Genomic DNA, 52182 nt, shown 5'->3' on the forward strand with positions numbered 1-52182 from the left:
CGCGGCCCGGCGCGGCGCGGCGCGGCCCGGCGCGGCGTGGCCCGGCGCGGCCGGTGGGCATGATCGACTCGGGGTTCTGAAAGTCGGGGCATCCAGGGCCTCGGGACCCCGCGACTTTCAGGAACGCGAGTCGATCATGGCTGGCGACCGGCCACCAGGATGGTCCGGGTGGTTCAGGAGGTGGGGAGGTGACGCAGGCTGCGGACCTTCCGCCACAGGTCGGCGTCGCAGCGGCCGGCGTGGTCGGCGAAGGCGGCCGAGCTGAGTCGGATCGGCTCGGTGAGGCTGAGGTAGCTGTCGTGCTCCGCGCCCGGGTCCCAGTCCCGGGTGGGAATCCGCACGTGGTCGTCCCGGTCGCTCTTGTCCTGGCTGGTGATCTTCAGGACGTCGGCGCCCCGGGAGTCGGCGCGCAGCACCAGACACGGGCGCACCTTCGACCCGCTGCCGTCGGCGTACGGCACGTCGGCCCACCAGATCTCACCGGGCGCCGGAGTGCCGCCGTGCCGGTCGGTGTCACGCGGGCGGGGCTTGGTGGACGGCCGCTCGGCGCCACGGGGTCGTGGCGGGGTGGAACGACGGCCACCGGTGCCGCCCCGACCCGGCCGGGTGCCCGCACGCCGGTTGGCCACCCGGTGCCGCCAACTGTTCCACGCCCAGCCGGCGGCCACCGCCAGCAGGATCGCCACCGCCCAGAGCAGTGCCTCGGGCATCCGTACCTCCGTACCTCCGCGTCCCGGCGACCGCCGGTCGCGCCGTCCGGCGATCCTTGCACGCCGCCGCCCGTGCCGCCCGCCAACCACACCGCCGTCTCCCCACCCGCGCCGATCTTGCACGTTCGGTCGCCGAGATGCGCGGAACGCCCCCTATGCCGCGACAGCAAATGCAAGATCGCGGGGAGGGTGGCAGGGGAGGCGGCGCGGGCGGGCGGGCGGGCGGCGGATTGTCCCACCGGCCCGATACGGTGCCGGAGTAGCGTGATCAGGGAGGTCGCAGGCGTGTCCGAAGGTGGCGGTGTGTCCGAGGAGCAGATCGGTCAGCAGGTCAGCCCGGCGCAGGAGGCGGCGGCCGGGGCTGAGCCGACGCCGCAGGCCCGGGAGCGGCATGCCGCGCTCAGTCAGGAGTTGACCGAGCACCAGTACCGCTACTACGTCCTGGACGCGCCGACCATCCCCGACGCCGATTTCGACAGGCAGTTGCGCGAGTTGGAGGCACTGGAGGCGGAGTTTCCGGCGCTACGGACGCCGGATTCGCCTACCCAGCGGGTGGGCGGCACGTTCTCCACCGACTTCACAGCGGTCACCCATGCCGAACGGATGCTCTCGCTCGACAACGCCTTCGCCGACGAGGAGTTGGCGGCCTGGGCCGAGCGGGTCGAGCGGGACGCGGGCGGACCGGTGCCCTACCTGTGCGAGCTGAAGGTCGACGGGCTGGCGATCAACCTGACCTACGAGAACGGCCGGCTGGTCCGGGCCGCGACCCGGGGCGACGGGCGCACCGGTGAGGACGTCACGGCAAACGTGCGCAGCATTCGGGACGTGCCCAGTCAGCTCGTCCCGTCCGCCGAATTCCCGGACATTCCCGAGCTGGTGGAGGTCCGGGGCGAGATCTACTTCCCGATCGCCGCGTTCGCCGATCTCAACGCGGGTCTGGTGGAGCAGGGCAAGGCGCCCTTCGCCAACCCCCGCAACGCCGCCGCCGGCAGCCTGCGACAGAAGGATCCACGGGTCACCGCCACCCGGCCGCTGCGCCTGGTCGTGCACGGCATCGGCGCCCGCCGGGGGTTCCAGCCCACGGCACAGTCCGAGTCGTACGCGGCACTCAAGTCGTGGGGTTTGCCGACCAGCGACCGGTGGCGGGTCGTCCCGGACCTGGCCGGCGTCGCGGAGTTCATCGCCTACTACGCCGAGCACCGGCACGACGTCGAGCACGAGATCGACGGCGTGGTGGTCAAGGTCGACCCGGTCTCCATCCAGGGCCGGCTCGGGTCGACCAGTCGTGCCCCCCGCTGGGCGATCGCCTTCAAGTACCCGCCGGAGGAGGTCACCACCAAGCTGCTCGACATCGACGTCAACGTGGGGCGCACCGGCCGGGTCACCCCGTTCGCCGTGCTCGAGCCGGTGCGCGTGGCCGGCTCCACAGTCGCGCTCGCGACCCTGCACAACGCCCGCGAGGTGGAGCGCAAGGGGGTGCTGATCGGCGACACGGTGGTGCTGCGCAAGGCCGGCGACGTGATCCCCGAGGTGCTCGGCCCGGTGGTCGATCTGCGGCCCGCCGATGCCCGGCCGTTCGTCATGCCGACCAGTTGCCCGGCCTGCGGCACCCCGCTCGCGCCGTCGAAGGAGGGCGACGTGGACATCCGTTGCCCCAACACCCGCAGCTGCCCGGCGCAGTTGCGGGAGCGGGTGTTCCACCTCGCCGGCCGGGGTGGGTTCGACATCGAGGTGCTCGGCTACAAGGGCGCGGCCGCCCTGCTCGACGCGGAGATCATCAGCGATGAGGGCGACCTCTTCCACCTCGACGCCGAGCAGTTGTCCCAGTCGCCGTTCTTCGTCAACAAGGACGGCAGCCTGGGCAGCAATGCCACCAAGTTGCTGGACAATCTCGCGGTCGCCCGGGAACGGGACCTGTGGCGGGTGCTGGTGGCGCTCTCCATCCGGCACGTCGGCCCGACCGCGGCCCAGGCGCTCGCTCGGCACTTCCGGTCGATGGACGCCATCGACGCGGCCACCGAGGAGGAGCTGTCCTCCGTCGATGGCGTCGGGCCGACCATCGCGGCCAGCATCCGGGAGTGGTTCGCTGTGGACTGGCACCGCGAGGTGGTCCGCAAGTGGGCCGAGGCCGGTGTACGGATGGCCGAGGAGGCGGTCGACGAGGGGCCGCGCCCGCTGGAGGGGATGACAGTGGTGGTCACCGGCACACTCGCCGGCTATTCGCGTGACCAGGCGGCCGAGGCCGTGCAGAGCCGGGGCGGCAAGGTCAGCGGGTCGGTCTCCAAGAAGACGAGCTTCGTCGTCGTGGGCGACAACCCCGGGTCGAAGGCCGACAAGGCCGCCAGTCTCAAGGTGCCGGTGCTCGACGAGGACGGGTTCCGGCTCCTGCTGGACGCGGGCCCGGACGCCGCCCGGGACGTCGCTCAGCTGGGCGGCTGACCCCGCCGACGGCTGGCCGGGGCGACTGGCCGCGTATACCAACTTAATTACGACTACGACCGATTCGTGACTGTCATACCGGGAAACTGGGGGCCGAGGGCGTTTCATTGGGTCACGGCGTGCGCACCGGCACGCCGATGGTCGGTCGGGAGGTGTGGTGGAGGTCGCCGACCCACGCAACTCGCTTCCTGCGGGACGGGTCGCACCGTTCGCCGCCTTCGTCGCCGGCATCCTGGCGGTGGCCGCGCTGACCGCCGCCGTTCCACTCGCGACGCTCCCCGGTGAGCTGTCCCAGCTGCCGGTGGCGTTCTGGACGATGGCCGCGCTCGCCGTGGTCTGCGACGCGCGCCCGTTCGTGCCACCGGGGCGCCGGCAGACGTCGGCGGTGTTCCCGTCCACCTGCTTCACCTTCGCGATACTGCTCGGCTGGGGTCTCGGCCCGGCGGTGGTGGTGCAGGCGGTGGGCGTCGTCGTCTCGGGTTGGCGGATGCGGCACGCCGCGTGGCGCACGGCGTTCAACGTCGGCCAGTACGCGTGCGCCCTTGCCGCCGCGTACGGGGTGATCCAGCTCGGCTCGGGCACCATCTTCTCCGGTGGGCGGCTGCACTGGACCGACGTGGCCGCCGTCGGCGGTGCCGCGCTGGCCTGGTTCGTCGTCAACTACGGGTTGGTCAGCTGGGCGGTGCGGCTGCGGTTCGGGGACCGCTGGTGGCCCACCGTCCGCCAGGGGCTCGGCTTCGAGTTGCTCTCCACCGGCTCACTACTGCTGCTCGCCCCGGTGCTGGTAGCGGCGGCGCGGGTCAGCGCCGCGCTGATCCCGCTGGTGCTGGTGCCACTCTTCGCCGTCTACCGGATGGCGCGGTTGACGAACGAACAGCAGCACCTCGCCGCCGCCGACCCGCTGACCGGGCTGCCCAACCGCAAGGCCCTGCTGGCCGAGGTGGCGGAGCAGGTGCACCTGCACGCCGAGCGGACCGCCCGTGGTGAAGCCGACGGGCAGCTCGCGCTGCTGCTGATCGACCTGGACCGCTTCAAGAACGTCAACGACGCCCTCGGGCACGCCGTGGGCGACCGGCTCCTGGTCGAGGTCAGCGCCCGGCTCACCGACATGCAGCCCCGACCACAGATGATCGCCCGGCTCGGCGGCGACGAGTTCGCCATCGTGATGACCGGGCTCACCGACGTCGGTCAGGCGCGGGAGTTGGCCGACCGGGTGGTCGAGGCGCTGGCCGAACCGGTGCCGCTCGACGGGCTGCCGCTGGACGTGGGCGGGTCGATCGGGATCGCCCTCTTCCCGGAGCACGGCGAGGACTTCGCCACCCTGATGCGCCACGCCGACGTCGCGATGTACGACGCCAAGCACCGCAACGACACGGTGGCCGTGTACGCCCCGGAGTCCGACCACAACTCGGCCGAGCGACTCGGCCTCCTCGCCGACCTGCGTCGCGTACTGGAGGCCAGCCCCTCGACCGAGGCGCCGTTCGACGCCGACGCCGAGCCGGCAGGTCAGGGCCAGGGCGAGGATGCGCAGCCGGACGGGACCGGCCGGCACGGTGTGCCGGGCGACCCCGAGCGGACTGCCGACGTACCCCTCGTCGCGTCGGCGGAGGTGCGCGGCGGTGACGGGGCGGCACTGCCCACCGGCGCCCCGGCCGAGGGCGTGCTGCCCACCGCGGCGCCGGGCCGGTCCGTGCCGGCGGCGGACCCGGCGCCGACGCTCGCCCCGGCGCCACCGGGAGCTGGCCGGTGGTGGGCGCGCCGTCGGCGCACCGACGCCGAGCTGGCGCACTCCGATGAGCTGATCAACCGGATCGCCACCGGAGCCGACCCGATCCGGGGTCGCAACGCCCGTGCCACTGTCGGCGGCACCCGTTCCGGTCCGGCCCGGGAGCGGCGCGTCGGCGGCGGGATCGGTCGGCGGTCCCCGAACGGGAGCGCGGTGGGCAAGGGTCGCACCGGGGGGCGGCGGGACGTCGGCCCGGGTGCGCCCGGGCAGCCACTCGAACCGACCGGGTGGGCGCACGCGGACGAGCCGGCCGACGACGCCGGGGAAATCACCATGTACTACCAGCCGCAGATCGCCATCGCGACCGGCGAGGTGGTCGGCGTCGAGGCCCTGCTGCGGTGGCGACACCCCCGGCGGGGCATGGTCGACCCCGAGGAACTGATCCGGGTCGCCGAGCAGAGCGCCGTGATGCGACTGCTCACCCGTCGTGTCGTCGACGACGTGGTGGAGCAGCTCGCCAAGTGGTCGGCGGCCGGCATCAGCCTGCGCGCCGCCCTGAACGTGAGCGTGCGCGACCTGCACACCGGCGAGATCGCCGACCAGATCGCCGACCGGCTGGCCCGCTACGGGGTGCCGGCCGAGCGGCTCCAGGTCGAGATCACCGAGGGGGCGTTGATGGCCGACCCGCGTCGGGTGCTGGCCACCATCTCCCGGCTGCACCGGATCGGCGTGGCCATCGCGCTGGACGACTTCGGCACCGGCTACTCCTCGCTCCAGCACCTGCGGCGGTTGCCGCTGTCCGAGGTGAAGGTGGACCGGTCGTTCGTCCTCGGCATGGCCGACGACGCCGACGACGCGGCGATCGTCCGGTCGATGATCGAGCTGGCCGGCGCGCTGGGGCTGCGGGTGGTCGCCGAGGGTGTCGAGGACGAGCGGACCTGGCGGATGCTGCACGCCGCCGGCTGCGATGCCGCTCAGGGCTGGTTCTACGCCCGGCCGATGCCGGCCGAGGAGTTGGTCACCTGGCTGGCCCGGTACCGGCCGGTGCGCCCGACCGGCGGGCACCCGCAGCCGGATGTCGCCCGCCGCCCCACCCGCTGACCCGGCACGAGGGTCGCTGGAGGGGGAGTCGGGGACGCGGCACCGGAGCGGAACAATAGACTCGCTCCGGTCACCGCGTGTCACGCTCCACCTGTCGCGCGGCCGGCACACCGCCCGACCAGCAGGAATTCAGAAGGGGGCACGGATGGCCGCCATCTCCCGCGAGGAGGTCGCGCACCTGGCGCGCCTGTCGCGGCTCGCCGTCACCGAGGAGGAGCTGGACACGTTCGCCGGCCAGCTCGACGTGATCCTCCAAGCGGTCGCCCAGGTCGGCGAGGTCGCCGCCGCGGACATCCCGCCGACCTCGCACTCGGTGCCGTTGACCAACATCTTCCGCGAGGACGTCGTCACGCCGTGCCTGACCCCGGAGGAAGCGCTGTCGGGCGCGCCCGACGCCGAGGACCAGCGGTTCCGCGTACCGCGGATCCTGACCGAGGATGTGGCCTCATGAGCGATCTGATCAGCATGACCGCGACGGAGATCGCAGCCCTGGTCGCGGGGGGCGAGACCTCCGCCGTCGAGGTGACCCAGGCGCACCTGGACCGGATCGCCGCTGTCGACGACCGGGTGCACGCCTTCCTGCACGTCGACACCGACGGCGCGCTCGCCGCGGCCCGTGCGGTGGACGAGCGCCGGGCCGCCGGCGAGGAACTGGGCCCGCTCGCGGGTGTGCCGGTCGCTGTCAAGGACGTGCTCGCCACCCGGGGCGTGCCGACCACAGTGGGGTCGAAGATCCTGGAGGGCTGGCGCCCGCCGTACGACGCGACGATCGTGCAGCGGCTGCGGGAGGCCGGCACGGTGATGCTCGGCAAGACCAACATGGACGAGTTCGCGATGGGCTCCTCCACCGAATACTCGGCGTACGGCCCGACGCACAACCCGTGGGACCTGAGCCGGATCCCGGGTGGCTCGGGTGGTGGCAGCGCCGCCGCGCTGGCCGCGTACGAGGCGCCGCTGGCGATCGGCTCGGACACCGGCGGCTCGATCCGCCAGCCCGGCGCGGTCACCGGCACCGTCGGCGCCAAGCCCACCTACGGCGGCACCTCCCGTTACGGGCTGGTGGCCTTCTCCTCGTCGCTCGACACCCCCGGCCCGTGTGCCCGTACGGTGCTCGACGCGGCCCTGCTGCACCAGGTGATCGGTGGGCACGACCCGCGCGACTCCACCTCGATCCCGCAGCCGGTGCCGGACGTGGTGGCGGCGGCGAAGCTCGGCGCTACCGGTGACCTGACCGGTGTGCGGCTCGGCATCGTGAGCGAGTTCGTCGGCGAGGGCGCCGAGCCGGGCGTGATGGCCGCGTTCCGTGAGTCGGTCGACGCGCTGACCAAGATGGGCGCCGAGGTCGTCGAGGTGTCCTGCCCGACGTTCGCGTACGCCCTGCCGGCGTACTACCTGATCGCCCCGAGCGAGTGCTCCTCCAACCTGGCCCGGTTCGACGGTGTCCGGTTCGGCCTGCGGGTCGGCGACGACGGCAACCGGTCGCTGGAGGAGGTCATGTCGCTGACCCGGGAGGCCGGCTTCGGCCCGGAGGTCAAGCGCCGCATCATGATCGGCACGTACGCGCTGTCGTCGGGTTACTACGACGCGTACTACGGGCAGGCGCAGAAGGTCCGGACGCTCATCACCCGGGACTTCACCGCCGCGTTCGAGCGGGTCGACGCGCTGATCTCGCCGACCACCCCGTCGGTGGCGTTCCCGATGGGCGCGCGGACCGCCGACCCGTACCAGATGTACCTGGCCGACCTGTACACGATTCCGACCAACCTGTACGGCGGGCCGGGCATCTCGGTGCCCTGTGGGCTCTCCGAGGGGCTGCCGGTCGGTCTCCAGGTGATGGCCCCGACGATGGCCGACGACCGGATGTACCGGGTCGCCGCCGCGTTGGAGTCCGCAGTCGGCACGTTCACCCCGCCGGCGCTCTAGACCGGGTGTCACAGTATCGGCGCCGAGGGACCTGTCCCTCGGCGCCGATCGTGTGTCTGGACGGGTTGGGCGTCGATCAGGGCTGGTTCGGCGGCCCGGCGAGGTAGCGGCGGGCCTCCCGCAGACCACGCCAGCGGTACCAGGCGGCACCTCCCCAGAGCAGGAGCAGCAGTACGGCCAGCACGCGGCCGAACGGGCGGACCGGGTCCACCAGGGGCGGCAGTTGACTGAGGAAGCCCACCGTGAACAGCACCAGCAGCCAGCGTTGACCAACGCGGGACCGAGCCTCCTTGCGAGCCAGCGCGTCCAGACGAGGGTCGCCGGTGGACCCGTCGCGCAACGCCTGCCCGATCCGCCGCCTGGTTGCCGGATCGGCACCGGCCGTCCGGGGTATCCGCCTGATCAGCCGACGGCCGAAGACGAGGGCCACGACCGCGCCGACCAGCGACGGGATCAGAATCATCGCGAACGCCGCGAGGAGGTCAGACCCACCGGTGTCACCGTCGACCATCGCAGCGGTGCCCATAACGGCCGCGCCGACCACGACGGCCGCGGCGACGACGTACGTGCTGCGGCGGTGCCGCCCCTGCGGCACCTGCTCCTCGGAGGCGACACGTTCTCCGCTCGTCATTGTCGTTCCGTACCCCGCTGTTGGTAACGCCACGCACGCCGGACGAAACCCGGCCGAGGATTGATCGGGCAACCCCATTAGGCTGGACAGGTTCTGTCCCGGATCGCGCCTGGAGCGTCTCATGACCACGACACTGCCCGCGTACGACGAGGTCGTTGCGCGCTTCGAACCGGTGATCGGCCTGGAGACCCACGTCGAGCTGGGCACGAACACCAAGATGTTCTGTGGTTGCCCGACCGACTTCGGCGGCGAGCCGAACACCCGGGTCTGCCCGGTGTGCCTGGGCCTGCCCGGTTCGCTGCCGGTGGCCAACAAGGCGGCCATCGAGGCGATCATCCGGATCGGCCTGGCGTTGAACTGCTCGATCGCCGAGTGGTGCCGGTTCGCCCGGAAGAACTACTTCTACCCGGACATGCCGAAGAACTTCCAGATCAGCCAGTACGACGAGCCGATCTGCGTCGACGGTTACCTGGACGTCGAGGTGGGCGGCGAGACGGTCCGGATCGAGATCGAGCGGGTGCACCTCGAGGAGGACACCGGCAAGTCGCTGCACGTCGGCGGCGCCACCGGCCGCATCCAGGGCGCGACGGAGTCGCTGGTCGACTACAACCGGGCCGGCATCCCGCTGGTCGAGATCGTCACCAAGCCGATCACGGGCACCGGCGCGCTCGCCCCCGACGTGGCCAAGGCGTACGTCGCCGAGCTGCGCGACGTGATCCGCACCCTCGGCGTGTCCGACGTGCGGATGGAGGAGGGTTCGCTGCGCTGCGACGTGAACACCTCGCTCAACCTGCCGGGCGCGGAGTGGGGCACCCGTACCGAGACCAAGAACGTCAACTCGCTGCGGTCGGTGGAGCGGGCGGTCCGTTCGGAGATGCTGCGGCAGGCGTCGGTGCTGGACGCGGGCGGCCGGATCACCCAGGAGACGCGCCACTTCCACGAGGACACCGGTGACACCACCCCGGGTCGCTCGAAGGAGACCGCCACCGACTACCGGTACTTCCCGGAGCCGGATCTGGTGCCGATCGCCCCGGACCCGGCCTGGGTCGCCGAGCTGAAGGCCGCCCTGCCGGAGCTGCCCCGGGTGCACCGGCGTCGGCTCCAGGAGCAGTGGGGCCTGTCCGACCTTGACATGCAGTCGGTGCTGAACGCCGGAGCGGTCGAGCTGATCGAGGCGACCGTGGCCGCCGGCACCACCCCGGCGGCGGCCCGCAAGTGGTGGCTGGGTGAGCTGTCCCGCCGGGCCAACGAGAGCGGTGTGGAGCTGGCCGAGATCGGTGCCACCCCCGCCCAGGTCGCAGAGCTTCAGGGGCTTGTCGACGCCGGCAAGCTCAACGACAAGATGGCCCGCACGGTGCTGGAGGGCGTGGTCGACGGCGAGGGCTCGCCCACCGAGATCATGACCAGTCGGGGCCTGGAGGTCGTGTCGGACACCGGCGCGCTGACCGCCGCCGTGGACGAGGCGATCGCCGCGAACCCCGGCATTGCCGACAAGATCCGCAGTGGCAAGGTCGCGGCGGTCGGTGCGCTGGTCGGCGCGGTCATGAAGACCACCCGGGGTCAGGCCGACGCGAAGACCCTGCGTGAGCTGATCCTGGAGCGCCTCGGCGTCCAGGGCTGACACCCACCCGGAGCACGCCGCCGCCGTGACCCGGCGGCGGCCTGCTGCCACCCCCTGTCGACTACGCGGCCACCCCGCACCCCTCGCGAGGGCGTCAACGGCGACGCCTGGATGGAGCCACCGTGACCCAGCACGACCTCGATGTCCTCGACGAGATCCAGCGGCGGGTGCTCTGGCTCGCCACCCGGATCGTGGACGCCGCCAACCATGACCGGGCCACCGGCGACGGTGTGAAGGTCGGCGGCCACCAGGCGTCCAGCGCCTCTCTGGTCACGGCGATGACAGCGCTCTGGTTCGCGCACCTGGACGCCGAGGACCGGGTCGCGGTGAAGCCGCACGCGTCCCCGGTGTTCCACGCCATCCAGTACCTGCTCGGTAACCTGGACCGCTCCTACCTGCCCCGGCTGCGGGCCCGTGGCGGCCTCCAGTCGTACCCGTCGCGCACCAAGGACCCCGACGCTGTGGACTTCTCCACCGGTTCGGTCGGCCTGGGCGCGGCGGCGCCGCTCTTCGCCGCCGCCACCCGGCGGTACGTCGACGCGCACTTCGGGGCCCGCCCGCATTCCCGGTTCGTGGCGCTGATCGGCGACGCCGAGCTGGACGAGGGCAACATCTGGGAGGCGGTGGCCGACCCGGCGACCACCGGGCTGGGCAACGTCATGTGGCTCGTCGACTTCAACCGCCAGTCGCTGGACCGGGTGGTTCCCGGCATCCGGATCAACCAGTGGCGGGGCCAGTTCGAGGCGGCCGGCTGGCACGTCGTGGAGGTCAAGTACGGCCGCCGGCTCGCCGAGGCGTACGCCCGGCCGGGCGGCGAGGCGCTGCGCGACTGGATCGACGCGATGCCCAACGAGCAGTACCAGTCGCTGTTCGGGTTGGTCGGGCCGGCGCTGCGCAAGCAGTTCCTGGACGGCGCTCCGGCCGGCATCGCCGAGCTGATCGCCGACGTCTCCGACGAGGAGCTCGGCCCGCTCGTCACCGACCTGGGCGGGCACGACCTTCAGGCGATGCTGGACGCGTACGCCCAGTGCGACGCGGTCACCGACCGGCCCAGTGTCGTCTTCGCGTACACGGTGAAGGGTTGGGGTCTGCCCATCGCCGGCAATCCGCGCAACCATTCCGCGCTGCTCAGCTCGGAGCAGGTCGACACGCTGCGCGCCGCGCAGGGGTTGACCGCCGAGACCGAGTGGGACCGGCTCGACCCGGCGTCACCCGCCGGGATCCAGGCCGGCGCCCGCCGGGAGGCGCTGTCCCGCGCGCCGCGCGAGCGTGCGCTGGGCGTCACCGTCCCGGAAAGCACTGGAGTACGCGCCAACAAGCCGATCTCCACCCAGGAGGCATTCGGTCGGGTGCTGGTGGACCTGGCGCGGGACCGAGAGGTGGGCCGCTACCTGGTCACCACCGCCCCGGACGTGGCCACCTCCACCAACCTCGCCGGGTTCATCAACAAGACCGGGGTGTTCGCCCCCACCGAGCAGCGTTCCTGGACCGAGGACCGGATGCTGCGCTGGACGGAGAGCCCCGCTGGGCAGCACATCGAGCTGGGCATCTCGGAGATGAACCTGTTCCTGCTGCTCGGCCAGCTCGGGCTGTCCTGGGACCTGTCCGGGCAGCCGCTGCTGCCGGTGGGCACTGTCTACGACCCGTTCGTGCTGCGCGGCCTCGACGCCTTCCTGTACGGCACGTACTCCGGCTCCCGGTTCGTGGTGGCTGGCACCCCGTCCGGCATCACCCTCGCCCCGGAGGGCGGCGCCCACCAGTCCACGATCACCGCGTCGGTCGGCCTGGAGCTGCCCGGGGTGACATTCATCGAGCCGGCGTACGCGGCCACCCTCGACTGGCTGCTCTGCGACGCGATCGGTCAGATCGCCGGTGGGTCGGCCCCGGCCGCGACCGCCGCACCCGCCGAGGACGGCGCGTACTACTTCCGGTTGAGCACCCGACCGTTGGACCAGGCGCCGTTCGAGGCGGCCCGGGCCCGGCTCGGCGACGCGGTGCTGCGCCGGCAGGTCGTCGCCGGGGCGTACCGGCTGATCGACGCGCACCAGGCGTACCCGCACCTGGTCGACGCCCCGGTGGTGCAGTTGGCCGCCTCCGGCGCGGTCCTGCCCGAGGTGCTGGCCGCCGCCGCGGAACTAGCCGACGAGGGCATCGCCGCCCACGTGGTGGACGTGACCTCGCTGGACCGGCTCTACCGGGCCTGGCAGCGCACCCTGCGCCAGGGCGTACGGACGGCCACTGTGCCCAGCGTGCCGGGTGCGCTGCGGTCAGCGTTCGCCGATCGGGTGCCGGTGGTGACAGTGCACGACGCCGCGTCGCACGCGATGGCCTGGCTCGGTTCGGCGGTCGGCGCACCGGCGGTGCCGCTCGGGGTGGACGAGTTCGGCCAGTCCGGCAGCGTCGCCGAACTGTACGAACTGCACGACCTGCTGCCCGGCAGCATCGTCAACGCCGCTCTGGCCGCCATCGCCCTGCGCTGACCCGTCGGCGCCCGCCGGTCCGCTGGCGGGCGTCGACGTCGGCTCAGCCGGTCGGCGTGGGCGTCGGTGTGGCGGGGACACCGCCGCTCGGCGTGGGTGTGGGCGTGGCCGGGACACCGGCGGTCGGGTTCTCCACCAGGCGCCGTTCCAGGTTGACCTGGGCCTGCCCGGTGCCGCCGACGGTGATGGTGTCGTACGCCTGGAGCAGCTTCTGCTGGTCGAAGTAGAGCACGCTCATCGACAGCGGGGTGGGCTTCTCGCCCTCCAGGCCGCGCAGCCCGGCGCCGCCGGTGGAGCCCTCCACCATCAGCGCGGTGGGCTGTTGCCCGGGTGCCTGCGGCAGCTTGGTTACCTGCCGGGCGTGGGTGTGCCCGGCCAGCACCAGCGGGCAGGTGCCGGCGAGCGGTCCGGCCGACGCCGGGTCGTGCACGAGCGCGATGTTGACCGGTCGCGGTGAGCTGCGGACCGTCGCGGCGAGCTGGTTGCCGGCCCCGATCACCTGGTCGGCCACCTGCTGGGTCAATCCGCTGCCGGCCGGGGACGTGTTCTTGTCCGGGGTGAAGCGCGGGTCGCCGATGCCGGCGATGGTCAGCCCGGCGACAGTCGTGGTCGTGTTGTTCAACACGATGGCGTTCGGCTGGCGGGCCACGGCGGCGGCGGTCTTGCCGGAGTCGTGGTTGCCCCGGATGAAGACGTACGGCTTCTTCAGAAGGCCGATCGAGGCGACGAAGGAGGCTTCCGGTTCGCTGCCCCAGTCGGTGATGTCCCCGGTGTCGATCACCACGTCGATGCCGAACTGCTCCACCACCGTCCGGATCAGCTGCCAGCCGGTCGGGTTGAGGTGCATGTCGGAGACGTGCAGCACCCGGGTGGTGCCCGGGGTCGGTTCCAACAGCGGTAGCGCCGAAACTGTGGTGTAGAGCTGGCTGACGTTGCCGACGAGGCGCTGCAACTGCTCCGCGTACTTGGTGTAGTCGTTGGCGATCCGGCGGGCGTCACCGACGATGGCCGGGGCGTTGACCAGCAGCCCCTCGTAGCGTGGTTCCTCGATGGCCTGCGGACGCACTGTCGCCGCCGCCGTGCCGAGGCTGCTGGCGGTGACCAGCAGCGCCAGCCCACCCGCCCAGGCGGTGCGTCGGGCGTCGCGGAAGATCAGCCCGGCCAGGATCAACGTGACAAGCACCGACGCGCCGAGGGTACGCAGGCCGAGGCGCATCACACCGGAGCGGACGTCCTCCACGGCGCTCTGGCTGGCCCGGCTGATGCTGGCCGGGTCGTCGATCAGTGCCTCGGTGCGCCCCTGGTCGAGGGCGCCCAGCCGAACGGTGAGATGGGTCGGCCCGTCGTGGCTGTCGAGCAGCAGCGCGCCGAGCGGCGGGATGTCGACGGTGGTGCCGCCGTCGCGGGCGGGGGAGATGCTGAGGTTGGCCCGGAACGGGCCGATGTCGGTGCTCACCTGGCCACCGGCCAGCACCCCGAGCACCGCCCCGGCCAGGGCCACGGCGAGGACGGCGACGATCAACCCGAGGCGGCGCAGTGGGCCGGCGGCCCCGACCCACCAACCCGTCGGGCGCGGCTGATCGTCGCCGGTCACCGGGTCGTCCCGGTCATCGGCGTCGTCGTGCCGCTCGTCGCGTTGCCCGTCCATGCTGAAAGTCTGACCTGCCCGTCGGAAGATCTTGGCAAACCTGAACGGTTGGTGACGCAATCAGCTGCGTCCGCCGTCACCACCCGCGAAGACCACCCGCAGGAGTCGGTCGTCGTCGCCCGCCGGGTCGCCCCGGCCGTCGTGGTTGGAGGTGCTCACCCAGAGCGACCCGTCCGGTGCCGCGGCCACCGCACGCAGCCGACCGTAGCGGTTGGTGAGCAGCTCACTGGGCTGACCGAGCAGGGTGCCGGTGTCGGTCAGCTCCATCACCCAGAGGCGCTTGCCGCGCAGACAACCGGTGGCCAGCAGCCGGTCCGTGGCGGCCAGACCGGAGCAGGACGCGTCCGACGTCGCCCACTGTGCGATCGGGTCGGTGAACCGCTTGTCGCCGGCCTGGCCCTCGACCTCCGGCCAGCCGTAGTTGCCGCCCTTGGTGATCTGGTTGATCTCGTCCCAGGTGTTCTGGCCGAACTCGACGGCGTACATCCGCTTCGCGGCGTCCCAGGCGAAGCCCTGGACGTTGCGGTGGCCCAGGGACCAGACCGGGGAGTTGGGGTACGGGTTGCCGGCGGCGGGTTTGCCGTCCGGGGTGACCCGGAGGATCTTGCCGCCGAGGCTCTTCACGTCCTGGGAGAGGGGGCGCTGACCGGCGTCGCCAGTGCTGACGTAGAGCTGCTTGTCCGGGCCGAAGCCCAGCCCACCGCCGTTGTGCACGTTGGCCTTGGGGATGCCGGTGAGGATCGGGGTGGGCTGCCCGCCGAGTCGCAGCCGGGCGACCCGGTTGTCCCGCTCGGTGGTGTAGTAGACGAACACCGTCTGGTCCCGGGCGTAGTCGGGGGAGACGGCGATGCCGAGCAGGCCACCCTCGCCCGCCGCCGCCACGTCGGGGATGGTCTGGAGCGGGCGGACGGTCAGCCCGTCCGGCCCGGACTCGGGGCCGACCTGGAGGATCCGGCCGTTGTCCCGTTCGGTGACAAGCGCGCCGCCGTCCGGCAGGAAGGCGATCGCCCACGGCACCCGCAGGCCCTTGGCGAGCACTGTCGCCACCGCCTGCTGGCCGGCGCCGCCAGGGCTCGCCGACGCGGACGGGGTCGGCAGGTTGGGCGGCTCGCCGGCCGGGTCGGGCTCCGGCTCGCCGAAGCTGCAACCGGCGGTGAGGAGCAGCGCCGCGCAGGACGCCGCGAGGGCCACCCGGAGGCGGTGGATGCGAGGGTACGGGGGACGGGCGCTCACCCGGCCCAGGGTAGCCCGCCGCGCGGCCCGGCCGGGCCCGTCGAGTGGCAACGGGTGCCGAAGGACCCGCCCGATTGTCCCCGGTGGACCGCTCACCGAGCCCGGACGGCCAGCAGCGCGGTGTCGTCCTCACGGTGCCGGATCGAGGCGAGCAGCAGGTCGCACAGGTCGTCGAGGGGCAGCGTGTCGGTGCCGGTCAGCCGGCCCACCAGCTCGGCCAACCCCTCGTCGATCGAGCGGTCCCGCCGCTCGATCAGCCCGTCGGTGTAGAGCAGCAGTGTGTCGCCGGTGGCCAGGATTGTCGACCGACTGCTCCGGGGCGACGGGCGGGCCAGGCCGAGCAGCGGCTCCGGCGTCGCCTCCAGGGTCTCGACCGCCCCGCCGACGCGGACCACCAGGGTCGGTGGGTGCCCGGCGTTGGACCAGGTCACCTCGTGCACACCGGCGCGCTGCGGACAGATCCGCACCAGCGTCGCGGTGGCGGCGATCGGCAGTCGCAGGCCACGGATGGCGCCGTCCAGGTTGCTCATCAGTGACCCGACCGCGTCCGGCCGGCCGAAGGCGTTGCCCCGCACCAGGTTGCGCAGCTGGCCCATGGTCGCCGCCGCCTCGATGTCGTGCCCGGCCACGTCCCCGATCGCCGCGATCACGTCGCCGTCGGGCTGCACGAAGGCGTCGTACCAGTCGCCGCCCACCTCGACCCGGTCGGCCGCCGGCTGGTAGCGGGCCGCCAGCTCCAGCTCCGCCACCACCGGCAGTCGGGGCAGCATGCTGTGTTGCAGCACCTCGGCGACGTGCCGCTGCTCGCCGTACATCGAGCTGTTGCCGACGGCCTGGCCGGCCCGACGGCCGATGTCGACGGCGGTGAGCAGGTCCCGGTCGTCGAACTGCTGACGTTGGCCGCCGTTGACGAGGGTGATCGCCCCCAGCACCGTGCCGCCGACGCCCCGCACCGGCACGCTCAGGTAGGAGGCGATGCCCAGCCGACTGGCGATGGAGGCCATCTCCGGGTGGGTGGTGCCCCTCGTCACGTCGGCCAGGGACGCCACGCTGCCGAGCCGGGGCTGGCCGGTCCGGAGCACCGTCCGGATGATCGACTCGGGGCTCAGCCCGGTGCGCAGCAGATCGCCGAAGCGGTCGACGTCCGCCGCGCGGGCCGGGTCGCGGTGCACCGAGACCACCTCGCGGGGCAGGCCGGTCGGCCCGATCAGGGTGAGCAGGCACCAGTCGGCGAGCAGCGGCACCATTGTGGCGGCGAGCCGGCGCAGCGCGGTGCCCACGTCCAGGGTGCCAGCGAGGGTCTCACTCACCCCGGCCAGCAGCTCCAGCCGCTCGTGCGCCTGCACGACCCGCCGTCGGGCCTCCTGCGCGCCGTCGAGCGCGATCCGCAGCCGCAGCTCCGATGAGCAGGCGGCGGCCAGGTCGCCCAGCGTCCGCAGCTGCGCGGCCGTCCAGGCGCGGGGCTTGCTGTCGATGGCGCAGAGCGAGCCGAGCACCCGGCCGGAGAGGTCGGTCAGCGGCATCCCGGCGTACGCGACCACGCCGAGGTCGTCGATGGCCAGGTTGTCCCGGACGCGGGGGTAGAGCCGGGCGTCCGGCAGCACCATCGGCGCCTCGATGTCCACGACATGCTGACAGAACGAGTGGCTCAGCGGGGTCTGCCGGCGCTCCGACCAGGGCTCCGGCAAGCCGACCGCGCCCGGGAAGAACTGCCGGTCGGCGGAGACCAGGGAGACCAGCGCGACCGGCACGTCCAGCAGGTCACTGACCAGCCGCGCGAACCTGTCGAACGCCTCGTCCGGGACGGCGTCGAGCCCGGTGTCGGCGAGCGCGCGCAGCCGCTCCGGGTCGCCGAGCACCGAAGGTGGCGCGATCGAACGCCGGGTGGGGCCGGGGGAGCCGTCGGTCATCGAGCACCTGTCTGCCGGGGCGGAGGCCGACCGGCCCTCCGACCCTTCGTTATACCTCGTCCGGGTCGGAGTCGAACATCGGTGTGCTGAGTCTCGCCCGCCCCGGCCCGACGCGCCATCCCCCGGGACGCCGCTTCGCCGCCGTGCCTGCACCGGCCGCTGCGTCGGGGACTATCGTCGGCGGACGTGAAGGTATGGATTCCGCACCAGGCCGGCCTGAACCTCCTGGGTGAGCTGCCCTCGGACGTGACGGTGGAGGTCTTCGAGCAGACCGACCGGATGCCGTCCGAGGCGGCCGACGTCCGCTTCTGGGTGCCGCCGTTCCTGGGTGGCTCGGACGCGACGGCGGTGCTGCGGGAGCTGCCCGACCTGGCGGTGGTGCAGTTGCTCTCCGCCGGAGCGGACGCCTGGGCGGGCCGGACACCGCCGGCTGTCACCCTGTGCGATGCCCGCGGCGTGCACGACCCCTCCACCGCCGAGTGGGTCGTCACGGCGATCCTCACGCAGCTGCGGGCGTTCCCGGCGTTCGTCCGCGCGCAGGCCGAGCGGCGCTGGACGTACGCGGAGAACACCCCGACCGACGAGCTGACCGGTAAGCGGGTGCTCATCATCGGCTCCGGCTCGATCGGCGCCGCGGTGCGCGACCGGCTCGCACCCTTCGACGTGAGCTTCACACTGGTCGCCAGGACGGCCCGCCCGGAGCAGGGGGTGCACGCCGTCGAGGAGCTGCCCCGGCTGCTACCCGACGCGGACGTGGTGGTGGTGCTGGTGCCGCTCACCGACCAGACCCGTGGCCTGATCGACAAGGCGTTCCTGGCCGCGATGCCGGACGGGGCGCTGCTGGTGAACGCCGCCCGGGGTCCGGTGGCGCACACCGACGCGCTGGTCGCCGAGCTGGGCACCGGTCGGATCTCGGCGGCGTTGGACGTCACCGACCCGGAGCCGCTGCCCGCCGACTCTCCGCTCTGGGTCATGCCGAACGTGCTGCTCACCCCGCACGTAGGCGGGTCGGTGCGCGGGTTGTTGCCACGGGCCTACCGACTGGTGGGCGATCAGGTCCGCCGGTTCGCCGCCGGGCAACCGCTGATCAACACGGTGGTCGACGGCTACTGACCGGGAGTCTCCGCCGCAGCGTCCGGCAGCGGCTGGCCGGTCGCCGCGACCAGTCGGGGCAGATCCGTCCCACGGACGGCCGGCAGGGTGACCTGGCGGCCGTCGTCGAGCCGGGCCACAGCGCGCCCGCGCTGGTCGCTGGTCAGCTCGAGGACCTGGTCCCAGTCGATCCGACGCTGCCCGACCAGCGCCCGGATGCGCAGCTCCCGCGCGTCGGCGTCGGTGCCGGCCCGCCAGGCCCACACCGCGACGGCGAGCGGGACGAGCAGCACCGGCAGCAGGTAGTCCCGGGCGTTGGCCAGCGGCAGGGCGCCGACGAAGGCGATGATCGCGGCCACCAGGATGGCTTGGTTGTACCGGAAGCGGACAGTGTCGGGCTTACTCACCCTCCGATGATCCCACTCGGGGTTGTTTCGGCTCGCGGCGGGCGGTGCCGGCAGCGTGCGGTACGCCGTACAGTGACACAGGTCGTTGTCTTCCCTGAGTGACCGGCAAGTAACCAATTCGGCCGTCCATCGTTGCCAATCGTGGGTAGCGGACTCGCAACGTCCGATCTCCCGCACCGCCGCACCGCCCCCGTGCCCCCTCACGAAGGCGACCGCCGTGCTCCTCGCGTACCCGTTCCGCGTCCTCGTCCCCCGCCGTGCGGCACCGGAGGCCGCCACGTCCGTGGCGGTGGCGCTGCTCCTCCTCGCCGCCGCCGTCGACCTGGTCCCGCCCTCGGTGGTGATCGCGCTGGCCGCCGGTGCCGGCGCCACGCTCGCCGGGCTGCGACTCTCCCGGCTGGCCTCCCGGCGCGGCAACGCCGACCCGACACCGCGCTCGGCGGGCGTCCTGCTCGACGCGGCGGTGGTGGCGGCGGGTCTCACCGCCGTCGTGCTGCCCCTGGTCGGCATCGGGCACACCCTCGCCGTGCTGATCGGGTCGCTGGTCGTGGCGGCCCTCTCGACGGCCGGTCTGTACCGGCTTCCCGGCCGATCGCGCCCGCCGGCCCCGGTGCGACTGCGGAGGTTGGTCGAGTCGACCAGCCCCGCCGTCGGTCTGGCTCTCGCCGGCTGGTTGCTGCTGCCCCGGGCCGGCCTGCCGGTCCCGGTCGGGCTGGTCGCCGCGTTGACGCTCGGCGGCTTGGGCATGGCCGCGCTGAACGCGTTCGCGGGGCCAAGGCGACGCTCCGGTGCGGCGGTCTGCCGGGGCGGCGTCCTGCTCACAGTGGGCGGGCTGGTGCTGCTGGCCACGTTGCCGTCCGCGCCGGCCGGCCGGGTGGCCCTGCTGGCCGTACCCCCGCTGGTGTTCGGGATGTTGCTCGTCGCTGTCGGCGCGGCGGACGCGGCGGACGAGGCGGAGCCGGTGGAGCCGGTCGCCGCGGCCTGGCCCCGGGCGGTGCTCCCCGCGGCGGTGCTGCTGCTGGCGGCGGGTCTGCACCTGGGCGCCGGCCGCGCACCGGACCAGACGAGTGTGCTGTTGGCCCTGGCGGCGGTGCCGCCCCTGGTGCTGCGCGAGCTGCTGCGCGCCGGTGACGCGTCCACGTCCGTTCGGCGGGCCGCTCATCGACGGCCTGCCGGCCGGTCTCTGCGGCACCGCCGTGCGGCCCCGGCGCGCTGGCCGGGCACACCGGTGCCGCCGCCCGAGCGAGGCCCCGGCGTCCCGGAGGGCACGGCCACCGCGTCGGGGCCCGGCTCGACCTGGTCGCCTGACCACAGGTCCGCCTGGTCGGGGCTCGACCGGCGACCCGCGACGGCGAGCGGCGCCCCCGGCGACCGGGCTGCCCTGCTGGACGCCCTGGCCGCGATCGGCGACGTTCCGGCGCCGGCCGGCGCGCTGCTGCTGGTGGACCTGCACGGCACCGAGGGTTTCGGCCCGACGGCCCGGGAGGACGTGCTGGCCGAGGCGGTGCACCGGGCCCGCGCGGTCATCGCCCCCGACGATCTGGTCACCGGGTGCACGGGGATGGGCTTCGCGGTGGTCACCGCCGCCGGCCCGGTGCTGGCGTACGCGCTGGGCACCCGACTGTTGAGCGCGCTCAGCCCGCCCTACCGGTTGGCCGGCGCGATGCTGCGGGTGCAGACGAGCGTCGGGTTGGCCGAGGTGAGCGGCGCCGGGCCGGCGGACGTGCTCCGGCAGGCCGAGCTGGCCCGGCGCCGGGCCGTTCAGCTGGGCCGGGACCGGGTGGAGTGGTACGACGCGTTCCTGGAGGAACAGCTGGTGCGCCGGCTCGACCTGGAGCGCGAGCTGCCCGGTGCGGTGGCGCGCGGCGAACTCGACCTCGTCTACCAGCCGGTGGTCGACCTGGCCGACGGCCAGCCGGTGGGCGCGGAGGCGCTGCTGCGGTGGCGCAGCCCGGTGCTCGGCACTGTGCTCCCGGCCGAGTTGCTGCCGGTCGCCGAGGACCTGGACCTGGTCGGCGAGTTGGAGTGGTGGGTGCTGGATCGGGCCTGCCGGCAGTTGTCCAACTGGTCGGTGGGTGTCCGGGAGCTGTGGATGGCGGTCAACGTCACGACCCGGGAGCTGACCACGCCCGACTTCGTTCAGCGGCTCGCTGCCGTGCTGGCCGCGTACGGGGTGCCGCCGGAGCGACTGGTGGTGGAGGTGAGTGAGCCGAGGGTCGCCGGTGACCTGCCGACAGTGGTGGCTCGACTGGCCGGGCTGCGGTCGCTGGGCGTACGCACCGCGTTGGACGACTTCCGGGCCGAGCACGCCTCGCTGGCCCAGCTTCGCCGCCTGCCGATCGACCTGCTCAAGGTGGGTCCGGAGTTGGTGGGCGCACGGCCGGACGGGCAACCACCGCTGATCGACGTGGTGGTCAACGTGGGCGAGCGGCTGGGCGTCGAGATCGTCGCCGAGGAGTTGGAGTCGTCGACCCAGGTCGAAGGGGCGCGCCGGGGTGGCTGCCGGTACGGGCAGGGGTTCGCGCTGGCCCGGCCGGCGACGGCCGAGCGGGTCGAGGCGTACTTCGAGGAGTTCCCCTCAGCGTCTCGCTGAACCGGTTCACCTGCCTCGGGGCGGTGCGGTGCTGCCGCGCGGCGTCAGGTGGGCTGTCTCGTCCTGCACCCGCCCGGCCGGCTGCCCGGCGACGACGGCGAGCAGTTGCCGGGCGGCGTGCGCACCGTACGCCGGGATGTCCCGGCCCAGCGCGGTCAGCGGCGGGTGCACCAGCCGGCACAGCGGCGAGTCGTCCCAGGCCACGATGGACAGGTCGCCGGGCACTGTCAGGCCCATCTCCTGGGCGACGGAGAGCCCGGCGATGGCCATCACGTCGTTGTCGTAGATGACAGCAGTGGGCCGGTCGGCCGAGCTGAGCAACCGGCGGGTGGCCCGGCCGCCCTCCTCGCCGGTGTAGTCCGACCAGACGGTGACGGCGTCGACCAGGCCGAGCCGTTGGCAGACCGCCGCGAAGGCGTCGGTGCGGATCTCGGTGTGCCGCAGGTCGGGCAGGCCGGCGACCCGGGCGATCCGCCGATGCCCGAGCGCGACCAGGTACTCCACCGTCTCGGTCAGCGCGGCGGCGTCGTCGGACCAGAGACTCGCCAGCTCACCGGTGCCGCCGGGGCCGCCGATCACCACCGCCGGCAGTTGCAGTTGTTCGAGTGCGGGGATGCGACGGTCGTCGGTGCGCAGGTCGCAGACGAGCACCCCGTCCACCCGCCGTTCGCCCCACCAGCGCCGGTAGACAGCGATCTCGGCGTCCGGGTCGGCCACCACCTGGAGGGTCAGCGCGTACGAGCGGGCGGAGAGTTCGGCCTCGACACCACTGATCAGCGCCATGAAGAACGGCTCGACGCCGAGCGTCCGCGCCGGTCGGCACAGGGCCAGGCCGATCGCCCCGGCGGTGGCGGCCGACAGGGCGCGGGCAGCGCTGCTGCGGCTGAAACCGATCTCCGTGGCGATGGCCAGGATGCGCTGCCGGGTGGCCTCGGAGACGCCGGGCTGCCCGTTCAGCGCGTACGACACGGCGCCCTTGGACACTCCGGCGCGTTGGGCGACGTCGGCGATGGTCGGCCGCTTCACCGGCGTGCTCCTTCGCTCTCGGGCCGTTGACAGCCCGGATTCCGAACCGTACCGTGGCTCAGCTTATCCGGTTCAGTCGGCGTCGTTCGATGCGGGAAGGTGCTGTGACATCGTGAGCCGACAGGCACTCTACGACGGTTGGACAATGCGAGCGGCCCCCCGAGCGCAGGTGCCCGAGGAGATCGCCGGCCGGTCCGTGCCGGCAACCGTGCCGGGCTGCGTACACACCGATCTGCTCGACGCTGGGCTGATCCCCGATCCGTACCTCGACGACAACGAGCTGGCGCTGGCCTGGATCGGGCGCACCGACTGGGTCTACCAGACCACGTTCGTCCACCGGGCGGGCGACGACGAGCGCGTCGACCTGGTCTGCGCCGGCCTGGACACCGTCGCCACGCTCACACTCAACGGCGTCGAGGTCGGCCGCACCGCGAACATGCACCGCGGCTACCGGTTCGACGTCCGACAACTGCTGCGCGACGGGAACAACGACCTGGTCGTCACGTTCGACTCCGCGTACCGCTACGCCGAGGCGCAGCAGGAGCGGCTCGGCGACCGGCCGAACGCCTACCCGGAGCCGTTCCACTTCATCCGCAAGATGGCCTGCAACTTCGGCTGGGACTGGGGGCCGACAGTGGTCACCGCCGGCATCTGGCAGGAGATCGGTCTGCACGCCTGGTCGACCGCCCGGCTCGCCACCGTCCGTCCACTGGCCACCCTGGACGGTCGAGACGGCCGGGTCGAGGTGCACGTCGAGGTCGAGCGGGTAGCGGACGTCCCGCTGACAGTCCGCGCCGCCGTGGCCGGCGCCCGCGCCGAGGTGGTCGTCCCGGCCGGGCAACGCACGGCCGTGCTGACCCTCACCGTCCGCGAGCCCGCCCTGTGGTGGCCCCGGGGGTACGGCGAGCAGGCACGCCACCCGATCGAGGTGACAGTGCACGCACCGGACGGCGACACAGTGGACAGCTGGTCGCACCGGATCGGCTTCCGCTCGGTACGGCTGGACACCACGCCCGACGAGCACGGCACCCCGTTCGCGTTGTCGGTAAACGACGTCCCGGTCTTCGTCCGCGGGGTCAACTGGATCCCGGACGACGCGTTCCCCACCCGGATCACCCGGGCCCGGCTGGCCGAGCGCTTCGACCAGGCGGTCGCCGCCAACGTCAACCTGCTGCGGGTCTGGGGTGGTGGCCGGTACGAGTCGGCGGACTTCTACGACCTCGCCGACGAGCGCGGTCTCCTCGTCCAGCAGGACTTCCTCTTCGCCTGCGCCGCGTACCCAGAGGAGGAGCCGTTCGGCACCGAGGTGGCCGCCGAGGCCGCCGAGCAGGTGACCCGGCTCGCGCCGTACCCGTCGCTGGTGCTCTGGACCGGCAACAACGAGAACATCTGGGGCTGGCACGACTGGGACTGGCAGCCGGCCCTCGCCGGACGCACCTGGGGGCGCGGCTACTACCTCGACGTGCTGCCCCGGATCGTCGGCGAGCTGGACCCGACCCGCCCGTACTGGCCGGGCAGCCCCTGGTCGGGCACCGAGGCGATCCACCCCGACGACCCGGCGCACGGCACCACCCACATCTGGGACGTGTGGAACACCGACGACTACACCAGGTACCGGGAGTACGTCCCGCGCTTCGTGGCCGAGTTCGGCTACCAGGCCCCACCGGCGTACGCCACGCTGCGCCGGGCGTTGAGCGACGAACCCCTGGCGCACGACTCACCGGGTATGGCACACCACCAGAAGGCGGCCGGCGGTGACGGCAAGCTCCAGCGGGGCCTCGACGCGCACCTGCCCGCCCCGGCGGACTTCGACGACTGGCACTACCTGACGCAGCTCAACCAGGCCCGGGCGATCCAGCTCGGGGTGGAGCACTTCCGCTCCCACCGGGACGTCTGCGCGGGCACCATCGTCTGGCAGCTCAACGACTGCTGGCCGGTGACCTCCTGGTCGGCCGTCGACGGCGACGGCCGCCGCAAACCCCTGTGGTACGCGCTGCGCCACGCCTACGCCGACCGGCTGCTCACCGTGCAGCCCCGCGACGGCGGCCTGGCCCTGGTGGCGGTCAACGAGACCGCCGAGGCGTGGACCGCGACGGCCGCTGTCACCCGGTTCACGCTCACCGGGGAGCCGAGGGCGAAGACCTCGGTCGACCTCGACGTCCCGGCGTACTCCTCGGTGGTGCTGGCGCTGCCGGCGGACCTGGCGCGGCCGGAGGATGCCCGGCGCGAGGTGCTGGTCGCGGAGGCCGGTGGCACCGCGGAGCGCGCCCTGTGGTTCTTCGCCGAGGACCGGGAGGTGGACTGGCCGGCGGCGGCCTGGGACGCGACGGTCGAGCCCGTCGACGGTGGGCAGCGGGTCCGGGTCACGGCCCGCACGGTGCTGCGCGACCTGACGCTCTTCGCCGACCGATTGGACCCCGCGGCCACAGTGGACCGGGCCCTGGTCACCCTGCTGCCGGGCGAGTCGACGACGTTCACGGTGCGGCCTTCTGGTCCGCTGGACACCGCTGCGCTGACCGCTCGGCCGGTGCTGCGCTGCGTCAACGACATTCGGCGGAGCTAGGCCGCTACCGGCCACCGCGTCCGACCGCTGACGCGGTCGAGAGCGTGATGCCCCACAGTCATCAAGATGACTATGGGGCATCACCCTCAACGCACCGAGCGCGAGGGATCAGGCGCGGGCGGCGGCGAGCACCTGGCCGACCAGCGCGCCCGAGGTGCCCGAGCGCTCGTACTCGGGCCGGTTCAGGCTGCCACCCATCAGCGGTGCCGGGTTACGGTGCACGGCCGGGCTGTCCGAGCTGACCAGGGCCGCGAAGTGGTACTCGTCGGCGCCGGTCGCCTCGACGATCCGGGCGATGTTGCGCGGGGTGATGCCACCGCCCGGCATGATGACGATCCGGCCGGCGGCCCGGCGCACCAGCTCGGCGATGAGCGGAGCGCCCTCCAGCACGCTGACCTCCTGACCCGAGGTGAGCACCCGCTGCACGCCCAGGTCGATCAGCTGCTCCAGCGCCGCGTACGGGTCGCGGGTCATGTCGAACGCCCGGTGGAAGGTGATGCTGGCGTCGCCCGCGGCGGCGATCAGCCGGCGGGTGGTCGGCACGTCGACGTCACCCTCGGCGGTCAACGCGCCGATCACGATGCCGTGCGCGCCGGCCGCCACCGCGGCCCGAACGTCGCGCTCCATCGCCTCGATCTCGAACGGTGAGTAGATGAAGTCGCCGGCCCGGGGGCGGACGATCACGTGTACCCGGATCCGGTTGACCGCGTGCACTGTCGTCTCGATGGTGCCCAGGCTGGGGGTCAGCCCGCCGTCGAAGAGCGCGGAGCACAACTCCACCCGGTCGGCGCCGGCCTCCTCGGCGGCGACCGCTCCCTCGACGCTGTCGATGCAGATCTCGAATGTGTTCATGATTCTTCCTTTTCCGTGCGAGGCGATGCCGCTTCGGTCCGAGACGATGCTGTGGTCCAGTCGATGACGGCCGTGACGGCACCAACGGGTACGCCGCCGCCGAGCACCGGCACCTGGCGCAGCGCGTCGGCCTCACCCACCGGTACGCCCACGGCGTCGAGGGCGGCGAGGGCGATGACGGTGGTGGCCCGGGGCGAACCGTCGATCGCCTTCACCGCCACCGCGTGACCATCCGGTGCGGCCACCGCGAGCACGCCTTCGGCCCCGCCCTTGGCCAGGACGCCGGGCAGCGCCCGCATCAGGTCGGTGTTCGGGTGCCCGTTCCAACCCCCGACGTACTCCGGGTGTTCGCGCATGGCCTGCGCGACCAGCGCCTCGTCGCTTCCGGCAGGCGCGGTGACCAACGCCTGGAAGGTGCGGGCCAGGCCGGTCAACGACAGGCCGAACAGCGGTGCACCGCAACCGTCGACAGCGTGGTGCGCGATCGGCGTGCCGGCCAGCCGGGCGACGGCGGCGGCGGTTTCCCGCTGGAGCGGGTGGTCGGGGTCGAGGTAGTCGTGGGTGCTCCAGGACCGGGCGACGCAGGCGACGAGCATCGCGGCGTGCTTGCCGGAGCAGTTCATCCGGATCCGGTCGCGCTGTCCGTCGGCGCGGATCAGCCGGTCCCGGGTCGGTTCATCCTCCGGCCAGTCCTCCGGGCAGCCGAGCGCATTCTCGGTCAGGCCGGCCGCGGCCAGCATCGCCCGAACCACCTCGACGTGCCGGTCGTCGCCGGTGTGGCTGCCGGCGGCGAGGGCCAGCGCCGGGCCGGTCAGCTCGTCGCCCGCAGCGATCCGGCAGGCCAGTGCCTGCACCGGCTTGAGGGTGGAGCGAGGCAGCACCGGCTCGTCGGGTACGCCGGCGGACAGTGCGACAGTCCCGTCCGGGGCGAGCACCACGACGCTGCCGTAGTGCCGGCTCTCGACGAAGCCGTTGCGCACGACCCGGGCCAGTTCGGCGTAACGGAAGATGGTCACCGCGGGGTGTTCCCTTCGAGAAGCGGCGGGGGCAGCTCAGCGGTCCGCCGTCCGCGCCGGCCGCCGAAGCGGCCGTTGCGGGCCTGGAGTACGCGGGCGAACTTTGACAGCGAGGCGTTGACCACCAGGTAGATCAGCGCCACCACCAGGAACGTCTGGATCAGCAGGTGGGTGTACGAGGAGAGCACCTGCCCGCTGTAGAGCAGCTCGGTGTAGCTGACCACGAAGCCGAGCGAGGTGTCCTTGAGCAGCCCGACCAGCTGGCTGACCAGGGACGGGGCGAGTTGGAGCAGCGCCTGCGGCAGGACCACCAGCGCCATCACCTGCCCGCGGCGCAGCCCGACCGCGAGGCCGGCCTCGGTCTGCCCACGGTCCAGCGCCAGGATGCCGGACCGGAAGATCTCCGCGAACGCCGCCGAGTTGGAGACCACCAGCGGCACCACGAGCTTCCAGAACAGCGGGAAGTTCATGCCGTACTGCGGCAGGGCGAACAGCGTCACGTAGATCAGCAGCAGGGTGGGGACGGTCCGGAAGATCTCCACGTACGCGCCGGCCAGCCAGCGCAGCGGTCGATGCGTCGACAGCCGGCCGAGCGCCAGCAGCAGCCCGAGCGCGGCGCTGAGCACGGCGGTCGCGGCGGCGGCGCGCAGCGTGGCCCAGAGGCCGTTGAGCAGGTACCGCCAGATGGGCCAGGTGGTGAACGGCTCCCATCGCGCTGCGGCCAACTCGCCGTGGCTGGCGAACTGGTAGACGGCCGCGACCAGTGCGCCGGCCAGGAGGACGGCGCCCAGCACTGTGGCGATCCGGATCCGCCGTTGGGCGCGCGGGCCGGGTTCGTCGAAGAGGATCTGTTGCGTCTTGTTCATCGGACGATCGCCAGCCTTCGTTCGAGCAGGCCGGTGACCTGACCGATGATCAGCGCCAGCAGCATGTAGGCGAGGCCGGCGCCGGTGAAGACAGCGATCGGTTGAGCCTCGACCAGGTTCACCGTGTTGGCCGCCTGGGTCAGCTCGACCACGCCGACGGCGGCGGCCAGCGAGGTGTTCATCAGCAGCGCGATGCAGATGTTGCCGATCGGCTGGATCACCGCCCGCAGTCCCTGCGGCAGGATCACGTGCCGCAGGGACTGGCCGAAGGTGAGCCCGATGGCACGGGCTGCCTCAGCCTGGCCCACACCGACAGTGTTGATCCCGGCGCGGATCGCCTCGGCCAGGTACGCCCCCTCGTACACAGCGATGACGATCGCGGCGGAGGTGAACAGCGGGAACGTGATGCCGATGGTCGGCAGCGCGAACACGAAGAGCACCAGCAGCGCCAGCAGCGGCAGGTTCTGGAACACCTCGACGTACGCGGTGCCGATGGCGCGCAGCAGCGGGACGGGGGCGATGCGCAGGGTGGCCACGACGATGCCCAGCAGCATCGCGCCGACGGTGGTCACGACGGTCAGTTCGACCGTCGTGACCAGGCCGTGGCCAAGCTCGCTCAGGTGGGCGGTGAGGGCTTCCATCGGTACGAGAGACTGCTCAGGAGCCGTCGGCGGAACCGAGGGCGGGCGGGGTGGGCGCCCCACCCTCCACCACCGAGCCGAGGGTGCCTTCCCAGACCTTCGCCCACGTGCCGTCGGCCTGGATCTTCTTCAGCCAGTTGTTGACGAACTCCTTGAACTGCGCGTCCTCCTTGTTGAGGCCGATGCCGTACGCCTCGGTGGTGAACGGCTCGCCGACCACCTTCATCCCCGGGTTCGCCTTGGCGCCCGAGGCGAGCAGCGTGAAGTCCTGCACGTACGCGTCGCCGCGCTTCTGGAGCAGCGCCTGCAACGCCTGCGGGTCGGTGCCGAAGGCGATCTGCTTCGAGCCGGGCGCGGCGGAGGGCAGCGCGGTGACGGCGGGGGTGTTCGCCCCGACGATCACGGTCTTGCCGGCGAGGTCCTTGACGCTCTTGATCGAGGTGTCGTCCTTGCGGACCCCGACCGCGAGGCCGGAGGTGAGGTACGGCCCGGCGAAGGCGACCTGGGTGGCCCGCTGCGGGGTGATCGTGTACGTCTGGAAGACCGCGTCCACCGACTTGGCCTGGAGCATGGCCTCCCGGGTCTGGGTGCCGATGGTCGTCGTCTTCACCTCGGGCTTGCCGATGATGTACTTCGCCAGCAGCTTCGCCATGTCGGCGTCGAAGCCCTCGATGGTGCCGCTGACCGGGTTCTGCTGGGCGAGCAGTGGCGCGTCCAGGGATCCGCCGATGTTCAGGTAGCCGCGCTTGCGGATCGCCTCCATCGTCGAACCGGCCGGTATGTCCGCGTCGGTGGCCACCGGGGCCGCGTCGTACACCGACTGGGCGATGACGCCGTCGCCGCCCAGGCCGGGGTTGCCGGGCAGTGCCGGAGCGCTGCCGCCGCTGTCGCCGCCGCAGCCGGCGGCGGCGAGGGCCACCGCCACCGCGGTGGCGGTGAGGGCGAGCGACCGCCGCCCGGTGAAGCTCATCTTGAGGATTGACATGACACCCTCCCGTTGGGGGCTAGTGCTGGAGGATCTTGGATAGGAAGTCGCGGGCCCGCTCGGTGCGCGGAGCTGCGAAGAAGTCGTCAGGTGCGCCGGATTCGACGATCCGGCCGTCGTCCATGAAGACCACCCGGTCGGCGGCGCGACGGGCGAAGCCCATCTCGTGGGTCACCACGATCATGGTCATCCCCTCGGCGGCGAGGGAGACCATCACGTCGAGCACCTCGTTGACCATTTCCGGGTCGAGGGCCGAGGTCGGCTCGTCGAAGAGCAGCACCTTCGGTTGCATCGCCAGGGCCCGGGCGATAGCGGCCCGCTGCTGCTGCCCGCCGGAGAGTTGGGCCGGGTGGTGGTCTGCCTTGTCGGCGATGCCGACCCGCTCCAGCAGGGCCATCGCCTGCTGCCGCGCCTCGGGTCGGGCGATCCGACGGACGCGGGTGGGGCCGAGGGTGATGTTGTCCAGCACCGTCTTGTGGCCGAAGAGGTTGAAGGACTGGAAGACCATGCCGACATCGGCGCGTAGCCGAGCCAGCGCACGGCCCTCGGCGGGCAACGGCTCACCGTCGATCTCGACGCTGCCCTGCCCGGCGGTCTCCAGCCGGTTGAGGCAGCGGCACAGTGTCGACTTGCCGGAGCCGGAGGGCCCCACCACGACGACCACCTCGCCGGCGGCCACCGTGAGGTCGATGTCCTTGAGCACGTGCAGCGGACCGAACCACTTGTTCAGGCCGCGTACCGACACCATCGGTCGGTTCGCACCCGTCGTCTCCGGTGCCACCAGGCGGCCTCACTTCCTTCGACTACAAAACTAAGTCAGCTTTATATCGAACCAACAGCGTCATCTAAAGGTAGCCAGCAAACTAAGTCAACCGGTTGCTTGAACAAACTAGGGGTGCTAAGAAGCTGACGTGACGATTGACGACGCGCCACGCGATGCCCTCCGGGGCGGCCCCCGGGAGCTACTGCGCTGGGTGGCCACCGGTGCGGCCGTCAGTCGGGCCGACCTGTCCCGCCTCTCCGGGCTCTCCCCGTCGACGGTTTCCCAGCGGGTCGAGGCGTTGATCAGCCAGGGGTTGCTGGAGGAGACCGGCGCCGGGCGGTCGCGGGGCGGGCGGCGACCCCGCCAGCTCGCCGTGCCCACCGGCGGTGCCGTTGTCGGCGCCATCGACCTCGGCGCGCATCACGCCCGCGTCGGCGCACTGGATCTCTCCGGGCGGGTGGTCCGGGCCCGCACCCTGCCGGTCCGCATCGAGGACGGCCCAGAGTCGGTGCTCGGCGCCCTGCTGGCCGAGGTCGCCACGCTGGTGGGCAGCGATCCGGCGGCCTCGGCTGACGGCTCGGCGCCAGGTGCGCTCCGCGGCGTCGGCATCGGGATTCCCGGTCCGGTGCAGCACGCCACCGGGCGGATCGTCAGCCCGTCGCGGATGCCCGGCTGGAATGGCTTCGACGTCGCCGCGTTCTGCGCCGGCCGGGTCGACGTGCCGGTCATCGTGGACAACGACGCCAACCTGATGGCGCTCGGCGCACACCGCACCGCGCATTCCGAGTTGGACCACGCCGTCTACATCAAGGCTGGCACCGGAATCGGCTCCGGTGTGATCTCCAGTGGACGGTTGCACCGGGGCGCGCAGGGCTCCGCCGGAGACATCAGCCACTGTCGGGTGGTGGCCGACCCCGCGCCACCGTGCACCTGCGGAAACGCCGGTTGCCTGGAGGCGGTGGCCAGCGGCGCCGCCCTGGTCACCGCGCTGCGGGAGCAGGGCGTACCGGTCTCCGACCTGACCGGTGTGATCCGCCTGATCGACGACGGTGACCGGCAGGCCACCGCCCTCGCCCGACAGGCCGGTCGCGCCGTCGGCGAGATCCTGGCCGTGGTGGTCAACTTCTTCAACCCGCAGGTGGTGGCCATCGGTGGTCGGCTCGCCGACTGCGAGCCGCTGCTGGCCAGCATGCGGGCCACCCTCTACGAGCGGTGCCTTCCGCTGGCCACCCAGACGCTGCTCATCGAACGGGTCGCCGCCGGCCAGGACGTCGGCATCACCGGTGCCGCCCACCTGGTGATCGACCACGTCGTGGCACCCGCGTAATTTCGCTCAAAGCGACAGCAGTGGTCACTCAGTGTGATCTGGCTCCGTGTTGCATGCCGGATCTATGTGCTTTTGCGCGTATGCCGACGCCGATCATCCTGACAGTTTTCTTACAGGCAGTCACGTAGCCTTCCGGTGTTCCTCACTCACCCGTGACTGCTCCTGGAGGTTTCGACGTGCGGATCAACGGACGGCTGCTCGTGCCGATCTCGTTGGCAGTGGTGCTGGCGACCGCCGCCTGTGGCCTGTCGACACCGGCGTCCGGGCAGGCCGACGTCCCCCGCTCCGGCCCGAGTACGCAGAGCTCAGCTCCGAGTCCCAGGGACACGCCGACCTCCAGCCCAACTCCGGAGATCCCGACCGACGGGCAGATCCCCACCAGGGCCGCCGGCACCTTCACCACCGCCACCGGCACCGGTCGCGTGATCGGCAAGGGCAAGAAACGGGTGCGCTACAGCGTCTCGGTGGAGAAGGGCATCGCCTGGGGTGACATCCCCGCGTGGAAGCCGGGCCGGTTCGCCGCGAGCATCGAGCAGGTGCTGGCCGCACCGAACGGGTGGACCACCTCCGCGCAGCACCCGGTCACCAACTCCGCGGTGAACCTGACCCGGGCGTCGTGGTCCTTCCAGCGGGTCGGCACCTCCAGGGTCGACGTCGACGTTCGGCTCGCGACACCGAGGACAGTGGACAGACTCTGCGGCGCGAGCGGCGTCGACACCGAGGGCGTCTACTCCTGCAAGTACGGCAAGACCATCATGATCAACCTGCGGCGGTGGCTCCAGGGCTCACCGGGATACCCGGTCAGCATCGACGAGTACCACGCCGGCGTGATCAATCACGAGTTCGGTCACTTCCTCGGCTTCGCCCACATGAAGTGCGGCGGTCGCGGCAAGCCGGCCCCGGTCATGATGACCCAGACGATGGGCCTGAACGGGTGCGTGCCGAACGTCAGCCCGTTCGTTGGCAACGGACAGTTCGTCAGCGGACCGTGGGCACCGTCCTGACCGCACGGATCCCGTGGTGATCACTGCCCGACGAGAGGCTTGGCATGCGTACCGGCAGCACCGGAACGGAACGGGCGGGCCCGGCGTGACGCCGAGCCCGCCCGAAGACCGAAGTGATCAGCTGGTGGTGGTCAGACCCTGCAGGCCCTTGAGCATCTCGGCGAAGTCGAGGGTTTCCGCCGTCGGCGGCGTCTCGATGGTCACCGCCTTGCCGTAGTCGGTGTAGTCCATCACCAGGTCGCCCAGCGGGCCCATCTTCATGGTTGCCCGGCTGGGCCGGTACTGCTCGTCGACCCACAGGTCGGTGGTGATGTCCTTGACGCCCATCTTGGTCATCTGCTGCTCGACGCCCGCCCGCAGCTTCTCGTCGATCTGCTGAAGGTAGGTCGCCATCGGCGTGGTGACTGTGTAGTGGACGGTGGCCGTCCCGTTCACCGTCTCCTGCCCGACCACCTTCGTGCCCTCGGTGGCGAGCAGCGTCTTGACCTGCTTGGTCGGGTCGATGTCCTCGAACTGCTTGCCGAAGTTCATCCCGGCCTGCTTGCCGGCGGCGCCCAGGTCCATCTTCATCCAGCGCTTGCCGTCCATCTCCGCGCGGTCCTCCGCCGGAATCTCGACGTAGATGACCGCGCCGACCATCCGGACGATTGTCGCGGCGCCCTTCTCGTCCGTCGTCGTCATCTCGGCCTTCACCGGGTCGCCGAGGTCCAGGACGCCCTTCATCGAGACCTTCTCGCCGCCCGCCGTGCCCGTCATCGTCACGGTCACCGAGTCGCTCTTGTCGGTGGCTTCGGCGGTCTTCTGCAGCGACCCCTTCAGGTCACTGGCCAGCAGCTCCAGGACGCTGGGCTGCTTGGGCGCGTCGGATCCGCCGGACGTTGTGCCGCACGCGGAGACAGCGAGCGCGGTGAGCGCCGAGACCGCCACAGCCACGGACTTCTTGCCAAATGACACGTACACGCCTCTTCCCGCTGGAATCCGGGCTCTCCCCGAATTGATCGACGACACGCTAGCCCACGCGACCGACATCCGCGGACCGTGTTTCGCCGACGACATCACCGATGTCGGGGTGCCCGAGCGAGTGGGACACCCCGACATCGGTGATCCAGCGTCGATCGCGAGCGGTGGTCACTCCGGGACGCGGCGGTAGGCGCCGTCGCTGGCCGAGGTGGCCATCGAGGCGTACGCGCGCAGCGCCGCCGACACCGGGCGCTGTCGATCGGTCGGGGTGTACGGCTTGTCGCGCTTCTCCTCGGCCACCCGTCGTGCCTCCAGCTCCTCGGCGGGCACGTTCAGCTCGATCAACCGGCCCGGGATGTCGATGACGACCTCGTCGCCGTCGCGGACCAGGGCGATCAGCCCGCCGGAGGCCGCCTCGGGCGAGACGTGCCCGATGGAGAGCCCCGAGGTGCCACCGGAGAAACGGCCGTCGGTGAGCAGCGCGCAGGAGCGGCCCAGCCCGCGTCCCTTGAGGAACGAGGTGGGGTAGAGCATCTCCTGCATGCCGGGGCCGCCCTTGGGCCCCTCGTACCGGATCACCACGACGTCTCCGGCGACGACCTGCTTGGCGAGGATCGCGGTCACCGCGTCGTCCTGCGACTCGTAGACCTTCGCCGGGCCACGGAAGGTCAGGCAGTCGTCGGGCACGCCGGCGGTCTTCACCACGCTGCCCTCGGGTGCCAGGTTGCCGTGCAGGATGGCCAGCCCACCGTCGGCGGAGTAGGCGTGCTCGCGGTCCCGGATGCAGCCGCCGGCCGCGTCGGTGTCCAGCGACGACCACCGGTTGGTGGTGGAGAACGGTTCGACGGTACGCACGCCGCCGGGGGCGGCGTGGAACAGCTCGACGGCCGTCGGGGTGGGGGAGCCACCGCGCACGTCCCAGTCGGTCAGCCACTGCGCGAGAGAGGGGGAGTGCACGGCCCACACGTCCCGGTTGAGCTGCCCCGCCCGGTCGAGTTCGCCGAGGATCGCCGGAATGCCACCGGCCCGGTGCACGTCCTCCATGTGGTAGTTCGGTGAGTTCGGCGCGACCTTGGCCAGGCACGGCACCCGCCGGGAGATCGCGTCGATGTCGGAGACGCCGAAGTCCATCTCCGCCTCGCGGGCGGCGGCGAGCAGGTGCAGCACCGTGTTGGTGGAGCCGCCCATCGCCACGTCCAGGGCGACGGCGTTCTCGAAGGCTTCCTTGGAGGCGACCGTACGCGGCAGCACCGAGTCGTCGTCGCCGTCGTACCACCGCTTGGAGATCTCCACGATGGTCCGGCCGGCCTCGACGAAGAGCGACCGGCGGGCGGCGTGGGTGGCCAGCGTCGAGCCGTTGCCGGGCAGGGCGAGCCCGATCGCCTCGGTGAGGCAGTTCATCGAGTTGGCGGTGAACATGCCGGAGCAGGAGCCGCAGGTCGGGCAGGCGGAGCGTTCGATCTCACCGAGCTGCTCGTCGGTGACCGCCTCGTTGGAGGAGGCGATCATCGCGTCGATCAGGTCGATCTTGCTGTGCACGACGCCCTCGATCGCCATCGTCTTGCCGGCCTCCATCGGGCCGCCGGAGACGAAGACGGTCGGGATGTTGAGCCGCAACGCGGCCAGCAGCATCCCGGGGGTGATCTTGTCGCAGTTGGAGATGCAGACCAGGGCGTCCGCGCAGTGCGCGTTGACCATGTATTCGACAGCGTCGGCGATCAGCTCACGGCTGGGCAGCGAGTAGAGCATGCCGCCGTGGCCCATCGCGATGCCGTCGTCGACGGCGATGGTGTTGAACTCCCGGCCCACCCCGCCGGCCTCGGCGACCGCGTCGGCGACCAGGCCACCCATGTCCTTGAGGTGTACGTGACCAGGCACGAACTGGGTGAAACTGTTGGCGATGGCGACGATCGGCTTGCCGAAATCGTCGTCGGTCATCCCGGTGGCCCGCCAGAGGGCCCGGGCGCCGGCCATCGTCCGACCGTGTGTGGAGGTCCTCGACCGCAGCTCAGGCATACATACCAGCATGACACCGTCGGCGCGCCGGCCCACCCGGGTATCTGCCGTGTCCCAACAGATGCACACTCAGCCCCCCATGACGTGCGCCCATCCGGCACTCTTGGAGGCGTGCATTTTCCACCGGGCATGGTCGCTGTCGCGGCGCTCAGCGGGCTCGTCGCCGCGGTGGCCGTCGTGCTGCTGACCATCGTCGCCCGGCGGCGGACGGGTCGGCGTCGACCGGCACACGTGCTGCTCGCGGCGGCCGCCGGAGGTGCGCTGCTCAGCCTCCTGACCGGGGTGCTCGCCGCGCTCAGCGCCAACGACCACTGGGCCCACGAGCAGGGTCAGCGCACCGGTTGGGCGACAGTGGTGGCGATCGGCACGGCGGTGAGCGGGCTGGCCTTCGCCGCTGGTCTGCTCCGGCTGCCCGGGGTGGCCGCCACCGCTGCGGGAACGGCCCGGCTCGCCCTGGACGGGTTGGTCATGGCGGCGGCGCTGTGGTTCGTCGGTTGGGTGCTCTTCTCCGAGCCCACCCGGTTGCTCGGTGCCGCCACCCCGATGGCCTGCCCGGCGATCCTGGTGGCCACCGTGAGCGCCGCGCTCGGTGCCGGGCTTGTCGTGATCATCGTCTTCCGGGCCGCCACCCCACGTCGACGGCTCGCCGCGCTGGGCGCCGGCATCAGCGCGGTGACCTGCGGCGGGCTGGGTCTGAGCGCCGGGCTCTGCCAGGCCGGGCCGACAATGGCGCTGACCGGTGCGGCGATGCTCGCCGCCGGCCTGCTGACAGTGGCGCTCGCGGTCCACCGGGCCGACCGGCCGGGGCAGGTCGACCTGGACCTGGTCGGGAGCGACGGCGAGTACGCGATCGCTCCGATGCTGGCGATGGCCGCCTCGGCGATGTACCACCTCGCCCAGGACGGCCGGTTCACAGCGGCCGGCATCGTGGCCGGCAGTGTGGAGGGCTTCGCCCTGGTGGCACGGCAGTACCTCACCCTGCGCGACGTCCGCGGGTACGCGGGCCGCCTGGCCGAGCGTGAGGCGCACTTCCGTGAGCTGGCGCACACCGATCCGCTGACGTCGTTGGCGAACCGGCGCGGGCTGCTCCGGGCGCTGCACCGCAACGCCGCGGACCACAACCCGTGTGTGCTGCTCGGCCTTGACCTGGACGGTTTCAAGAACGTCAACGACATGCGGGGCCACGACGTGGGCGACGCCGTGCTGGCCGAGGTGGGCCGGCGGCTGCGCGGCAACCTGCGCCCCGGCGACGTGGCCGCCCGGTTGGGTGGCGACGAGTTCGCCGTGCTCATGCAGGGCCGCCCGGTCGAGGCGGACCGGGTCGCCGAACGGCTCCTCGGGGTGCTCAACCGCCCCTACGACCAGCCGGAGGGGCCGGTCTTCCTGTCGGTGAGCATCGGCGTGGCCGACTGGGCGGACGAGCCGGACGTGGAGCTGCTGCTGCGCCACGCCGACCTGGCGTTGCGCTACGCCAAGCAGCGGGGGAAGAACCGCATCGAGCGGTACGACGCCGCGTACGACCTGCTGCTGCGCCGGCGTACGACTGTGGAGCACGAGCTGCGCGGGGCCATCGACCGCGACGAGCTGCGGTTGGCCTTCCAGCCGGTGGCGTCGCTGCCGTCGGTGCGGCCGGTCGGCGCCGAGGCGCTGCTCCGTTGGCACCATCCTGAGCTGGGCAACGTGCGTCCGGACGAGTTCATCCCGCTCGCCGAGGAGTGCGGGATGATCGCCCCGCTCGGCGCCTGGGTGCTGCATCAGGCCTGCTACCAGCTCTCCCGGTGGCTGGCGGACGGGCACGACGTCTGGGTGTCGGTGAACGTCTCCCCACGTGAGCTGCACGCCCCGGAGTACGTGGTCCAGGTCGCCGAGGCGCTGCGCGCCCACCACGTGCCGCCGCAGCGGCTGGTGCTGGAGGTCACCGAGCACGCGGTCGCCACCGACCTGGACGAGCTGATCCGGCGGCTCACAGCGCTGCGGTTGACCGGTGTCCGGATCGCGCTGGACGACTTCGGGGCCGGCTACTCGTCGCTGGGGCAGCTGCGCCGGTTGCCGATCGACATCCTCAAGATCGATCACAGCCTGGTCGCCGAGCACGAGCCGGTCCATCCGGTCGGCCAGGACGGCCCGGCGTTCGCCCCGATGGTCGACATCGTCATGCGCCTGGGCCACCAGTTGGGGCTGGAGGTGATCGCCGAGGGGGTGACCACTCCGACCGAGTTGGCAGCGGTGGTGGCCGCCGGTTGCCGCTTCGGCCAGGGCGCGCTCTTCGGCTGGGGGGTGCCGGCCGAGCACCTGGAGGCGATGCTGGAGGCGGCCACGTCCCCCGGTGCGCGTCCCGCTCCGGTGCCCGCGCCACGTCGCGTTGCGGGCGGGTCCGCCCAGCTCACCGCGCCTGCCGATGGCGCGTCGCCGGCCGGCGCGCCGACCTCCGTTAACCAACATATGGGATCAGTTGACTCATCGCGTGAGATGCGTCAGGCTTAGCCGCATGTCGTCGTACCGGTCGCTGCGAGTACTTACCTGAGCGCACTCTCCCTCACCGAGAGTGCGCTGGCCCCGTGCATCTGCACGAGGGCCGTTTTTATTGCCATCGGAACCTGGCGAAGCGGGCCGCGCCCGCGTCGCATCGCTTGACTAGCCACCAGCCACTCCAGCCGAAGGCCAGAACCGCCATGACGAGACCCACGCCCGAGACCCTCGCCCACACCGCCCGCCGGGCCCGCGCGGCCGCCGACCCGACCCTCGACGTCGACCAGGCCGCCACGCGCACGGCCACCCCGGCCGCCCCGGCGGTACGGCCCGCCGCCGCGACCCCGATCTCCGGGGCCAGCTCGCTCGTGCGGTCCCTTGAGGCGCTCGAGGTCGACGTCGTCTTCGGCATTCCGGGCGGCGCGATCCTGCCGGCGTACGACCCGCTCTACGACTCGACGGTCCGGCACATCCTGGTGCGACACGAGCAGGGCGCGGGGCACGCGGCGACCGGCTACGCGCAGGCCACCGGCAAGGTCGGCGTCTGCATCGCCACCTCCGGCCCGGGCGCGACGAACCTGGTCACCCCGATCGCCGACGCGTACATGGACTCGGTGGCGATGGTGGCGATCACCGGGCAGGTGGCCAGCCCCTTGATCGGCACCGACGGCTTCCAGGAAGCGGACATCCAGGGCATCACCCTGCCGATCACCAAGCACAACTTCCTCGTGCAGAACGCCGAGGAGATCCCCCGGGTGCTGGCCGAGGCGTTCCACCTGGCCAGCAGCGGGCGACCCGGCCCGGTGCTGGTCGACATCCCCAAGGACGTGCTCCAGGCGTCGACCACCTTCTCCTGGCCGCCGACCCTGGACCTGCCCGGCTACCGGCCCACCCTGCACCCGCACGGCAAGCAGATCCGGGAGGCGGCACGGTTGATGGCTGCGGCCCGACGGCCGGTGCTCTACGTGGGCGGCGGGGTGCTCAAGGCCGGTGCCACCGACGGGCTGCGCCGGCTGGCCGAGCTGACCGGCATCCCTGTCGTCACCACGCTGATGGCGCTCGGCGCGTTCCCGGACTCGCACCAGCAGCACCTCGGCATGCCCGGCATGCACGGCACCGTCGCCGCGGTCTACGGCCTGCAGAAGGCGGATCTGATCGTCGCGCTGGGCGCACGTTTCGACGACCGGGTCACCGGCAAACTGGACTCGTTCGCCCCGGATGCGGCAGTGGTCCACGCGGACATCGACCCCGCCGAGATCGGCAAGAACCGGCACGTGGACGTGCCGATCGTCGGCGACGCCAAGCACGTCATCGACGAGCTGGTCGCCGCGGTCACCGCCGAGCGGTCGGCGGGGCGCACCACCGACCTCGGTGACTGGTGGACGCAGCTGGACGACCTGCGCAACCGTTACCCGCTGGGCTACGACGAGCCGGTCGACGGGACCCTGTCCCCGCAGTACGTCATCAAGCGGCTGGGCGAGATCGTCGGCCCGGACGCGATCTTCGTGGCGGGGGTGGGCCAGCACCAGATGTGGGCGTCGCAGTTCATCTCCTACGAGAAGCCGTACACCTGGTTGAATTCCGGCGGCCTCGGCACGATGGGCTACGCGGTTCCGGCGGCGATGGGCGCCAAGGTCGGCAAGCCGGACACTGTGGTCTGGGCGGTGGACGGTGACGGCTGCTTCCAGATGACCAACCAGGAGTTGGCGACCTGCGCGTTGGAGGGCATCCCGGTCAAGATCGCCGTCATCAACAACGGCAACCTCGGCATGGTCCGGCAGTGGCAGACGCTCTTCTACAACGAGCGCTACTCCAACACCGAGCTCGGCACCCACAAGCACCGCATCCCCGACTTCGTCAAGCTCGCCGAGGCCCTGGGCTGTGTCGGGCTGCGGTGCGAGAGCGCCGACGACGTGGACAAGACCATCGCCGCCGCCATGGAGATCAACGACGCCCCCGTGGTGATCGACTTCGTGGTCGGCAAGGACGCGATGGTGTGGCCGATGGTCGCCGCCGGCACCAGCAACGACGAGATCATGTTCGCCCGCGGCGTCCGCCCGGCCTTCGACGAGGATGACATTTGACATGAGTGAGCACAGCGAACGAATCAGCAAGCTCAGCATTGCCAATGGTCGTGACGCGACCGAGCGAAGCGAGGCCGTGGCATGACGATGCATACGCTGTCCGTGCTGGTGGAGAACAAGCCCGGCGTGCTCGCCCGGGTCTCCGGCCTGTTCTCCCGGCGCGGGTTCAACATCGACAGCCTCGCGGTCGGCGAGACCGAGAACCCGGACGTCTCCCGGATCACCATCGTGGTCAACGCGGAGTCGTCGCCACTGGAGCAGGTCACCAAGCAGCTGAACAAGCTGGTCAACGTACTCAAGATCGTTGAGCTGGATCCGCAGGTCTCGGTCGCCCGGGAGTTGCTGCTGGTGAAGGTTCGCGCCGACCGGTCCGCGCGGTCGCAGGTGCTGGAGACCGTCAACCTGTTCCGCGCCCGGGTGGTCGACGTCGCACCGGACACGCTGACCATCGAGGCCACCGGCACCCCGGACAAGCTCGACGCGCTGCTGCGCGACCTCGAGGCGTTCGGCATCAAGGAAATGGTCCAGTCCGGGTTGGTGGCCATCGGGCGCGGCTCGCGTTCGATCACCGCCGGTCCCGCGCTGCGGGCCGCCTGACCCGCCGGTCGGCCCTCGGCCGGCCGTCCCGGAATTCATCCGCACAGACCACGACGGGCCGCCCCGGCCGTCGTACGAAAGGGAAGTTCTCATGAGCGTTGAGGTGTACTACGACGACGATGCCGACCTCGGCCTGATCCAGGCCAAGAAGGTCGCGGTGATCGGTTACGGCAGCCAGGGCCACGCCCACGCGCTGTCGCTGCGTGACTCCGGCGTCGACGTGGTGATCGGTCTGCCGGAGGGCTCGAAGAGCCGTCCGAAGGCTGAGGAGCAGGGCCTGCGGGTGGTCACGCCCGCGGAGGCCGCCGCCGAGGCCGATGTGATCATGGTGCTCGCACCGGACACCGCCCAGCGCGGGATCTACGCGGAGTCGATCGCCCCGCACCTCGCCCCCGGCAAGGCGATCTTCTTCGGCCACGGCTTCAACATCCGGTACGGCCTGATCAAGCCGCCGGCCGAGGTGGACGTGGCGATGGTCGCGCCCAAGGGCCCCGGCCACCTGGTCCGCCGCCAGTACAGCGACGGCAAGGGCGTGCCCTGTCTCGTCGCCGTCGAGCAGGACGCCAGCGGCAACGCGCTCGCGCTCGCCCTCGCGTACGCCAAGGGGATCGGCGGCACCCGGGCCGGCGCGATCAAGACCACCTTCACCGAGGAGACCGAGACCGACCTCTTCGGCGAGCAGGCGGTGCTCTGCGGCGGCGCCTCGGCGCTGGTGCAGACCGGTTTCGAGGTGCTCACCGAGGCCGGCTACGCCCCGGAGATCGCCTACTTCGAGTGCCTGCACGAGCTGAAGCTGATCGTCGACCTCATGTACGAGGGCGGCATCGCGAAGATGCGCTACAGCATCTCCGACACCGCCGAGTACGGCGACCTCTCCCGCGGCTCGCGCATCATCGACTCCCGGGTCAAGGACGAGATGCGCAAGATCCTGGGTGAGATCCAGTCCGGCGAGTTCGCCCGCGAGTGGGTCGCCGAGGACGAGGCCGGCCGGCCCAACTTCACCAAGTGGCAGGCCGAGGGTGCGGCGCACCCGATCGAGGAGACCGGCAAGAAGCTGCGCGGCATGATGAGCTGGGTCGACCGCCCGATCACCGAGACCGCCTGACCCGTTCGAACGATCTACCGACAGGCCCTGGGCCGGCGCTCTCCCCAGCGCCGCTCCGGGGCTGCCCGGCATGCTGCCGCCCGTCGATACGTCGGGCGGCAGTGCTCGTGCGCCACGACCCTCCCGCAGTGGCCGGGTGACCGACGCCGCCGGTGCTCGGCGTGGCCGGAGCAACCGTGTCGGTCCGGTGAACGGCCGATGTCCGTCGCCCGACCGGGCGTGTGAGGGCACTCACCCTGAAGAGCGGAACACGCCGACCAGCGGGGCCCCTACGATCGCCTGTAGGTGCAGCAGCCGGCACCTGACGGCCACGGCACGGATCAGCGCAGGGCGCAGTGCGGCGCCCCGCCGCCCGGGCCGATCGCAAACACGACCTCTACGAGGACCGATGAATCCTGTCGTACTGATCGCCGAAGAACTCGCCCCCGCCGCCATCGAGGTGCTCGCCCACGACTTCGACGTCCGTCACGTCGACGGCACCGACCGTCCGGCCCTGCTCTCGGCGCTCTCCGAGGCCGACGCCGTCATCGTGCGCAGCGCGACCCAGATCGACGCCGAGGCGGTCGCCGCCGCGCCGCGACTCAAGGTGGTCGCCCGGGCGGGCGTCGGGCTGGACAACGTCGAGGTGCCGGCCGCCACCGCGCGGGGCGTCATGGTCGTCAACGCGCCCACCTCCAACATCGTCTCCGCCGCCGAGCAGGCCGTCGCGCTGCTGCTCGCCGTCGCCCGTAACACCGCGAGCGCCAGTGGCGCGCTCAAGGCGGGGGAGTGGAAGCGGTCGAAGTACACAGGCGTCGAGGTGCAGGGCAAGACGGTCGGGGTGGTCGGTCTGGGTCGTATCGGGGTGCTCTTCGCCCAGCGCATCGCCGCGTTCGGCACCCGGCTGATCGCGTACGACCCGTACATCCAGCCGGCCCGTGCGGCGCAGCTCGGCGTCCGCCTGGTCGGCCTGGAGGAGTTGCTGCGGGAGAGCGACTTCATCTCCATCCACCTGCCGAAGACGCCGGAGACGGTGGGCCTGATCGGTGAGAAGGAGCTGGCGCTCGTCAAGCCCACGGTTCGCATCGTCAACGCCGCCCGGGGTGGGCTTGTCGACGAGCAGGCGCTCGCCGACGCGATCGCCGAGGGCCGGGTCGCCGGCGCCGGCGTCGACGTGTACAGCAAGGAGCCGTGCACCTCGTCGCCGCTGTTCGCCTTCGACAACGTGGTGGCCACCCCGCACCTGGGCGCCTCCACCCACGAAGCGCAGGACAAGGCCGGTCTGGCCGTGGCCAAGAGCGTCAAGCTGGCGTTGCAGGGCGAGTTCGTCCCGGACGCGGTGAACGTGCAGGCCGGCGGTGTGGTCGCCGAGGACGTTCGGCCGCTGCTGCCGCTGGCGGAGAAGCTCGGCCGGGCGTTCACAGCGGTCGCCGGTGGGGTCGCCGCCAGCGTCACCGTCGAGGTCCGCGGTGAGATCGTCAGCCACGATGTGTCGGTGCTCAAGCTCGCCGCCACCAAGGGTCTGTTCAGTTCCGTGGTCGAGGAGCAGGTCACCTACGTCAACGCCCCGCACCTGGCCGCCGAGCGTGGCGTCGAGGTCTCCCTGGCCTCCCTGGCCGAGACGGCCGAGCAGCCGACCCTGGTCACCGTGCGCGGCGCGCTGCCGGACGGCCGGACGGTCAGTGTCTCCGGCACTGTCACCCACTCCGGCGCTCGGGACGTGCTGAAGCTGACCGAGGTGGACGGCTTCGACGTGGAGATCGGCGCGGAGGGCATCCTGCTCTTCCTGCGCTACGCCGACCGGCCCGGTGTGGTCGGCACTGTCGGTACCCTGCTCGGCGAGTCGGGCATCAACATCGCCGCCATGCAGGTGGCTCGTCGGGAGGCGGGCGGTGAGACGCTGATGACGCTCACCGTCGACCAGGCGCTCGGCGCCGACCTGCTCACCTCGGCGGCCGAGTCGATCGGCGCCACGGCGGCCAGCGCCGCCGACCTGCGCGACGAGTAGTAGACGACAAACACCGTGGGGGGCCTGGCGATTCGCCGGGCCCCTCGTCATTTCCCGTCCGTTCCGCCGGTCAGGTCAGCCGGGCAGCCGCGCCGGCGGCGGGTAGACCGAGCCGTCCTGCGGGTCGAAGAGCATCAGCCCGTGCTCGCCGGCCAGCCGCTCGATGTCCAGTAGCACCTGGTCAGCGCAGGTCGGGTGCAGGTTCAGCTCGACGTGGTCGTGGGCCGCGTGCAGCGGCGCCACCGCCCACGGGCTGTTCGGGCCGGGGTGACGGTCCGGATAGGAGGCGGTGATCGCCCGGTAGAAGCTGACCACCCGCGGATCGGGGTAGCGGTCCACGTGCCGCCCCTGCCGGCAACCGTTGACCGCTGTCCGCACGTCCACGGGCGTCGCCCCGTCCTCCAGGGCCCACACGCTCAGATCGAAACTCACGGCCGATAGCGTGCCATCCGCCGTTCACCATGTCGAAACTGCCTCGCCGCCGGTCACCACCGATTACCGCAGTCTCCGGTCACGACGGTCCGGTGTGGAGACTCTTGCGTCGAGTTGCGTCGATTCGCTAGCGTACGCACTGCGGTCACTGGCCGAGTTCGAGGCGCCGGCCCGTCTTCGGGTGGCGCGGTCGACGTCCGGCCCGACCGGTCCGCACCCCTCGGTTGTGCGAGCCACGCGCACTCGTCGCTGACCGGCCCCCACTGTCGTTGCCGAGATCGTGGGGGCCGATCGCGGGCCCGACCGGCCGACAATCACCGGGTGGTTGGTTCACCGGCGGTAGGCGGCCGAGGTGCGAATCGGGCCGGAGCACCGCGGGGAGACGGGCTCGGTGCGGCGACGTTCCGCTCAGCGACGGTGTGCGAAGAGCGCGCGATACTCGGAGTTTCCCCGGAACCACGCCAGGCCGGTGGGGCCGGCGGCATAGAGCGCCGTGGCGTAGGCGTCCGCGATCGTCAGGTCGGGGCCCACCACTGTGGCGGCGACGAGGTGGTCGGCCGGCTCGCCGGTGTGCGGGTCCACCACGTGCCCCTGCCGCCCGGTCACCCCGGAGGTGCCGACCGCGCCGGCGGTCATCTCCAGCACCATCGGCGCGCGCTCGGGAGCGGTCGGGTGGTGCACAGCCACCCGCCAGGGTCCGCCGTGCGGCGCGCGACCCCGGACGACGAGGTCAGCGCCGGCGAGCACGGCGTAGTCGTGGATGCCGGCGGCGCGCAGCCGCTCCGCGGCGCGTTCCACCGCCCAACCGCCGAGCAGGCCGCCCGGGTCGAAGCCGCCGGGCACCGCCCAGGCGTCGAACCACCCGTCGGTGGCCGCGCGCATCGCGGCGCAGCGGTCCACCAGATCGGCGAGCGGCGGGTACGACTCGGGGCTGATCTCGCCCCGACGCAGCCGGGAGACCAGGCTCTCCGGTCGGTTGGGGCCGTAGGTGAGGTCGATGGCGCGCAGCTCGGCGACGCTGTCCCGCAGTGCCTCGCTCACACCCCGGCGGCCGAGCCACTCGGGGGCGTTGAGCAGCAGGGTGTACTCGGCGGTCGCGGTGCGTACGCGGTGCTGCACCGCGATCCGGCCCTCGGTGGCCGTGGCCGGGTCGATCCGGTGCCGGCGACTGCCGAGTCGAAAGTCCGGCCGGCGGTTGCGGAACGCGGACGGGTCCGGCCAGCGGGTCCGTGGCTGCTCGTCGATGCGCATCGCATCTGCCCCCTCGCGCATGGCGCCGCGTCATCGCGACCCCGTTGGTCAGCGAGCCCCCGCGACCCACTGACTACTACCGTAGGCAGCGGAGATGACCGCCCCATGAGTCCCAGCTGAGAGGGTGCTGTGCATTCGCGCATCCCAAATCGTGGACGCGGCGTACCGGGAGGCGGGACGGCGACGTACCGTTGCCCGAACGGAACCGTTGAGCAGAGGAGTGCGGTCGTGGCGCGGATCGCGGTGGTGGCCGGAGACGGCATCGGGCCCGAGGTGGTCGCGCAGGCCCGCAAGGTCCTCGACGCGGTGCTGCCCGACGTGCAGGCCACCGAGTACGACCTCGGCGCCGCCCGCTGGCACCGTACCGGAGAGGTGCTGCCCGACTCGGTGCTGACCGAGCTGGCCGGGCACGACGCGATCCTGCTCGGCGCGGTCGGTGACCCGACGGTCCCGCCGGGTGTGCTGGAGCGGGGGCTGCTGCTCAAGCTCCGTTTCGCCTTCGACCAGTACGTCAACCTGCGCCCGTCCCGGCTCTGGCCCGGGGTCGCCGGCCCGCTGGGCAACGTGAAGCCGGGCGAGGTCGACCTCGTTGTGGTGCGCGAGGGCACCGAGGGGCTCTACGCCGGTGCCGGTGGCTCCCTGCACCGGGACACCCCGGCCGAGGTCGCCACCGAGGAGAGCCTGAACACCCGGCACGGCGTGGAGCGGGTGATCCGCGACGCGTTCGCCCGCGCCGGCCGCCGGGAGCGGCGCAAGGTCACCCTCGTGCACAAGACCAACGTGCTCACCCACGCCGGGTCGCTCTGGGCGCGTACGTTCGACGCGGTCGCCGCCGAGCACCCGGACATCGAGACCGAGTACCAGCACGTCGACGCGGCGGCCATGTTCCTGGTCACCCAGCCGCAGCGCTACGACGTGGTGGTCACCGACAACCTCTTCGGCGACATCCTCACCGACATCGCCGCGGCCGTCACCGGCGGCATCGGGCTGGCCGCCAGCGGCTGCATCAACCCCGAGGGGGCGTACCCCTCGATGTTCGAGCCGGTGCACGGCTCGGCGCCGGACATCGCCGGTCAGGGCATCGCCGACCCGGTCGCCGCGGTGCTCTCCGCCGCGTTGCTGCTGGAGCAGCTCGGGCACAGCGAGTCCGCCGCCCGGGTCAACGCGGCGGTCGCCGCCGAGCTGGCCAGCCGGGTTCCGGGTGTAACGCTGCGTACCGAAGAGGTCGGCGACCGGCTCGCCGCCCACGCCGTAGCCTGACCCCCCGGCCCGAGTGGCGACCGGCCCTGAGGCCGGTCTGCCGTGGGCTGTCCGACCGGCGCTACCCGCTTAACGACCGTTCGGGGTAAGTTTCTGGCACAGCCATGTCGGTGTGCGGTCCCGCATGCCGTTGTTCCGCAGGGAGGTCAGCGCGATGAGCGGTGGTGACAAGCTCGACTTCGAGATCCGTCCGAATCTCGCGCCGGTATCCGCCGCCGATCGGGCCGCACTGCTGACCAACCCCGGGTTCGGGCGGGTCTTCACCGACCACATGGTCACGGTCCGCTACGCCGACGGCAAGGGCTGGTACGACGCCCGGGTGGAGGCGCGCGCCCCGATCCCGATGGACCCGGCCAGCGCGGTGCTGCACTACGCGCAGGAGATCTTCGAAGGGCTCAAGGCGTACCGCACTGCCGACGGTGGCGTGACGATGTTCCGGCCGGACGCCAACGCGGCCCGCTTCGCCACCTCCGCGCAGCGGATGGCGATGCCGGTGCTGCCACCGGAGGTGTTCGTCGACTCGCTGCACAAGCTCATCGAGATCGACCGGGAGTGGATCCCCACCGGCGAGGACGGCAGCCTCTACCTGCGGCCGTTCATGTTCGCCAGCGAGGTCTTCCTCGGCGTTCGCCCGGCCAACGAGTACCTCTACATGGTGATCGCCTCACCGGTCGGGGCGTACTTCACCGGTGGCGTCAAGCCGGTCACCGTCTGGGTCTCTCCGGACTACACCCGGGCCGCGCCCGGTGGCACCGGCGCGGCCAAGTGCGGCGGCAACTACGCCGCGTCGCTGGCGGCCCAGGCCGAGGCCATCGAGGCCGGTTGTGACCAGGTCGTCTTCCTGGACGCGGTGGAGCGCCGGTTCGTCGACGAACTGGGCGGCATGAACGTCTTCTTCGTCTACGACGACGGCACTGTGGTCACTCCACCGTTGACCGGCACGATCCTGCCGGGCATCACCCGCGACGCCGTCCTCGCGCTGGCCGGCGCGGCCGGGCACCAGGTCGAGGAGCGGCCGGTCAGCTTCGCCGACTGGCAGGCCGACGCCGCCAGCGGACGCCTGAAGGAGGTGTTCGCCTGCGGCACCGCCGCGGTGGTCACCCCGATCGGTGGTGTCCGCTTCCCGGACGGCGAGTTCCTGATCGGTGGTGGCGAGCCCGGTCGGGTCACCATGGCCCTGCGTCAGCAGCTGGTCGACATCCAGCGGGGCAAGGCGGCCGACCCGCACGGCTGGGTGCAGCGGGTCTTCTGATCTCCGTCGCTGCGCCGGCCCGTCCACCCGGACGGGCCGGCGCAGTTGGCCCTACGCGTCGCTGGGCTGCGCCTTGGCGGGCTCGTCGAGCAGGTGGTCGCGGAGCGCGGCGAGCTGCTCGTCGGTCACCCCGGCGTGGCGCAGGTACGCCTCGACCGAGCCGTGACCCGCGCGCAGCTCGTCCAGGAAGATCTGCATCGCCTCGGCGGGTGAGCTAAGGAACGGCGCCGGCACGTCCACGCCCCCCGGGGTGACGGAGGCCAGCCAGGCGCTGTACCGGGCCGACGCCGCACTGCTCAACGCGTAGTCCGCTGTGATGTCCGCGTCGTCGATGCCAACCACGGCGAGGGCCAGCGCGCAGACGATGCCGGTGCGGTCCTTGCCGGCGACGCAGTGCACCACCACCGGGGCGTTGGCGGAGTCGGCGATCAGGCCGACCGCCTCGGCCAACCCGGCGGTGCCGGTCTGGGCCAGGTCGGCGTACCGGTCCGCGAGGTACCGGGCCAGGCTGGCGCCCTCCTCGTGCGGCGTACCCGCCCAGTCGGCGTGCTCCGGGTGGATGTGCCGGTAGGTCAGCCCCTGGTACTCCGGCACCCGGCCGTCGCGCTCCACCTCGGTGGGGCGGCGCAGGTCGATGACGGTGCGGATCCCGATCGCGGCGAACGCGTCGCGGTCCTGCTCGGTGAGGCGGTGCAGCGAGTCGGAGCGGTAGAGGCGTCCTCGGCGTACGGACCGGTCGTCGTGGCCGAGGTAGCCACCGACGTCGCGGAAGTTGAAGGTGGCGGGGAGCGAGAGCTGGGGGTTGTTCCCGGTGGCGTCCACGCTCACACGGTAACGGCCGGTGGGGCAGCGCCCCACCGGCCGTCGGGTCGAACGGTCACCGTGCGGTGCCGGGCGGGAGCGCGCCGTACGTCTCGTCGTAGTAGCCACCCAGCTGATCCCGGTAGCTCGGGTCGCTGTGGCTGGCCTCGTCGTACTCCGGGGCGGCCTTGATCTGGTCCCGGATCCGGTCGACGGAGACGATGCGCTGGTCGTGGTCGACCTGGTTGACGGTGCCGGCCGGCAACATCACCTTCTTGCCGAAGATCCAGGGCCCGGTGTCCACGACCAGGTAGCTGCCGCCCACCTCGTGACTGGCGCTGTCGATCTTGCCGATTCCACCGTCGTTGGCCTCGACCTTGTAGCCGACCAGGTCGGCGTCGGCCACGCCGGCCTGGTCCCGGTAGCGCCAGGGGTCGAACGTGCCGGCCGGCGCGCCGCCGGGCACCGTGCCCTGGTCGCCGCCGCGCAGCGGGTCCGGCCCGGCGTGGGTGGCGTGCGGATCGATCCTGTCCATGCCGTTCACTCCTGACTGTCACCGATCACTCATGTCTCCGCAGGAGCTACCCGGCCGCTGGGGACCGGAAACGGACAGGCTCAGGCCAGTGCGGCCTCGGCGTCCAGGGTGACCGCCGCGGCGTGCACCACGGCGGAGATCCGTAGGGCCTCGTGCAGTTGCTCCCGGGTGAAGCCGCTGCCACGCAGCTTCTTCTCGTGCAACTCCAGGCACACCCCGCAGCCGGCGATGGCCGACACAGCGAGGCACCAGAGCTCGAAGTCGCCCTTGTCCACCCCCGGCCTCGCGATGATCTGCATCCGCAGTCGGGCCGGCATCGAGGCGTACTGCTCGTCGCCGATCAGGTGCTTGGCCCGGTAGTAGATGTTGTTCATCGCCATGATCGCCGCGGCGCCCTTGGCCGCCTCGACACCCTCCGGCCCGAGGTGCCCGAGCGCCTCGGCCGCGATCTCCCGCAGCACCAGCGGGTTGCGGGCTGTCACCGCACAGGCCAGCGCGGTGCCCCAGGTCTGCACCGGGGTCAACGTTGAGGAACCGACGGTGGCGCCCAGGTTGAGCTTGATGTCCCTGGCGTACTCCGGCAGGGCCGCCGTGATCGCGTCCAGGCCCACGGTCAGACGCCGGCGGCGGCGAGAGTCTCGTCGGCGATCTCCGCCGGGCTGATGGAGGTGAAGTCCATCGGCCCGACGAAGACCACACACCACGTGCCCTCGTGGGACGTGTGGTTGATCGTCCTGGACGCGTTGTTGGCGCCCAGCGATACGCAGGCGGCGAGTCCGTGCTCAGGTAAGCGGTCACTGACGGTGAGCACAGGGCCTCCTTGCAGACGGCGCGGTGGCCATCATCGGATCCGTTTTCAGATGCTTCCGCATGGCAGTTTCCGCCGATGAGTGGCCTGGTGGCTTGTGAAGCCGATCACGAGCGGCGGTCCGGTGCGAACGAACCCTCCGTCACCATCCCGCTATGTGGATTGTTTCTCCCAAAACAGGGGAGGAGTGGCAGAGTGGCCATCGTGACCAGCACCTCCCTGATTATTGCGACCTAGCGCGCCGGCTCTCCCCTCTGCCGAGCGCGCAGACCTCCCGCATCCGCGGGAGGTCTTTTTGTTGCTCCGAGAAAGGATCCTGATGACGTTCCAGGTCTTCGACACCACGCTGCGCGACGGCGCCCAGCGCGAGGGGCTCACCTACTCGGTGGTCGACAAGCTGGCCGTGGCCCGGCTGCTCGACGAGTTCGGCGTCGGCTTCATCGAGGGCGGCTGGCCGGGCGCGGTGCCCAAGGACACCGAGTTCTTCCGCCGCGCCCGCACCGAGCTGGACCTGCGCCACGCCGTACTCGTCGCGTTCGGCGCCACCCGCAAGGCCGGCGTTGCGGTCGCGGACGACCCCCAGGTGCGCGCGCTGCTGGACGCGCAGACCCCGGCCGTGGCCCTGGTCGCCAAGGCCGACACCCGGCACGTCGAGCGCGCGCTGCGCACCACCGGCGCGGAGAACCTCGCGATGATCCACGACACCGTCAACCACCTCGTCCGCGAGGGTCGACGGGTCTTCGTCGACGGCGAACACTTCTTCGACGGCTACCGGCACGACCCCGCGTACGGCGCGGCAGTGGTGCAGACCGCGCTCGCCGCCGGCGCCGAGCGGATGGTGCTCTGCGACACCAACGGCGGCATGCTGCCGTCCCAGGTGACCGCCGTGATCCGTGACCTGACCGACCGGCTGGGGATCGACGCCGGGCTGCTCGGCATGCACGCCCAGAACGACACCTCCTGCGCGGTCGCCAACACGATCGCCGCCGTGGAGGCGGGCGTCCGCCACGTGCAGGGCACCGCCAACGGGTACGGCGAACGCCCAGGCAACGCCGACATCTTCGCTGTCGTCGCCAACCTCCAACTCAAGCTCGGCATGCCCGTCCTACCGGAGGGGTGCCTGGCGCAGATGGTGCGGGTCTCGCACGCCATCGCCGAGATCGCCAACATCGCCCCCGACACCCACCAGGCGTACGCCGGGGCCGCCGCCTTCGCCCACAAGGCGGGGCTGCACGCGAGCGCGATCAAGGTCGACCCGTTGCTCTACAACCACGTGGACCCGTCGGTGGTGGGCAACGACATGCGGATCCTGATCACCGAGATGGCCGGTCGGGCCAGCGTCGAGCTCAAGAGTCGTGAGCTCGGGCTGGACCTGGCCGGCAGCCCGGACGCCCTGAACCGGGTCACCAAGCGGGTCAAGGAGTTGGAGGCGGGTGGTTGGTCCTTCGAGGCAGCCGATGCCTCCTTCGAGCTGCTGGTCCGCTCCGAGTTGCCGGAGGGTAGCCCCGCCCGACCGTTCACCCTGGAGTCGTACCGGGTGTTGGTCGAGCACCGCGAGGACGGGGCGGTGGTCTCGGAGGCGACCGTCAAGATCCGGGTTCGCGGCGAGCGGGTGATCGCCACGGCCGAGGGCAACGGTCCGGTCAACGCCCTCGACGAGGCGTTGCGGGTGGGGCTGGCGCGGCACTATCCGCAGTTGCGCGACTTCGAGCTGGCCGACTACAAGGTGCGCATCCTGGAGGGCAGCCACGGCACCGGCGCTGTCACCCGGGTCCTGCTGGAAACCTCCGACGGCGGCGGCCGGGACTGGACCACTGTCGGCGTCCACCCCAACGTGGTCGAGGCCAGCTGGCACGCCCTGATAGACGCCCTAACCTACGGCCTGGCCCCCGCCTCGGTCTAAACCCCGCGGCTCGCCCCCCGCTCTCGCGCCCCCCGCTCTCGCGCCCCCCGCTCTCGCGCCCCCCGCTCTCGCGATCTTGCACTTTGTGTCGACGGTCTGCGGCTTTTGTCGCTGATGCCGGGACAGTAAATGCAAGATCGACGAGGTGGGGTGGGGTGGGGTGGG

Annotated in this window: 40 protein-coding genes; 19 read left to right on the forward strand and 21 right to left on the reverse strand. The window is 71.8% G+C overall.

What is annotated here, in order from left to right:
- Nucleotides 1-173 precede the first annotated feature (173 nt).
- Nucleotides 174-710, reverse strand: a complete 537-nt coding sequence (locus tag NIE79_RS30500; RefSeq protein ID WP_238681862.1) for a type II toxin-antitoxin system PemK/MazF family toxin — start codon at nt 708-710, stop codon at nt 174-176.
- A gap of 303 nt (nt 711-1013) precedes the next feature.
- Between NIE79_RS30500 and ligA the strand changes: the two genes are divergently transcribed.
- From ligA to gatA, 4 genes are all read left to right on the forward strand, one after another.
- Nucleotides 1014-3149: an NAD-dependent DNA ligase LigA gene (gene ligA / locus NIE79_RS30505; protein ID WP_238681863.1), complete on the forward strand. Its 2136-nt coding sequence runs from the start codon at nt 1014-1016 to the stop codon at nt 3147-3149.
- A 157-nt stretch (nt 3150-3306) separates the two neighbouring features.
- Nucleotides 3307-5976, forward strand: coding sequence for a putative bifunctional diguanylate cyclase/phosphodiesterase (locus tag NIE79_RS30510; RefSeq protein ID WP_238681864.1), 2670 nt, complete (start codon nt 3307-3309; stop codon nt 5974-5976).
- A gap of 145 nt (nt 5977-6121) precedes the next feature.
- Nucleotides 6122-6427: an Asp-tRNA(Asn)/Glu-tRNA(Gln) amidotransferase subunit GatC gene (gene gatC / locus NIE79_RS30515; protein WP_091393256.1), complete on the forward strand. Its 306-nt coding sequence runs from the start codon at nt 6122-6124 to the stop codon at nt 6425-6427.
- Nucleotides 6424-7899 (forward strand): Asp-tRNA(Asn)/Glu-tRNA(Gln) amidotransferase subunit GatA, encoded by a 1476-nt coding sequence (gene gatA, locus NIE79_RS30520; protein ID WP_238681865.1) that lies wholly within the window; start codon nt 6424-6426, stop codon nt 7897-7899. Before gatC ends, gatA begins: the two co-directional genes overlap by 4 nt.
- Nucleotides 7900-7975: 76 nt before the next feature.
- Here the strand turns inward: gatA and NIE79_RS30525 are convergent, their stop codons facing one another.
- The gene (locus NIE79_RS30525) at nt 7976-8530 is read right to left on the reverse strand and encodes a hypothetical protein (protein WP_238681866.1); all 555 of its coding nucleotides are present in this window, start codon (nt 8528-8530) and stop codon (nt 7976-7978) included.
- Nucleotides 8531-8651: 121 nt separating this feature from the next.
- On the opposite strand from NIE79_RS30525, the gene gatB reads away from it, so the two are divergent.
- Nucleotides 8652-10151 carry an Asp-tRNA(Asn)/Glu-tRNA(Gln) amidotransferase subunit GatB gene (gatB, locus tag NIE79_RS30530; RefSeq protein ID WP_238681867.1) on the forward strand — a complete coding sequence of 500 codons (1500 nt, stop codon included), beginning with the start codon at nt 8652-8654 and terminating at the stop codon, nt 10149-10151.
- 122 nt (nt 10152-10273) lie between these two features.
- Nucleotides 10274-12631 (forward strand): thiamine pyrophosphate-binding protein, encoded by a 2358-nt coding sequence (locus NIE79_RS30535; protein WP_238681868.1) that lies wholly within the window; start codon nt 10274-10276, stop codon nt 12629-12631.
- Nucleotides 12632-12674: 43 nt separating this feature from the next.
- Here NIE79_RS30535 and NIE79_RS30540 read toward each other — a convergent pair whose 3' ends face one another.
- From NIE79_RS30540 to NIE79_RS30550, 3 genes are all read right to left on the reverse strand, one after another.
- Entirely contained in the window at nt 12675-14279 is a 1605-nt protein-coding gene (locus tag NIE79_RS30540; RefSeq protein WP_238681869.1) for a metallophosphoesterase, read from the reverse strand.
- 60 nt (nt 14280-14339) lie between these two features.
- Entirely contained in the window at nt 14340-15512 is a 1173-nt protein-coding gene (locus NIE79_RS30545) for a PQQ-dependent sugar dehydrogenase (RefSeq protein ID WP_238681870.1), read from the reverse strand.
- 92 nt (nt 15513-15604) lie between these two features.
- On the reverse strand, nt 15605-17422 hold the full coding sequence (locus tag NIE79_RS30550; protein ID WP_238681871.1) for a SpoIIE family protein phosphatase: 1818 nt from the start codon (nt 17420-17422) through the stop codon (nt 15605-15607).
- Nucleotides 17423-17608: 186 nt separating this feature from the next.
- Here NIE79_RS30550 and NIE79_RS30555 point away from each other — a divergent pair, with 186 nt between their 5' ends.
- Nucleotides 17609-18535 carry a 2-hydroxyacid dehydrogenase gene (locus NIE79_RS30555; protein ID WP_238681872.1) on the forward strand — a complete coding sequence of 309 codons (927 nt, stop codon included), beginning with the start codon at nt 17609-17611 and terminating at the stop codon, nt 18533-18535.
- Here the strand turns inward: NIE79_RS30555 and NIE79_RS30560 are convergent.
- The gene (locus tag NIE79_RS30560) at nt 18529-18921 is read right to left on the reverse strand and encodes a PH domain-containing protein (RefSeq protein ID WP_238681873.1); all 393 of its coding nucleotides are present in this window, start codon (nt 18919-18921) and stop codon (nt 18529-18531) included. The genes NIE79_RS30555 and NIE79_RS30560 overlap by 7 nt on opposite strands.
- A gap of 217 nt (nt 18922-19138) precedes the next feature.
- On the opposite strand from NIE79_RS30560, the gene NIE79_RS30565 reads away from it, so the two are divergent.
- On the forward strand, nt 19139-21514 hold the full coding sequence (locus tag NIE79_RS30565; RefSeq protein WP_238681874.1) for a GGDEF domain-containing phosphodiesterase: 2376 nt from the start codon (nt 19139-19141) through the stop codon (nt 21512-21514).
- A 6-nt stretch (nt 21515-21520) separates the two neighbouring features.
- Here NIE79_RS30565 and NIE79_RS30570 read toward each other — a convergent pair whose 3' ends face one another.
- Entirely contained in the window at nt 21521-22540 is a 1020-nt protein-coding gene (locus tag NIE79_RS30570; RefSeq protein ID WP_238681875.1) for a LacI family DNA-binding transcriptional regulator, read from the reverse strand.
- 145 nt (nt 22541-22685) lie between these two features.
- Here NIE79_RS30570 and NIE79_RS30575 point away from each other — a divergent pair, with 145 nt between their 5' ends.
- Complete coding sequence (locus tag NIE79_RS30575; RefSeq protein WP_238681895.1) at nt 22686-25103, forward strand: glycoside hydrolase family 2 protein; 2418 nt, start codon at nt 22686-22688, stop codon at nt 25101-25103.
- 108 nt (nt 25104-25211) lie between these two features.
- On the opposite strand, the gene NIE79_RS30580 is transcribed toward NIE79_RS30575, so the two are convergent.
- The 6 genes from NIE79_RS30580 to NIE79_RS30605 are packed head-to-tail and all read right to left on the reverse strand — an operon-like array spanning nt 25212 to nt 30211.
- Nucleotides 25212-25955: a copper homeostasis protein CutC gene (locus NIE79_RS30580; RefSeq protein WP_238681876.1), complete on the reverse strand. Its 744-nt coding sequence runs from the start codon at nt 25953-25955 to the stop codon at nt 25212-25214.
- Entirely contained in the window at nt 25952-26971 is a 1020-nt protein-coding gene (locus NIE79_RS30585) for an asparaginase (RefSeq protein WP_238681877.1), read from the reverse strand. Before NIE79_RS30585 ends, NIE79_RS30580 begins: the two co-directional genes overlap by 4 nt.
- A complete protein-coding gene (locus tag NIE79_RS30590; RefSeq protein WP_238681878.1) occupies nt 26968-27837 on the reverse strand; it encodes an amino acid ABC transporter permease in 870 nt (289 codons plus the stop codon). Before NIE79_RS30590 ends, NIE79_RS30585 begins: the two co-directional genes overlap by 4 nt.
- Nucleotides 27834-28478, reverse strand: coding sequence for an amino acid ABC transporter permease (locus tag NIE79_RS30595; protein WP_112582064.1), 645 nt, complete (start codon nt 28476-28478; stop codon nt 27834-27836). The genes NIE79_RS30590 and NIE79_RS30595 overlap by 4 nt, the downstream gene beginning before the upstream one ends.
- 16 nt (nt 28479-28494) lie before the next feature.
- Nucleotides 28495-29463, reverse strand: coding sequence for a glutamate ABC transporter substrate-binding protein (locus tag NIE79_RS30600; RefSeq protein WP_238681879.1), 969 nt, complete (start codon nt 29461-29463; stop codon nt 28495-28497).
- A 19-nt stretch (nt 29464-29482) separates the two neighbouring features.
- A complete protein-coding gene (locus NIE79_RS30605; protein ID WP_238681896.1) occupies nt 29483-30211 on the reverse strand; it encodes an amino acid ABC transporter ATP-binding protein in 729 nt (242 codons plus the stop codon).
- Nucleotides 30212-30374: 163 nt separating this feature from the next.
- On the opposite strand from NIE79_RS30605, the gene NIE79_RS30610 reads away from it, so the two are divergent.
- The gene (locus tag NIE79_RS30610; RefSeq protein WP_238681880.1) at nt 30375-31553 is read left to right on the forward strand and encodes an ROK family transcriptional regulator; all 1179 of its coding nucleotides are present in this window, start codon (nt 30375-30377) and stop codon (nt 31551-31553) included.
- A 176-nt stretch (nt 31554-31729) separates the two neighbouring features.
- Entirely contained in the window at nt 31730-32557 is an 828-nt protein-coding gene (locus tag NIE79_RS30615; protein ID WP_238681881.1) for a DUF3152 domain-containing protein, read from the forward strand.
- A 117-nt stretch (nt 32558-32674) separates the two neighbouring features.
- Here the strand turns inward: NIE79_RS30615 and NIE79_RS30620 are convergent, their stop codons facing one another.
- The gene (locus NIE79_RS30620) at nt 32675-33511 is read right to left on the reverse strand and encodes an SCO4651 family lipoprotein (RefSeq protein ID WP_238681882.1); all 837 of its coding nucleotides are present in this window, start codon (nt 33509-33511) and stop codon (nt 32675-32677) included.
- Between the two features lie 174 nt (nt 33512-33685).
- Nucleotides 33686-35533 carry a dihydroxy-acid dehydratase gene (gene ilvD / locus NIE79_RS30625; protein ID WP_238681883.1) on the reverse strand — a complete coding sequence of 616 codons (1848 nt, stop codon included), beginning with the start codon at nt 35531-35533 and terminating at the stop codon, nt 33686-33688.
- A gap of 129 nt (nt 35534-35662) precedes the next feature.
- On the opposite strand from ilvD, the gene NIE79_RS30630 reads away from it, so the two are divergent.
- The 5 genes from NIE79_RS30630 (at nt 35663) to serA (ending at nt 43775) form a co-directional block, all read left to right on the forward strand.
- The gene (locus NIE79_RS30630; RefSeq protein WP_274524917.1) at nt 35663-38017 is read left to right on the forward strand and encodes a putative bifunctional diguanylate cyclase/phosphodiesterase; all 2355 of its coding nucleotides are present in this window, start codon (nt 35663-35665) and stop codon (nt 38015-38017) included.
- A gap of 188 nt (nt 38018-38205) precedes the next feature.
- Entirely contained in the window at nt 38206-40086 is a 1881-nt protein-coding gene (locus tag NIE79_RS30635) for an acetolactate synthase large subunit (RefSeq protein WP_238681885.1), read from the forward strand.
- An 81-nt stretch (nt 40087-40167) separates the two neighbouring features.
- Nucleotides 40168-40683 (forward strand): acetolactate synthase small subunit, encoded by a 516-nt coding sequence (ilvN, locus tag NIE79_RS30640; protein ID WP_088946549.1) that lies wholly within the window; start codon nt 40168-40170, stop codon nt 40681-40683.
- A 91-nt stretch (nt 40684-40774) separates the two neighbouring features.
- On the forward strand, nt 40775-41788 hold the full coding sequence (gene ilvC, locus NIE79_RS30645; protein ID WP_238681886.1) for a ketol-acid reductoisomerase: 1014 nt from the start codon (nt 40775-40777) through the stop codon (nt 41786-41788).
- A gap of 388 nt (nt 41789-42176) precedes the next feature.
- Nucleotides 42177-43775: a phosphoglycerate dehydrogenase gene (gene serA, locus NIE79_RS30650; protein ID WP_238681887.1), complete on the forward strand. Its 1599-nt coding sequence runs from the start codon at nt 42177-42179 to the stop codon at nt 43773-43775.
- A gap of 75 nt (nt 43776-43850) precedes the next feature.
- On the opposite strand, the gene NIE79_RS30655 is transcribed toward serA, so the two are convergent.
- Both NIE79_RS30655 and NIE79_RS30660 read right to left on the reverse strand, forming a co-directional pair.
- A complete protein-coding gene (locus NIE79_RS30655; protein ID WP_238681888.1) occupies nt 43851-44207 on the reverse strand; it encodes a hypothetical protein in 357 nt (118 codons plus the stop codon).
- 408 nt (nt 44208-44615) lie between these two features.
- Nucleotides 44616-45458, reverse strand: a complete 843-nt coding sequence (locus NIE79_RS30660) for an FAD:protein FMN transferase (protein WP_238681889.1) — start codon at nt 45456-45458, stop codon at nt 44616-44618.
- 228 nt (nt 45459-45686) lie between these two features.
- Here NIE79_RS30660 and NIE79_RS30665 point away from each other — a divergent pair, with 228 nt between their 5' ends.
- Together NIE79_RS30665 and NIE79_RS30670 are read left to right on the forward strand one after the other, a co-directional pair.
- A complete protein-coding gene (locus NIE79_RS30665) occupies nt 45687-46718 on the forward strand; it encodes a 3-isopropylmalate dehydrogenase (protein ID WP_112582053.1) in 1032 nt (343 codons plus the stop codon).
- A 154-nt stretch (nt 46719-46872) separates the two neighbouring features.
- A complete protein-coding gene (locus NIE79_RS30670) occupies nt 46873-47970 on the forward strand; it encodes a branched-chain amino acid aminotransferase (protein ID WP_112679109.1) in 1098 nt (365 codons plus the stop codon).
- Nucleotides 47971-48021: 51 nt separating this feature from the next.
- On the opposite strand, the gene NIE79_RS30675 is transcribed toward NIE79_RS30670, so the two are convergent.
- The 4 genes from NIE79_RS30675 to NIE79_RS30690 form a co-directional block, all read right to left on the reverse strand.
- A complete protein-coding gene (locus NIE79_RS30675) occupies nt 48022-48828 on the reverse strand; it encodes a tyrosine-protein phosphatase (RefSeq protein ID WP_372471909.1) in 807 nt (268 codons plus the stop codon).
- A gap of 19 nt (nt 48829-48847) precedes the next feature.
- On the reverse strand, nt 48848-49306 hold the full coding sequence (locus NIE79_RS30680) for a PRC-barrel domain-containing protein (protein WP_238681891.1): 459 nt from the start codon (nt 49304-49306) through the stop codon (nt 48848-48850).
- 80 nt (nt 49307-49386) lie between these two features.
- A complete protein-coding gene (gene ahpD, locus NIE79_RS30685; RefSeq protein WP_238681892.1) occupies nt 49387-49917 on the reverse strand; it encodes an alkylhydroperoxidase, AhpD family in 531 nt (176 codons plus the stop codon).
- A gap of 2 nt (nt 49918-49919) precedes the next feature.
- Entirely contained in the window at nt 49920-50117 is a 198-nt protein-coding gene (locus NIE79_RS30690; protein WP_238681893.1) for a hypothetical protein, read from the reverse strand.
- 316 nt (nt 50118-50433) lie between these two features.
- On the opposite strand from NIE79_RS30690, the gene cimA reads away from it, so the two are divergent.
- Nucleotides 50434-52017: a citramalate synthase gene (gene cimA / locus NIE79_RS30695; protein ID WP_238681894.1), complete on the forward strand. Its 1584-nt coding sequence runs from the start codon at nt 50434-50436 to the stop codon at nt 52015-52017.
- The last annotated feature ends 165 nt before the right edge of the window (nt 52018-52182 follow it).

Origin of the sequence: Micromonospora trifolii (genome assembly GCF_022229005.1) — a bacterium.
GTDB lineage: Bacteria > Actinomycetota > Actinomycetes > Mycobacteriales > Micromonosporaceae > Micromonospora > Micromonospora trifolii.

Bases quoted from the DNA above. Each gene is read 5' to 3' on its own strand.
- NIE79_RS30670 (WP_112679109.1), top strand. From the start codon at position 46,873: ATGAGCGGTGGTGACAAGCTCGACTTCGAGATCCGTCCGAATCTCGCG.
- NIE79_RS30595 (WP_112582064.1), bottom strand. From the start codon at position 28,478: ATGGAAGCCCTCACCGCCCACCTGAGCGAGCTTGGCCACGGCCTGGTC.
- cimA (WP_238681894.1), top strand. From the start codon at position 50,434: ATGACGTTCCAGGTCTTCGACACCACGCTGCGCGACGGCGCCCAGCGC.
- NIE79_RS30680 (WP_238681891.1), bottom strand. From the start codon at position 49,306: ATGGACAGGATCGATCCGCACGCCACCCACGCCGGGCCGGACCCGCTG.
- NIE79_RS30500 (WP_238681862.1), bottom strand. From the start codon at position 710: ATGCCCGAGGCACTGCTCTGGGCGGTGGCGATCCTGCTGGCGGTGGCC.
- NIE79_RS30550 (WP_238681871.1), bottom strand. From the start codon at position 17,422: ATGACCGACGGCTCCCCCGGCCCCACCCGGCGTTCGATCGCGCCACCT.
- NIE79_RS30600 (WP_238681879.1), bottom strand. From the start codon at position 29,463: ATGTCAATCCTCAAGATGAGCTTCACCGGGCGGCGGTCGCTCGCCCTC.
- serA (WP_238681887.1), top strand. From the start codon at position 42,177: ATGAATCCTGTCGTACTGATCGCCGAAGAACTCGCCCCCGCCGCCATC.
- NIE79_RS30580 (WP_238681876.1), bottom strand. From the start codon at position 25,955: ATGAACACATTCGAGATCTGCATCGACAGCGTCGAGGGAGCGGTCGCC.
- NIE79_RS30525 (WP_238681866.1), bottom strand. From the start codon at position 8,530: ATGACGAGCGGAGAACGTGTCGCCTCCGAGGAGCAGGTGCCGCAGGGG.
- gatA (WP_238681865.1), top strand. From the start codon at position 6,424: ATGAGCGATCTGATCAGCATGACCGCGACGGAGATCGCAGCCCTGGTC.
- gatC (WP_091393256.1), top strand. From the start codon at position 6,122: ATGGCCGCCATCTCCCGCGAGGAGGTCGCGCACCTGGCGCGCCTGTCG.
- NIE79_RS30660 (WP_238681889.1), bottom strand. From the start codon at position 45,458: ATGCGCATCGACGAGCAGCCACGGACCCGCTGGCCGGACCCGTCCGCG.
- NIE79_RS30590 (WP_238681878.1), bottom strand. From the start codon at position 27,837: ATGAACAAGACGCAACAGATCCTCTTCGACGAACCCGGCCCGCGCGCC.
- gatB (WP_238681867.1), top strand. From the start codon at position 8,652: ATGACCACGACACTGCCCGCGTACGACGAGGTCGTTGCGCGCTTCGAA.
- NIE79_RS30635 (WP_238681885.1), top strand. From the start codon at position 38,206: ATGACGAGACCCACGCCCGAGACCCTCGCCCACACCGCCCGCCGGGCC.
- NIE79_RS30605 (WP_238681896.1), bottom strand. From the start codon at position 30,211: ATGGTGTCGGTACGCGGCCTGAACAAGTGGTTCGGTCCGCTGCACGTG.
- NIE79_RS30575 (WP_238681895.1), top strand. From the start codon at position 22,686: ATGCGAGCGGCCCCCCGAGCGCAGGTGCCCGAGGAGATCGCCGGCCGG.
- NIE79_RS30540 (WP_238681869.1), bottom strand. From the start codon at position 14,279: ATGGACGGGCAACGCGACGAGCGGCACGACGACGCCGATGACCGGGAC.
- ilvC (WP_238681886.1), top strand. From the start codon at position 40,775: ATGAGCGTTGAGGTGTACTACGACGACGATGCCGACCTCGGCCTGATC.
- ilvD (WP_238681883.1), bottom strand. From the start codon at position 35,533: ATGCCTGAGCTGCGGTCGAGGACCTCCACACACGGTCGGACGATGGCC.
- NIE79_RS30630 (WP_274524917.1), top strand. From the start codon at position 35,663: ATGGTCGCTGTCGCGGCGCTCAGCGGGCTCGTCGCCGCGGTGGCCGTC.
- ilvN (WP_088946549.1), top strand. From the start codon at position 40,168: ATGACGATGCATACGCTGTCCGTGCTGGTGGAGAACAAGCCCGGCGTG.